Raw genomic sequence first — 57,671 nt, 5'->3', positions numbered from 1 at the left:
CCAGGGCCTGGGTATAGAAGGAGAGCTGAGCGCCCACCGCCACCGGCACCAGAAACGCCATGCGATCGATCGCAACGGTGGCCACGCGACCACCAGCAACCTTGCTGGCCATTGCGGTGCCGGCCAAATCCATCTGCGCCACCAGCCAGCCGCCGAAAATATCGCCAAAGCCGTTGGTTTCACGCGGAAGCGCGGTAATTTGCAGGGCCAGGTCGCCTTGCGGGATTGGATCTTCTTGTTCGAGCTCTATCATGCCGGGGGTGCCTCTGACCCGTGACTCTTCGTGTGTATAGCGGGTGAATAGCCGTCTTACGGCTCCGCGCGCAAAGTGCCTGCGCTCGGTCATGCTGCGTTAAAAACAGGCTCGGACGCTCATTTACAGCAGTAAACTCCGCGTCCTCGCCTGTTTTTGCCTTGCCTGACCTTCGCTCGGCGACTTTGCGCACTGGAGCCTTGGAAAAACGATTCAGCCCCGAACATACTACGTTCGTCACGTTTTTCGTAAGGCGCCTAAAGGGAAACTCTGCGAAATCGGCTGACAGGTGCCAACGACGGTTTCGCACAGCAACCCCTTACAAACCGTTGCAACGTTGTGAGTATATCGGTCGATAGACTCCGAGACGACCATCCGGTTCTCATTTCGACCGTCAAATACGCACCTCTATGTGCTTTTTCGAACAATTTGCTATCGTGCCGAACCTGCCCAAGCCTCCGCCAGCGTTGTTGAGGTTGCAGATCCGACTATAAGAGAAGCCCTTGCCATGACCACAGCGCCCTCGAGCATCGCGCAACCAGCCCAACCTGCACGTCCGCTGACCCGCAACGACTACAAGACCTTGTCGCTGTCTGCCCTGGGCGGCGCGCTGGAATTTTACGACTTCATCATCTTTGTGTTCTTCGCCACGGTGGTCGGCAAACTGTTCTTCCCCGCCGACATGCCCGAGTGGCTGCGCCTGATGCAGACATTCGGCATCTTCGCCGCCGGTTACCTGGCCCGGCCGCTGGGCGGCATCGTCATGGCGCACTTCGGTGACCTGCTGGGACGCAAGAAGATGTTCACACTGAGCATTTTCATGATGGCAGTGCCGACCCTGATCATGGGCTTGCTGCCAACTTATGCGCAGATAGGTATGTGGGCGCCGATCCTGTTGCTGTTGATGCGGGTGATCCAGGGGGCAGCGATTGGCGGCGAAGTGCCGGGAGCCTGGGTATTCGTTTCCGAACACGTACCGCAACGGCATATCGGTTATGCCTGCGGCACGCTGACCAGCGGTCTGACTGCCGGCATTCTTTTGGGCTCGTTGGTCGCCACGGCGATCAACAGCCTCTATACGCCGGTGGAAGTGTCGGATTACGCCTGGCGGATCCCGTTCCTGCTGGGCGGCGTGTTTGGCCTGTTCTCGGTCTACCTGCGCCGCTGGCTGCACGAAACCCCGGTATTTGCCGAACTGCAATTGCGTAAAGCCTTGGCCGAAGAAGTGCCGCTGCGCGCTGTGCTGCGTGACCATCGCGGTGCGATTCTGATTTCCATGCTGCTGACCTGGTTGCTGTCCGCCGGGATCATCGTGGTCATCCTGATGACCCCGACCGTGCTGCAGACCGTCTACCACTTCCCGCCGACTACCGCGTTGCAGGCCAACAGCCTGGCCATCGTGTTCCTGAGCCTGGGCTGTGTGGCCTCCGGTGCACTGGCTGACCGCTTTGGTGCCGGTCGGGTGTTTGTGTTCGGTAGCGCGTTGCTGCTCCTGACCTCGTGGACCTTCTATCACAGCCTGTTCAATCACCCCGACTGGCTGTTCCCGATGTACGCCCTGACCGGTTTGCTGGTCGGCACCATCGGTGCGGTGCCGTACGTGATGGTCAAAGCCTTCCCGGCGGTGGTGCGTTTCAGCGGTCTGTCGTTTTCCTACAACCTGGCCTACGCCATCTTCGGCGGCCTGACCCCGATGGTCGTCACCCTGCTGCTCAAGGAAAGCCCGATGGGGCCGGCGTATTACGTGGCGATTATTTGCGGGGTCGGGATTCTGGTGGGGGCGTATCTTTGGAAAAAAGGACGGTAACAACGGTTGGATGTTAATGCTTTCGCCAGTGCGAAAGCCTTGCATCACATTCTCCAGGCGGTAAACGTGCCCCATGTTCGAGCATGTTATCCAAGGCATCCGCAGCGTGTGCTGGTGGAACAACTTGGTGCTCGACCATTAGGTCGAGTAGCCAGAGCGCCCCGTGGACCTGCAAGCCATCTCGTTGAGCCTGGCGTCTGAGCTTGCTGTCTCCGGTCAGTAACGGTCGACCTGTCTCCTGCGCGAGCAAATAACAGGAGACATCCGCCAGTGAACTGTTGTTGTGCTCTACCTTGAGGCTGAAAAGTCGAGCCACTCCGGGGCCATCGAAAGATTCGACAATCAACCCTTGGGCGAGCAATTCGTCATGGGGAAAGTCCTCCAGTTCATCCATCACGAAATCGGTGCAGCAAAGTGTGAACGGAAGTCTGAACATCTGTTCCAGCAATCCAGCGTTTCTGAAATCGATCCAGATATTTGTATCGCTGATGTAGATCAGACTCATGCACTCTCCAATGAGCCTAGGAAGTTTGGGTCAAGGGCGCTCACTGGCTTACGTAAAAGTTCGGCTGCGCGGGATTTGGTGATCAACCCCTCTGCCAATCCCCAAAACACCAACGATTCAAAACGTTGTGGTGGCTTACAGGGCATGGGTTCTGGCTCAGCCTTGCGCCAGCCGTTCGCGCTGAATTGGATGGTTAGAGATTTGTAACCCGCATCGCTAAGCAGGTTCAGATCCTTGAGGCGCCGTAGTGCTGCGTGCATCGAAATCCCGTATTGGCGCTTGGCGATGAGTAACTCGCGCGGATGAATCCGTGAACGTGGATGGCTGCCGAAGTCGCTGGTGACGCCTTTTGCCGGGTAGAGGAATGCACCTGCAAATCGATGACAGCAGTTTTCCTTGTCTCTCTCAGGCATATCGTCGGGTAGCTGCATGACCCAATGGCCAAGCTCGTGGGCAGCGGTGAAGCGTATACGTTCACCTGGACGCTCGGCATTTAACGCGATCAAGACATGGCGCCCGTCTCCGGTAGCTGCGCAGGCCCCATCGAAATCATCCGGCCCCATGAGCATCGCTACCTTGATGCTGTGCTCTTCTAACTGCTCGGTCAGATTAGCGATGGGGTCGCTACCAATTCCCCAGAAATCCCGAAGTAACTCGGCGGCGTGCTCGGCCTCTTCAATAGAGGAAACGGGCAGCATTTGAGCCGGAGTGCTTGGAGTCTGGATGTCCGCTGGGTCGAAACATTCCTCCAGAGCCATGTAGCGCTCAAGGTGTTCACGAATCTGCTCTTCGACTTGCACCTGACGGTATCTGGGCATTTTCGCAAGCTTGCGAAACTCCAACGGCGCAAGCGGGATGGCGTCCGCGCGGAAAAAGTACTCAGGATTGACCTCCAATACTTTTGCCATTTGCAGCAGGCGCGAGGAGTTCGGGGTGCTTAACCCTTTTTCGTATTTGCTGAGGGCTTGCTTGGTAATGTCGCCAAGCTGGAGCGCCAGCGCCTCCAAGGACATGCCACGCAGAAGGCGAGCGCGGCGGATTCGGTCATTAATCATGGGTTCCTCTCGTGGTTGACAAGACTATATTTTAGTTCTTATTTGTCAACCTTCTCAGAGAGTCAGAATGTATCCGGCAATTGAATACTGGCCTTTCATCCAATTGTCATATTTCAGCCATAGAGTGTTCACACGGCCTGCTGATACTTGGCCCCGACTTAACACACCTATCTGCTAGGAGTAAGGCATGAAACTGAAGCGTTTGATGGCGGCAATGACTTTTGTCGCTGCTGGCGTTGCGACTGCCAACGCGGTTGCCGCTGTTGACCCTGCTATCCCGAGCTACACCAAGACCACTGGTGTGTCGGGCAACCTGTCCAGCGTCGGCTCCGATACCCTGGCCAACCTCATGACCCTGTGGGCTGAGAACTACAAAAAAGAATACCCGAACGTAAACATCCAGATTCAGGCCGCTGGTTCCGCCACCGCGCCACCTGCGCTGACTGAAGGCACCTCCAACCTGGGCCCGATGAGCCGCAAGATGAAGGACACCGAACTGGCGGCCTTCGAGCAGAAGTACGGCTACAAGCCAACCGCTATCCCGGTTGCCGTGGACGCCCTGGCTGTGTTCGTGCACAAAGACAACCCGATTCAGCACCTGACCATGGAACAAGTCGACGCGATCTTCTCCTCGACTCGTCTGTGCGGCGCTAAAACTGACGTGAAAACCTGGGGCGACCTGGGTGTGACCGGTGACCTGGCCAACAAGCCAGTACAACTGTTCGGTCGTAACTCGGTATCCGGCACTTATGGCTACTTCAAAGAAGAAGCCCTGTGCAAAGGCGACTACAAGCCAAACGTCAACGAACAACCAGGCTCGGCGTCGGTCGTGCAGTCGATCAGCTCCTCGCTGAACGGCATCGGTTACTCGGGCATCGGCTACAAGACCGCCAGCGTGAAGACCGTGGCCCTGTCCAAGAAAGGCAGCACTGAATTCATCGAAGACACCGAAGAAAACGCCCTGAACGGCAAGTATCCGCTGTCGCGTTTCCTCTACGTTTACGTCAACAAGGCCCCGAACAAGCCTCTGGCCCCGCTGGAAGCCGAGTTCGTGAAACTGGTCCTGTCTAAACAAGGCCAGGAAGTTGTAGTGAAAGACGGCTACATCCCACTGCCAGCCAAGGTTGCTGCAAAAGCACTGGCTGACCTGGGTCTGGCGGAAGGCGGCGCTGAAGTCGCAAAAAAGTAAAACCCTAGGTCCGGGGTAAACCCGGACCTGTGTAGGAGCTGACGAGGGAACCTCGACAGCTCCTACGCCCCCCAAATTTCCGATCCACTGCCAGTTTCCACCGGCGGCGGATTTGTTGCGTCACTGCATTGTCATCTTTCTGTCATACAGGATCGCTAGGGTGTGCGCATGAATGATCTGGCCAACTCCACCATGACTACAAATCCCCCCAAGCGAATTGACTTCAATACGCCTGAGCTGCACCGCAAGCGCCGCATCCGTGCGCTGAAAGATCGCCTGACCCGCTGGTACGTCCTCGTCGGCGGCCTCGCCGTCCTCGGCGCGATCACCCTGATCTTCTTCTTCCTCGGTTACGTCGTCGCACCTTTGTTCCAGGGTGCCAATCTGACCGCCAAAGACGCCATTACACCCGCCTGGATGCAAGACGCCGGCAAGCCTTTGATGATCTCCCTCGAAGAACAGAACCAGGTCGCGATGCGGGTTTCCGACAAGGGCCAGGCGTTGTTCTTTGATATCGACAGCGGCGCCGAGCTGCGCCGCGTTGACCTGCCGATTCCGGCCGGCACCAGCGTGACCTCCATCGGTGAAGATCAGCCCGGCCATCCATTGGTCGCAGTGGGGTTGTCCAACGGTCAGGTACTGGTGTTCCGCCATACCTATAAAGTCAGCTACCCGGACGGCAAGAAAACCATCTCGCCGGCCATCGAATACCCGTACGGCGAAACGCCAATCGTGCTGAATGAGGCAGGCGGCGCTCTGGAACACGTCAGCCTCAACGCCACCGATTCGACCCTGCTGCTGGCTGGCTCCACCGGTGCGCAACTGCATGTCATCTCGCTGAGCAGCGAAGAAAACATGATGACCGGCGAAGTCACCAACGAGCAGAAGCGCATTGACCTGCCGCAAATGACCGAGCCAGTGAAGAACATCTTCGTCGACCCGCGTCAGCAGTGGCTGTACGTGGTCAACGGTCGCGCTCAAGCCGATGTGTTCAGCCTGCGCGACAAGAGTCTTAACGGTCGCTACAAATTGCTCGAAAACGGCGATGCCGAGATTACTGCCAGCACCCAGTTGGTGGGTGGTATCTCACTGATCCTCGGCGACTCCAAGGGCGGTCTCGCCCAGTGGTTCATGGCTCGCGATCACGATGGCGAACTGCGCCTGAAGCAAATCCGCACCTTCCAGATGGGCGCTGCGCCGATTGTTGAAATCACCGCCGAAGAACGTCGCAAAGGCTTCGTTGCCCTTGATGCGTCCGGCAAGCTCGGCGTGTTCCACAGCACCGCGCACCGCACTTTGCTGGTGGATCAGGTGGTTGACGGCCAAGGCCTGTTCGGCCTGTCACCACGGGCCAACCGCGTGATCGTGGAGCAGGGCGGCAAGCTGCAACCGTTGCTGCTCGACAACCCGCACCCGGAAGTTTCCTGGAGCGCGTTGTGGAGCAAAGTCTGGTACGAGAACTACGACGAGCCTAAATACGTCTGGCAATCGACTGCCGCCAACACCGACTTCGAACCCAAGCTGAGCCTCTCGCCGCTGACCTTCGGTACCCTGAAAGCCGCGTTCTACGCCATGCTGCTGGCTGCGCCGCTGGCTGTCGCCGCAGCGATCTATACCGCGTATTTCATGGCCCCGGGCATGCGTCGCAAGGTCAAGCCGGTGATCGAGCTGATGGAAGCGATGCCTACGGTGATCCTCGGCTTCTTCGCCGGCCTGTTCCTCGCACCGTATGTAGAAGGGCATTTGCCGGGCATCTTCAGCCTGCTGATGCTCCTGCCGATCGGCATTCTGGTGGCGGGTTTCGTCTTCAGTCGCCTGCCTGAGTCGATCCGCCTGAAAGTGCCGGACGGTTGGGAAAGCGCGATCCTGATTCCAGTGATTCTGTTCGTGGGTTGGCTGTCGCTGTACATGAGCCCGTACATGGAAACCTGGTTCTTCGGCGGCGACATGCGCATGTGGATCTCCCACGACCTGGGCATCACCTACGACCAGCGCAACGCTCTGGTGGTCGGCCTGGCCATGGGTTTTGCGGTCATCCCGAACATCTACTCCATTGCCGAAGACGCCGTGTTCAGCGTGCCGCGCGGCCTGACCCTCGGCTCCCTGGCCCTCGGTGCCACGCCGTGGCAGACCATGACTCGCGTAGTGATTCTCACCGCCAGCCCGGGCATCTTCTCGGCGCTGATGATCGGCATGGGCCGCGCGGTCGGTGAAACCATGATCGTGCTGATGGCCACCGGTAACACCCCGGTCATGGAAATGAACCTGTTCGAAGGCCTGCGCACATTGGCAGCCAACGTCGCGGTGGAAATGCCCGAATCGGAAGTCGGCGGCAGCCACTACCGCGTGCTGTTCCTCTCGGCGCTGGTGCTGTTGCTGTTCACCTTCGTCATGAACACCCTCGCGGAACTGATTCGTCAGCGTCTGCGCAAGAAATACTCGTCGCTTTAAGAAAGGTAGAAGTCTGTGAAACAGAACTCCCTGAATGGATGGTTCAAGAGCGGCGCCCCAGGCGTCTGGATCAGCGGTGGCGCGGTGTCCATTGCGGTCATCATGACCATTGGCCTGCTGGCGGTGATTGCCGTGCGCGGTCTGGGTCACTTCTGGCCGGCGGACTTGGTCCACGCCAGTTATGACGTGCCGGGCCAGGCCAATCACCTGGTCATCGGCGAAGTGGTGCAGAAGGAAGAAGTGCCACGCGAGCGTCTGAAAAGCGCTGGCCTGCCGGTGCCCGATCAGGGCCCGGAGTTCATGACCCGCGAGCTGATCAAGGTCGGCAACCGCGATCTGAACGGCACTGACTTCACCTGGATTGTCGGCGAGTGGCTGACCAACCAGAAGACTCCGCCAGAGCTGATGACCATCGAGCGTCGCGAGTGGGGCAACTTCTACGGTTACCTGGTCAACGTCAAACAGGATGGCAAGGTCATCGCTGAAGGCGAAGCCGCATGGCCTGAGTTGCAGGCCCGTGTCGATCGCGTCAACCAGCTGGCTGGGCAGCTCAAGAGCCTGGAAAAAACCGATATTGGTGCGATCAACGCAGGCCTTGAACGTGTGCGTCTGCACGGTCGCAAGCTGGAACTGGCCGGCCGTCTCGACGCTGCGGCGCAAGCGGACCTGGAGTCCGAGCGCGCCGAGTTGAATGCCCGTTATCAGGAAGTCGAAGCGCGACTGAACGACCTGCACGCGCAGTTCAACCGCGACAGCCTGACGGCTCGCGACGCGAACGGTAAAGAGATCGAAATCGGCATCGGCAAAGTGGTTCACGCCTACCAGCCGAACGCCATGAGTACGTTCACCAAGATCGGTTTCTACTTCAGCAAGGTCTGGGAGTTCCTCAGCGACGACCCGCGTGAAGCCAACACCGAAGGCGGGATTTTCCCGGCGATTTTCGGCACCGTGATGATGACCCTGATCATGGCAATGATCGTGACGCCGTTCGGCGTGCTGGCGGCGGTCTACCTGCGTGAATACGCCAAGCAAAACACCCTGACCCGAGTGATCCGCATCGCGGTGAACAACCTGGCAGGTGTTCCGGCGATCGTTTACGGCGTGTTCGGCCTGGGCTTCTTCGTCTATGTACTGGGCGGCTCGGTCGACCGGTTGTTCTTCCCTGAAGCGCTGCCGGCGCCGACCTTCGGTACACCAGGTTTGCTCTGGGCTTCCCTGACCCTGGCGCTACTGGCTGTGCCGGTGGTGATCGTGGCCACCGAAGAAGGTCTGGCGCGGATTCCTCGCACCGTGCGCGAAGGTTCGTTGGCCCTCGGCGCGACCAAGGCCGAGACCTTGTGGAAGATCGTGCTGCCAATGGCCAGCCCGGCCATGATGACCGGCATGATTCTCGCCGTGGCCCGCGCCGCCGGTGAAGTGGCGCCGCTGATGCTGGTGGGCGTGGTGAAACTGGCGCCGTCGCTGCCGGTGGATGGCAACTACCCGTACCTGCACCTGGACCAGAAGATCATGCACCTGGGCTTCCATATCTATGACGTCGGCTTCCAGAGCCCGAACGTCGAAGCCGCGCGACCGCTGGTGTACGCCACGGCGCTGCTGCTGGTGCTGGTGATCGCGACATTGAACCTGTCGGCCGTTTATATCCGTAACCATCTGCGCGAGAAGTACAAGGCGCTGGATAGTTAATTACCGCCGCTCCTACAGAGCGGCGACACCGCTGGCCCATCTTGTGAGGCCAGCGGCTCACTGAACCGAATTTGTTAGCACAGGGAGCCTCCCATGCAGCACGAAGCACACACTCACGGCATCAACATGTCGGCCCTGGGCCGCGACAAGCAGAGCCTGAGTCTCGAGCAGGAAACCGTGGCCATCGAAGTGCCGGGGCTGAGCCTGTTCTACGGCGAAAAACAAGCGCTGTACGACGTCAGCATGAACATCCCGAAACAGCGCGTGACCGCCTTCATCGGCCCGTCCGGCTGCGGCAAGTCCACGCTGCTGCGTACCTTCAACCGCATGAATGACCTGGTGGACGGCTGCCGCGTCGAAGGTGCGATCAACCTCTACGGCAACAACATCTACCGCAAGGGCGAGGACGTGGCCGAGCTGCGTCGTCGCGTCGGCATGGTGTTCCAGAAGCCCAACCCGTTCCCGAAAACCATCTATGAAAACGTGGTTTATGGCTTGCGCATCCAGGGCATCAACAAAAAGCGCATCCTCGACGAAGCCGTCGAGTGGGCGTTGAAAGGCGCGGCGCTGTGGGATGAAGTCAAGGATCGTCTGCACGAGTCGGCACTCGGTCTGTCCGGCGGTCAGCAGCAACGTCTGGTGATTGCCCGCACCATCGCCGTGGAGCCGGAAGTGCTGCTGCTCGACGAACCGTGCTCGGCCCTCGACCCGATCTCCACGCTGAAAGTCGAAGAGCTGATCTACGAACTGAAATCCAAGTTCACCATTGTTATCGTGACCCACAACATGCAACAGGCCGCGCGGGTTTCCGACTACACGGCGTTCATGTATATGGGCAAACTGGTGGAGTTCGGCGACACCGACACCCTGTTCACCAATCCGGCGAAGAAGCAGACCGAAGACTACATCACCGGTCGTTACGGCTAGTAAGCGGTTGTTGCTTAATGAACTGACGCTGCGGTCCACCGCACCTTACCGGACGCTCCAAGGACGCCAACATGATTAGTAAAGAAGGCCTTACCCATCACATCTCCCAGCAGTTCAACGCTGAGCTCGAGGAAGTGCGCAGCCACCTCCTGGCCATGGGCGGGCTGGTCGAGAAGCAGGTCAACGACGCGGTCACCGCGCTGATCGAGGCCGACTCCGGCCTGGCCCAGCAAGTGCGCGAGGTCGACGACCAGATCAACCAGATGGAACGCAACATCGACGAAGAATGCCTGCGCATTCTGGCCCGTCGTCAGCCGGCGGCGTCGGACTTGCGTCTGATCATCAGCATCTCCAAATCGGTGATCGACCTCGAGCGTATCGGCGACGAAGCCACCAAGATCGCCCGTCGCGCCATTCAGTTGTGCGAAGAAGGCGAAGCGCCGCGCGGTTATGTCGAGGTTCGCCACATCGGCGACCAGGTGCGCAACATGGTTCGCGATGCCCTGGACGCGTTTGCCCGCTTTGACGCCGACCTGGCACTGTCGGTGGCGCAGTATGACAAGATCATCGACCGCGAATACAAGACTGCGCTGCGCGAACTGGCCACCTACATGATGGAAGACCCGCGCTCTATCTCGCGGGTCTTGAGCATTATCTGGGTGCTGCGTTCCCTGGAGCGGATCGGCGACCACGCGCGCAATATCTCGGAACTGGTGATTTACCTGGTGCGCGGTACCGACGTACGTCACCTGGGCCTCAAGCGCATGAAGGAAGAAGTGGAAGGCACAAGTGCCGAAACCGCTAATGTTCCGGACAAAGCTGACGATAAGTAAGGTTGCCCAAGAAAAAGCGCCCGGCCCCTTGGCCGGGCGTTTTTGTTTGGGTGGCTTTCGAATCGAAAAGCCGAATTGAAAAGCAGCACCCGCGAACGAAAAGTCCCGGCGTGACTGAAGAGTTTTGGCAAAGTGCCATCAGCCAGCGTTATGCTTGCCGGGATTTTTAAAGGGGTGTTGGATGAGCAAGATCAGTGTGTTGGTCGTGGACGATGCGTCGTTCATTCGTGACCTGGTAAAAAAGTGCCTGCGCAACTACTTCCCCGGGATCCGGACCGAAGATGCAGTCAACGGTAAAAAGGCCCAGGCCATGCTGGCCAAGGAAGCGTTCGACCTGGTCCTGTGTGACTGGGAAATGCCGGAAATGTCTGGCCTTGAGCTGCTGACCTGGTGCCGCGAGCAGGACAACCTCAAGACCATGCCGTTCGTGATGGTGACCAGCCGTGGCGACAAAGAGAACGTGGTCCAGGCGATCCAGGCCGGGGTTTCCGGCTATGTCAGCAAACCGTTCACCAACGAGCAGCTGCTGACCAAGGTCAAGCAGGCGCTGAACAAGGTTGGCAAGCTCGACACCTTGATGAACAGCGCGCCGACCAAAATGAACTCGGCGTTCGGCAACGATTCCCTGAGCGCATTGACTGGCGGCAAAGCGGCGGTGGTCGCACCCTCGGCTGCAGTGGTCAACCCGTTCGCCAAACCTGCTGCCGCCGCGCCAGCCCCGGCTGCGGCGCCGTCTCGCGGCCTGCTCAACAACCCGCCGGTGAAGGCGCCTGCCGCTGCTTCCGCATCAGCTGGCGGTCGTGGCCAAGGCCAACTGCGCCTGTCGAGCGGTACTCAGCAGTGCGTGATCAAGGCCTTGAGCATCAAGGAAGCGTTGTTGGTGGTGAAACGCACCGACACCTTGCCGCAAGTCCTCGACAACGCCGTACTCGACCTGGAGCAGGGCGACAACGCCGAAACTGCCCGTCTTAACGGCTACTTGCACGCCATCGTCGCCCACGAGCCGAAGCCGGACAGCGAGTGGCTGCAACTGACGTTCCGCTTTGTCGACCAGGATGCACAGAAGCTCGACTACATCTCCCGCCTGATCGCCCGTGGCACCGCGCAGAAGCACTTCGTACCGGGTGCGTAATCTTCGCTCCTAAAAGATCGCAGCCTTCGGCAGCTCCTACAGGTGAAACACAATGCCTGTGTAGGAGCTGCCGCAGGCTGCGATCTTTTGTTTTTGCTTTCCGCCCATTTTGAAACATCTGTCGACTACGCAGGTCCATTTCTGCTGCTAGGCTCCTTCCCAGGCCTACTCAACAGAATTTTGCCCATGCTCGCGCGCCTGCTGTTTTTCTGTGGTCTTTTCATGGCCTCCACCTCGGCTGTGGCCATGACGATCTACAGGTCCACTGATGCCAGTGGCGTGGTCTCTTACAGTGACCGCCCCACCAAAGGTGCGAAGGTGTTCGTTTTTCGCGACCGAATGGTCGAACACCTTGAGCGGCAGGTGTACCTCGACATCAAGAGGATGAATGGCATCGACAGCGTGTTCGTGCGCAATGACCTGTATGCGCCGGTCGAGATCGAGCTGAGTTTCGACGGGCTGCAGAACGTAAGCGGTGCGCCGAGCCGACCGATCCGGCGGGTGATGCCGGCGCGCAGTAACCTTCGTCTGGCCCTGCTCACGCCGACGAAGGCTGGAAGGCCGATCGTGTATAACCCAAGGTTCGCATACTCCCTGGGCGACCCCTCAGGGGCTGCCATGGCCTATCGATATCCGTTGCCCTGGCGTGGCGGTCCGTTTCGGCTGACCCAGGGCGCCAACGGTCAATACAGCCATTATGGGCCGAAGAACCGTTACGCGATGGACATTGCCATGCCCGAAGGCACGCCGATCATCGCTGCGCGCGGCGGGGTGGTGGTGAAAACCGAGAATGGCCAGACCGGGCGCGGCAACGATCCGTCGGGCAATTTCGTACGGGTGCTGCACGATGACGGGACCATGGGCGTGTACCTGCACCTCAAAAAGGGTTCAGTCTGCGTACGGGAAGGTCAGCGGGTGGTGGTGGGCAGTGCGCTGGCGCTGTCGGGCAATACCGGCAATAGCAGCGGCCCGCACCTGCACTTCGTGGTGCAGCGCAATACCGGATTGGGGCTGGTGTCGATTCCGTACCAGTTCAATCAACCGGTGGGGGCGTTGCCCAACTTTGCGTTGGGCAAGAAGTGAAGGCAACCAGGACTGTGGCGAGGGAGCTTGCTCCCGCTCGGCTGCGCAGCAGTCGCCATTCAGCCAACGCGGTCTGCCTGAGTAAACGCGGCAGCCGGTTTTGGGGCCGCTCCGCAGCCCAACGGGGGCAAGCCCCCTCACCACAAAAGCCCGCTCACCACCGAAAGCACGCTTAATCCAGCATCAACACTTTGGCCAATATGATCTTCGGCCCTTTCATCTTTTTGATGATGATCCGCAAACCTTCGACTTCCAGTACTTCTTCCTCTTCCGGCACCCGTTTCAGGGTTTCGTAGACCAGCCCTGCGAGGGTTTCGGCCTCGATGTGGTCCAGGTCGATGCCCAGCAGGCGTTCCACCTTGAACAGCGGCGTATCGCCGCGCACCAGCAGCTTGCCCGGCTGATACGCGAGGATCCCGCGTTCAGCCTTGCGGTGTTCGTCCTGAATGTCGCCCACCAGCACTTCCAGCACGTCTTCCATGGTCAGGTAGCCGATGATGTTGCCGTCGGCTTCCTCGACCACGGCGAAGTGCGAGCCGCCCTTGCGGAACTGTTCCAGGAGTTGCGACAGCGGCATATGCCGCGACACGCGCTCCAGCGGCCGGGTCAGTTCGGCGAGGTTGAACGACTCGGGAATGTGATCCAGGGCAGCCAGTTCCAGCAGCAGATCCTTGATGTGCAGCAGGCCGACGAACTCCTGGCGCTCGCTGTCGTACACCGGGTAGCGGCTGAACTTGTGGCGGCGGAACAACGCCAGGATTTCCTTGAGTGGAGCGTTGAACTCAAGCGTGACCAGGTCTTCTCGGGAGTTAGCCCAGTCGACCACTTCCAGCTCGCCCATTTCCACCGCCGAGGCCAGTACGCGCATGCCTTGGTCGCTCGGGTCCTGGCCACGGCTGGAGTGCAGGATCAGTTTCAGTTCTTCACGGCTGTAATGGTGCTCGTGGTGTGGGCCGGGCTCACCTTGCCCGGCGATGCGCAGGATCTGGTTGGCGCTGGCGTTGAGCAGGTAGATGGCCGGGTACATGGCCCAGTAGAACAAGTACAGCGGCACCGCCGTCCACAGCGACAGCAACTCGGGTTTGCGGATGGCCCAGGATTTCGGCGCCAGCTCACCGACCACGATGTGCAGGTACGAAATGATGAAGAACGCCGTGAAGAACGAAACCGCCTTGACCACTTCAGCGGAATCTACGCCCACGGCACTCAGCACAGGCTCCAGGAGGTGCGCGAACGCCGGTTCACCGACCCAACCCAGGCCGAGAGAAGCGAGGGTGATACCCAATTGGCACGCTGACAGGTAAGCATCGAGCTGACTGTGTACGGTGCGCAGGATATGTCCGCGCCAGCCGTGCTGTTCAGCGATGGCTTCGACCCGGGTCGAGCGCAGTTTGACCATGGCAAATTCTGCCGCAACGAAAAAGCCGTTGAGCAAAACCAGGATCAGAGCAAAAAGAATCATGCCGAAGTCGGCGAATATTGTTGCGAGGGTCAAGCCAGGGGAAGGGTCCATGATGGAGTTTTGCGGGTTCCGTGTATTCAAAAGGAAAGAAAAAAGTGCGCCTGAAGGGCAGGCACAAGTCAGCCAATGTAGCGGCTGACTGGTCGATTGCCTAGTGGTGAGTGCTAGTCGGTATCAGTCCGCTGCACTGATGACGCGGGATTTGCTGACCTGGGCCGGCGCGAAATGGCAGGTAAACGTGCTGCCATGCCCCGGCACACTGCTGATTTCCATGCGTGCCCGGTGGCGCAGCAACACGTGCTTGACGATGGCCAGGCCCAGCCCGGTGCCACCAGTGTTGGAGTTGCGACTGGAATCGACGCGGTAGAAGCGTTCAGTCAGGCGCGGCAGGTGCTTGCTGTCGATGCCGATTCCCGAATCCTGCACGCTCAGGTGTGCGCCTTGCTCGTCACCCCACCAGCGAATGCGGATATTGCCCTCGGCCGGGGTGTATTTCACCGCGTTGAACACCAGATTGGAAAACGCACTGCGCAGTTCGGCTTCGCTGCCCTTGAGCAGAATCGTCGGGTCGGCTTCGAGGGTGATGCGCTGATTTTTCTGACCCGACAGCTGCTGAGCATCGCTCTTGATCGATTGCAGCAGGCTGTCGATGGACACTGGTTGGTTGTCCGACGGGTAATCGGTGGCTTCCAGTTTGGCCAGCAGCAGCAAATCGTTAAGCAAGGTCTGCATGCGCCCGCCTTGCTGCTGCATTTGCTGCAGGGCACGGGTCCAGCGTGGATTCACTTCCTCGACGTTATCGAGCAGGGTTTCCAGGTAGCCGCAAATCACTGTCAGGGGCGTACGCAGCTCGTGGGACACGTTGGCGATAAAGTCTTTGCGCATCTGCTCCAGCTGATGGATACGCGTCACGTCGCGCACCAGCATCAAGTGTTCGTTGTTGCCGTAGCGGGTGATGTATAGCTGAATGCGCAGGCGATCGTTGATCGGCGACGGAATTTCCAACGGCTCGGCGTAGCTGTCCTGCTCGAAGTATTCCTTGAAGCGCGGATGGCGCACCAGGTTGGTCACCGGTTGGCCGCTGTCCTGAGGGGTCTTGAGACCCAGCAGGGTTTCGGCGGCGCGGTTCCACCACTCAAGGTTACCGTCGCTGTCGAGCATGATCACTGCGTCTTTCAGCGCGGCGGTGGATTCCTGGACCCGGTCGATCACCGCTTGCAGGCGCCCGCGTACCCGTTGGTCGCGGCGTTGCAGGTGATAGATGCTGTCGAACACTTCGCCCCACAGGCCATAGCCGTCGGGCGGTGCTTCATCGGGTTGGTGCAGGCGCAGCCATTCGTGCAGGCGCAGCAGCTGTTTGAGGGTCCAGGTCAGGTAAACACCCAGGCCCACGGCGAGGCTCCAGCCGTAGTAGCCGGAGATCAGGCCGATCACCAAACAGGCGGTGACCAGCAACAGCATGTGGCGAATCAGGGTGCCATGCCAGTTTTGGTTCACGGAAAATATGCGTCCTTGTCAGCGAGTCTGGCGGTCGGCTCAGGCCTTGGTGGAAAACCGGTAGCCGGTGCCGCGCACGGTTTGTACCAGATTTTCGTAGGCATCGCCGAGGGCTTTGCGCAGGCGACGGATGTGCACGTCGACGGTGCGCTCTTCGACGTAGACATTGCCGCCCCAGACCTGATCCAGCAACTGGCCACGGGTGTAGGCACGTTCCTGGTGGGTCATGAAGAATTGCAGCAAGCGGTACTCGGTCGGGCCCATCTCGGCGGGTCTGCCGTCGATGGTCACGCGGTGGCTGATCGGGTCCAGCAGCAGGCCGCCGACTTCGATCGGTGCTTCGCCATCGGTCGGGCCGGCGCGGCGCAGCACGGCTTTGAGGCGTGCAACCAGCTCGCGGGGGGAAAACGGTTTGGTGATGTAGTCGTCGGCACCGACTTCCAGGCCCTGGATCTTGTTGTCTTCCTCGCCCTTGGCGGTGAGCATGATGATCGGGATATCCCCCGTCAGCTCATCGCGCTTGAGGCGGCGGGCCAACTCGATGCCGGAGGTGCCGGGCAGCATCCAGTCGAGCAGAATCAGGTCCGGTTTGCGGTCGACGATAATGGCATGAGCCTGCTGGGAGTTCTCCGCCTCCAGGCAGTCATAGCCGGCCATTTCCAACGCAACGGCGATCATTTCGCGAATGGGCGCTTCGTCGTCGACGATCAGAATGCTCCTGCCAACCATGCCTTAATCCTCTTGTCATTTAACTGTCTTGCGCCGCATTAGATAACGGAATTATTGCAGTCGTGTGACAGTATTTTAGCCGCCCTGCGATTGTCGCGATCCTGAACTAAGCTCTAATTCCGAATCCTGACAACCACAAGAGGAAGGTTTCCATGAATCACATTGTTCAATCCTGGAAGGTCCTGCTGGTCACGGCTGCGCTAACGCTGCCGTCCCTGGCCTTCGCGGCAGAACCGGCCATGATGAAAGACGGGATGATGGTCGATCACAAGGGCATGACGGTTTACACATACGACAAGGACTCAGGCGGTAAGTCGATGTGCAACGGTGAGTGCGCTGAATACTGGCCGCCAATGATGGCGCCGGCGGGCGCCAAGCCCGAAGGCAAGTGGAGCACGATCAAGCGTGACGACGGTAAGATGCAGTGGGCCTATGATGGCAAGCCGCTTTACACCTTCATGAAGGACAAAAAACCCGGTGACATGGCAGGCGACAATATGAAGAACGTCTGGCACATCATGCGCGAGCATAAATAAGCGATTCGCCTGCGCCGTAAACAGTTCGCGGCCTGCAGTCGCTCCATCCCCCTGTTGGAGCTGGCACAGGCTGCGATCTTTCCAACGGTCAACGCAACGCGTAATCCAGCACAATCCCCACGAAAATCGCCAATCCCGCCCAGTGGTTATGCAAAAACGCCTGGAAGCAGCGCATCCGGTCCTTGCTACGGGTGTACCAGAACTCCCACGCAAAACAGCCCGCCGCCACCAGCAACCCAAGGTGGAACCAGCCGCCGAGATGGAATTTCGAACCCGCCAGCAACAGGCAACCCAGCGCCAGGCCTTGCAAGGTCAGAATGATCACCCTGTCGGCTTCGCCAAACAGGATCGCGGTGGATTTCACCCCGATCTTCAGGTCATCGTCGCGGTCGGTCATGGCGTAATAGGTGTCGTAGCCCACGGTCCACAGCAAATTGGCGATCCACAGTAACCAGGCTGTCGCCGGCAATTCACCGGTCTCGGCGGTGAACGCCATCGGCATGCCCCAGGAGAACGCCGCGCCCAGCACCACTTGCGGGTAATAGGTATAGCGCTTCATGAACGGATAACTGGACGCCAGGGCCAGGCCGCCCAGCGATAGCCAGACAGTCGCTGCGTTGGTGCACAACACCAGCAAGAAACTCACGCCCATCAGCACCGCGAAGAACACCAAGGCTTCCTTTGAGCTGATCTTGCCGCTCACCAGTGGCCGTAGCTCGGTGCGTTTCACATGGCCATCGACCTTGCGGTCCGCCCAATCGTTGATCACGCAACCACCGGCCCGGGTCAGCACCACGCCGAGCACGAAGATCACGATATTGGCCAGTGATGGCGAACCTTCCCCGGCAATCCACAGCGCCCACAGCGTCGGCCACAGCAGCAGGTAAATGCCGATCGGCTTGTCCATGCGGGTCAGTTGAATGAAATCCCAGGCCCGAGGATTCACGCGGTTCAGGGACTTGAGCAGGTTCTGGTACATCAGCAGTTCTCCGGATGCGCGCGGGCGGCGCTCCACAGGGTCGGCAGGAAAATCTCGGCCACCAGCACGCTCAGAGCGCCACGGTCGAAACGCGAGCGCCGGCCCCACAGTTCAGGCGCCTGAGCCTCCATCGGCAACCATGCTTGAGGATAGTGACAAACCTCGATGGCCCGGCGCTGAAACGCCCGATCGCAAAACAGCAATTCACCCAGAGAGCGGCTGCCCAGCTCATCCATGTGCAATCCGTCGCCTTGTAGCGCGCTACGCGCTGCCACGCTGCGGGCAAACACCCAGGCTTCACCGTGGCCGCGCAGATACACCTCGCGCACCCAGCCTTCACTACCTTCGGCCAGCCCCAGTGCGGCACATTCGTCGGCGCGCAGCGATTGCCAGCCTTCGAACAGCGGCGTGACGCTGAAACCGTCATTCGACAAACGGGTCAGGCGTCGGGTCAGCGACCCTTCATCGAACAACCAATCGAGCGTAGACGTGTCGGGGAGGGGCGTCAGTTGGCTTTGTGGGAGCCAGAGCGGCGTCGGGGAGGGGGCTTTTGAGTGCGGCACAGTGAGTCATTATTGGCAGCAAATGAGGCGGGGAGCTTACCATGTCAGGCGGCGATTTTGATTGATCCGGCCTGCCGTTACGCCGAACAGGCTTGCATCTGCCGGGCCCGATCAGTACAAAACGCCCTGAGCCGGACGGCAACGCTTCACCCATCGACCGTTAGTGCCGGCAAAAGCCTGAATTCCGAGGAAATACCTGAATGAAAAAGTGGCAATGTGTGGTCTGCGGCCTGATCTATAACGAAGCCGAGGGCTGGCCGGACGACGGTATTGCGGCAGGCACACCGTGGCAGGACGTGCCGGAAGACTGGCTGTGCCCGGACTGCGGCGTAGGCAAAATGGATTTCGAAATGATTGAAATCAACTAAGACAAGCAAGGAGCTAGGAATGAACGCACCTGTCGTGATCGTCGGCACTGGGCTGGCTGGCTACAACCTGGCCCGGGAGTTTCGCAAACTCGATGGCGAAACCCCGCTGCTGTTGATTACCGCAGATGACGGACGCTCCTACTCCAAGCCGATGCTTTCCACCGGCTTCGGCAAGAATAAAGACGCCGATGGCCTGAGCATGGCCGAACCAGGCGCCATGGCCGAGCAATTGAAGGCCGAAGTGCGCACTCACACGCGCATCAGCGGCATCGATCCGGGCCACAAGCGCCTGTGGATCGGCGAAGAATCGGTGATCTACCGTGACCTGATCCTGGCCTGGGGCGCGGAAACCGTGCGGGTGCCGATCGAAGGCGACGCGGCCGATGCCGTTTTCCCGATCAACGACCTTGAAGACTACGCACGCTTTCGCGCGGCGGCGGCCGGCAAGCGTCGGGTGTTGCTGCTGGGCGCCGGTTTGATCGGCTGCGAATTCGCCAACGACCTGATTCTCGGTGGCTACGAAGTGCAACTGGTTGCCCCCTGCGAACAAGTCATGCCGACCTTGCTCCACCCGGCGGCGGCCGCTGCGGTCCAGGCCGGCCTGGAAAGCCTGGGCGCGCGCTTCCACCTCGGGCCGGTGCTCAATCGCTTGCAACGAGTGGCAGACGGCCTGGAAGCGCATCTGTCCGACGGCCAGGTCATCCCTTGCGACGTGGTGGTGTCGGCCATCGGTCTGCGTCCGCGCATCGACCTGGCGGCTGCGGCAGGGGTGCAGGTCAATCGTGGCGTGGTGGTCGACCGCCACCTGAAAACCTCTCACGCCAACATCTACGCCCTGGGCGATTGCGCCGAGGTCGACGGGCTGAATCTGTTGTACGTCATGCCCCTCATGAGCTGTGCGAGAGCGCTGGCCCAGACCCTCGCCGGAAACCCTACGGCGGTGAGTTATGGCCCGATGCCGATCACTGTGAAAACCCCGGTCTGCCCATTGGTGGTTTCGCCGCCGCCACGGGGCGCGGAGGGCGTCTGGACGGTCGAAGGGCAGGGCGCTGACATCAAAGTGCTATGCCGCGACAGCACCGGCAAATTGCTGGGCTATGCCCTGACCGGCGCGGCGGTGATGGAAAAACTCGCCCTGAACAAAGAACTTCCGGCCCTGTTGGCGTAAATGCCGGTCGTTCTGTCGGAATCACCCCGTTTTTGCCCCCACAAAGGTCGCGGGGAGACTGGCGCCGCTCTTGCGCGCATGCCATCCTCATTCCCGTCTGCCGCAGAGTAGAGCACCTGCGGCGCCTTGGGCGCTGTTCCAACGAGAACAGCACGGACATAACAACAAAAAACCGTCAAAGGGGCTTCACTCATGCGTAAACCAGAACTCGCCGCTGCCATCGCGGAAAAAGCAGATCTCACCAAAGAACAGGCCAATCGCGTTCTCAACGCCGTTCTCGAAGAAATCACCGGCGCTCTGCATCGCAAGGATAGCGTCACGCTGGTGGGCTTCGGCACCTTCCTGCAACGCCATCGCGGTGCTCGCACCGGCAAAAACCCGCAAACCGGTGAGCCGGTGAAGATCAAGGCCAGCAATACTGTTGCGTTCAAGCCGGGCAAGTCGTTGAAGGACAGCGTTAATCCGTAATTGCGGCGAACTTCCTGAACAATGGGGAGAGTCGTATCGAAAAATGGGCATACCGATTGAATCGGGTGCCCATTTTTTGTTGGGCGCAGAGATGAACTGCTAACGAAGTCCCTCTACCAGATGCTGAGTGGGACCTAGGCTCTATCAATTGAGCCGACCTTCTCCGTATCGACCACTTCTGCACCCACCAGATTTAGTTCTTTAAGCACAGTGGCGGCGTGAGGCGAAAGAAATACGAATCCAAGTAAAGTTATTTCATCGATACTAAAAAAATCGATGCTGATATTTTCTTTGATTGTGAGGCTGATGATATTTTTGATTTCTCCGCTCGCTCGAAAATTAATCTTCGACCGAGTCTGATCGATCACGTCCACAGGCTCCTTGTCTATTCGTTGCTGGCGCATGAAATAATATTGGCGCTGTGCGACTGAAACGCCCTTCGGGTTGACGATCTCCAGTTCTGCGATCTCCCATCGGGAAGTCTTGAGGGTCTGGAAGGCTTTCAGGAAGCGCTCACTGACAATATGCCCCTCAAAGGCTGTGCAAAAGTCAAAGTCATAGCGCTTGTCCTTGGTAATCAGCACCAGCTTTTTCGGGAGGGGAGCGAGAGCTTCGTCGGGACCCGCGTCGTGCCAGTCGGCATCCATCGCATCGTCATAGGCGCCAGGGCTGAACGACTCATGAATGACGCCATCAATGAAAGTGGGGCAGTTTTTGTCTTTCTTGAATGCAAGGGTATAGAACATGAAAAGCCTCTTGTCAGCAAAGTCGACCGGTGCTGGATTTGGTTCGTATTCTTCCTGAAACAGTCTTCTTGCGAAGGCTGCTTTGTAGTGATGAAACCTGTTGCTGTGCCTGTGCCTTGGTAATAAGTTTTGCGTTATAGCGTGCTTTGATCCTGCCCAGTTTTCTGTCCACCAGGTCCGAATAATCCTTGTGTGAACCATTGTGGTAAACCGGTCTGCCAATGGCCGCGGCTTTTGCTTGGCTATCTGGCATCAGCAGGCCGTTTGGGGCTGTGTCCCGTGTGCCGCCCAGACCAATGGAGTTCATGAATTTGTCATGCCGCTTCCATACCGCTACTGGGATGACATGTTGGGCTTGCATGTTGTCACCAACGACGCCTCCCAGAGATGTATCGAGGACAGAGCTGGGGCTCCAGCCCCACGGGTCTGCCCAGCCAATGGGGTTGGGTCCATAACCATAGAGGTTCAGGCCACCCGCCAAGCCAATCGGATCCGGCGTCGTAAAACGCCCCACATCCGGATCATAGAACCGAAACGTGTTGTAGTGCAGCCCGGTCTCCCGGTCCAGGTACTGCCCTTGGAACCGCAGGTTCTGTTCCTCGATGTAATACGGTTCGCGTATCTCCTGGAGGGTGTTTCCCCAGACTCGATACCATGCCTGCCACACCATGGCGCCGTCGGCTTCCGTCAGTTGCTCGGGCAGGTCGCTGAGGTCGTTGTGGTAGTAACGAACCTTCTGCAAGCCGCCGCCGCCATCGACCCGCGCCAGCGGTTCATAACCGTTATCGGCATACAGATACAGGCTGATCTGGCTATTGCGGTGTTCCTGCAACAAGCGCAAGCCATCCCAGGTAAAGCGCGTTTCACCCAGCGGATAGCCGTTGTTGTCGTGCTCGGTCTTGCCGATTCGCCGCCCCAACGGATCGTAGGTCATGCGCACAACTGTTTCCCGCGCACCGTTTTCATTGCGCACTTCAATCAACCGGCTTTCGGCGTCGTAGGCAAAGCGCTGCAGGCCCCGTCGAGCGCTGCGTTTCTCGATCATCCGGCCAAAGGCGTCGTAGCGGTAACGCTTGTCCTGGTAGGTCAGCAGTTTGTTGTGCACCACCAGCCCGGCGCCGGGTTGTGGGCCGTCCAGCAGGTTGGCGGCGTCGTCGTAGGCGAAGGTTTCGCGCTGGCCGTGCTGGCTGTCCTGGCTGGCGATGATGCGGCCGGTGGCGTCGTAGTGCAGCAGTTGCCGGTGTTGCGTGGCGGGTTGCTGGTCGAGTTTGCCGATCAGGTTGTCGGCGGGGTCGTACTCGAAGTGCTTTTGTACCGCTGCCGGCATCAGCGATGGCTGACTGCTGTGATGGCGTTGGCGTGAGCGCAAGCGGCCGCTACGGTCGTAGTCGCTACGAGTGCTGATCTGGCCTTGGGTGCGTAGCACTTCGCGGTGCAGACGATCACGTTCGAAGTCGCTGATGACCTGGTCGTCGAGGTTGATCTGGTGCAGGTGGCCGCTGCCGTAGTACAGGCGATTGACCCAGCGGCCGTCGGGCAGTTGGGTCTGGATCAGGTTGCCGAGTTCGTCATAGTGATATTGCAGGCTGCCAGCCGCGCTGTGTTCTTCGAGCAACTGGCCGAGGGCGTTGTAGGCGAAGCTCAGGGTTTGTGCGTTGCCCTGGTGGTCGGTGAAGGTGACGGCGGTGAGCTGGTCCAATGGGTCGTAGGAGTAGTCGGTGCGGCCATCGTCGGTGACTTTGGCGATCAGCCGGCCGACGGCGTCGCGTTCCAGTCGGTGAACGATGGGAGCGGGGGGCGACTCGGGGACGACGGCCAGGCCGTTGCCGTAAGGCGCCGGAACAGCCGTGACCGCCGCGACGTTATCCAGCAGGTCATAGGTGTAGCGCTTGGCACTGCCATCCAGATCCTGTTGTTCTGTCAGCCGATCCCCTGCATCCCAGGCGAAGCGATAACTCTCGCCATTCTCATTGGTCAGCGATTGCAGCCGCCCGTAGCGGTCATATCCGAACTGCACTTGCCGGCCATGGGCGTCGGTACGCTGGCGCACCTGGCCGCGACGGTTGTGTTGATAGAGCGTGGTGTGCCCAGCCGGGTCGGTATAACCGGTCAACTGGCCGCTGATGTCGCGCTGATACTGCTCGGTGCGCCCGTCCGGCAACTGGCTGCTGAGCAACCGTCCCTGGGCGTCGTAGCTGAATTGGGTGCGTTCGCCGAGGGCATCGGTGATCGTTTGCAGATAGCCCCGGTGGTCGTAGCTGAAGCATGTCGGGTAACCCGAGCAATCGATGTGTTCGATTAATTGGCCGAAGGGGTTCCAGCGCAGTCTTTTGCTTTTGCCGGTGGCGTCGATGATCTCGACCACCTGGCCGTGGGTGTCGTAGCGGTAGCGGGTGACATGGCCCAGCGGATCGGTTTCGGCGATGCAGTTGCCGCGCTGATCGTAGCGATATTGCCAGCTGTTGCTTGCAGCATCGGTTTCCACCAGCGGCAAGGCCCAGTGCTCGAGCCATAGGGTCGAGTCGCTGCGGCCCAGCGGGTCGGTTTCGCCGATCAGGTTGCCGGCGTCGTCGTAGCTGTATTCGTAGCGCCCGCCCTGCGGGTCGGTGGCGCTGAGCAATTGGCGTTCGTCGTTCCACTCGAACTGCCAGGTCTGGCCGAGGTTGTCGGTGTATTCGGTGATCTGGTGCTGGATGTTCCAGCGGCGAATGCTGACACGCTGCAAATCATCGGTGATGCGCGTGACACCGGCCTTCAGGTCATAGTCGAACTGATAGGTGTCACCTTCGTCGGTCCAGTGTCCGACCACGCGCCATTCCTGGTCTTCGATCAAGGCCCATCCATAGAAACATCGCAGGCCTGTAGGCAACTGATGCTCGACCATCCGCCGCCCGGCGTCGTAGACGAAGCGCCGTTGCACCTGGCCGGTGGTGTCGCGCACTTCGGCCAGATCGCCCACTGCGTCGTAGCCATAACTGACGAGCACTTCGCGGCGTTGGTTGGGGTACAGGCGTTCCACCTGAACTACGCGACCACCTTCTCGAATCAGCTCGACCTGCACCAGATCGAAGGTGTCTCGCAGTCGTATTAACCGTCCGGCGTCGTCATAGTCGAGGTGGATGCGGTTGTCGTTGCGGTCGCCCAATTGATCAAGGCGCAGCAGCGCTGTATTGCCCGGCGTTGGATTGAACAAACGGTATACGCCGTTATCGCTTTCAATCAGCAGCTGCCCATTCACATGCCGCCGAACACTGAGCCCTTCACCGGCACTGAACACCGCGCCGCCCAGAGGAATCGAACCCATATCGATGCGCCGGGCCTGCTCATCGGTGTACACCAGCGTGTCCCCGCCCTCGGGGTGAGGCAGGATTTCGACGCATACCTCGTAGGACACGCTCCAACCTGCGCCGAACAACCCGTCGCGTCGCTCGTCGCGGCTGTTGTAGAAGCGCTGCCAATCGATCGGCAAGACGCCCGGCAACATGAAGTCCAGCTCTTCATCGCCCCCCAGCACCTTGGCCCCGGTCGCAGCATGCACCGGATTCGACGAACCCATGGCGGCGTTGGCCATGGCGCCCATGGCGCTGCTGACAGCCATCGACGCCGCGCCGCCGATCAGCATGCACGGCAATTTGCTGAAGAACTTGCCTTTGCCGCCCTTGAGCATCAGCAACGCGGTGACCGCCAGCCCCACGCCCGGGGTCTTGCCGCTGCGGATCTCGCGCACCACCACCGAGCCGCCACCGATGGTCACGTTCGATGAGATCAGCCCGGACGATACGACCTTGGCGTCGCAGGTGGTGCGGTCGCCGCTGCGCACGGCCGGCTGGCCGTTGATGGTGACTTTGTCCGAGCCCTCGGCCAGAAACTGCGGCGGCATCGGCGGGTGCTTCATGCAGGTGACCAGATCCAGCGGCTTGGGCACCGCGCCCGGTGCCGGGGTGGCAACGGTGGGGCGCCACATCTGGGAGAAGAAGCTCTCGGCCATGTCCAGATAGCTGGGCTCGGCTTCGGGCTCGGGTGCCTCCAGCTCGGTGCCGGCCGGCGCGACATGGGACGGAATCGCCCCGGCGGCCCGGGCGGCGGGAATGTTGTTGGTCAGGGTGTTGGTGGAACCGGTGAGAATCGTCGCCTGCACCGTGGGCGGGAACAGCGCATTGCTGAAGCTCTCGCACAGGTTGCTCAAGCCTTTGTCGGCCCCGGTCTTGCTCATGGCGAGGCCGACGATCGTGCCCACCACCGCGCCGAGCAGGAAGCAGCCGAGGCCGCCGGTGGCAACGGTGATGCCCGTGGCCGCCACCACGGCAGCCGTCGCCACCGCGGTGATCGCGATGTTGGCCGCCACCTCCAGCACGCCGCCAAGAATGTCGGCCATCATCGAGGTGTGGTCGAGTGCATCGCCCAGCCGGGCGGCCCAGAGTGCGTCAGACATGCAGGGTGCTCATCAGGCCGGAACGTCGAACAACAGCGAACTCTTGATGGTCGCCCAATGCGCGGCTTCGGCGTCGCCGAGTTTTTCCGCCTTCACGTAGCTCAGGGCGAGCATTTTGCGGGTGCCGGGCAACACCAGCGCCAACTGGTATTGGAAGACTTTGTCGCTGCCCTTGTTGAACTGGCTGCGCAACTCGATGCCTTCGACTTCCTGGCTGGCGCCCAGACGCACGGAGACGCCTGGTTGAAAACGCAAGTCTTGCACTTGTTTTTCCAGGCGCTTGAGCTGGTCGTCGAAGTTGCTTTGCAAGGTTTCGCCCTCGGCCAGCAAGCTGCGACTGACAATTAGCGAGGTGCCCAATTCGGGGAACTTGAGGATGTTGATCGTCGCGTCTTGCAGCTCGCTTGCCGGCAGTTGGAACTGGAATTCATTGATGCGATAAGTCATGGCGCCTGAATCTCGTGGTTAACCCTTGGGCGGGGGGAATGCGGCATTGATATTGGCGTCGATGCTGGCCTTGACACCCTGGCCGTCAGGCGTGGCGCCAGGGCCGCCGCCGTTGTTCAGGTGCAGCACGCCGCCGGTGTTGATCTCAGCGTCACCGCTGGCATAGAAGCTGATTTGCACGCCGGTCAGGTTGATCTGGCCGCTGGCATTGAGCTCCAGGATGCTTTCGCCGCACACCAGCCGCAGGTTTTCGCCCACTTCGATGACGTAGCTCTGGCTGATGCTGTCGGTCTTGCGCTGGCCCACCGACAGAATGTCTTCCTGCTTGACGATGCGCAGACGGTTGTTGCCGATGGTCACCGTCTCGTTATGCCCGATGCTCTTGTTGCGGTCGTGGCCCACCGAGTGGCTTTCATCCACCTCGACCACGATGTCCTGATTGCGCTCGGCATGGATGTACAGCTGCTCGGCGCCTTTTTTGTCTTCCATGCGGATTTCGTTGAAATTGGCCGGTGAGCCGCCCTTGCTCGAACGGCTTTTCATGCCGCTTTGGGTGGCGTTTTCCGGCAAGTCGTAGGGCACGGTCTGTTCGGCGTTGTAGACGCGGCCGGTGATGATCGGCCGATCCGGGTCGCCTTCGAGGAAACTGACGATGACTTCCTGGCCGATCCGCGGGATCTGCATCGAGCCCCAGTTTTTTCCGGCCCAGGATTGCGACACGCGAATCCAGCACGAACTGTTTTCGTTGGATTGGTCGTGACGGTCCCAATAGAAATGCACTTTCACCCGACCGAACTGGTCGGTCCAGATTTCCTCGCCCTTGGGGCCCACCACCAGTGCGGTCTGCGGGCCTTTGACGATGGGGCGGTGGGTGTTGGGCAGTGGGCGATAGCTTTGTTGTGCGTCAATGCAGGTCAGGTTGCTTTCGAACTGCGCCGAGGCCGCGCCACCGCTGGTTTCCAGGCTTTCCTGGTCAATGTGGTAGCGGGCGCCGACGATCAGGTATTCGCGGTTCTGGTCCTGGCGGCTGAAGCCGGTGAGGCTGAACAAATGACCCGACCCCAGGCCTCGGGCGTTGCCGGCCAGCTCGACCTGTTCGTGCAGGGTCTGCAAGGCTTCGATACGGGTACGTGCGTAGTGTTCGCCGTCTTCGCTTTGCACATAGGTGCCGGGGTAGTCGTACAGCGGATAATCGCCGGCGGTGTGCGGACGGGGCATGGCCGAGCGAACGTCAATCCGCGCGCCAGGGCGCTGGAAGTCATAGTCGTTGAGTTCCAGCGAGCCCGGCTGGACTTGCTGGGCCAGGTGCCAGTCGTGGATGTGATCGCGTTCGCGCTGCTGTTCGTTCTTGGGGTAGTAGGGCACCGAGGCGTAGCCGGGCACGTTGGCGTGGGCGCCGTAGGCATCGGCCAGCACCAGCACATGACGACCCTGTTCATGGCGGAAGAAGTAGTAGATTCCTTCCTGTTCCATCAGGCGGCTGACGAAGTCGAAGCTGGTTTCGCGATACTGCACGCAGTATTCCCACTCGCGATAGGGCCGGCTCAGGGCATCTTCGAAATCCGAGAAACCCAGGTCACGAAACACCTGCTTGATGATCTGCGGGATGGTCAGGTTCTGGAAAATCCGGCAATCGGACGTGCGGGTCAACAGCCATAGCCAGGGCCGCAGCGTGGCCTGGTAACTGGCGAACTGGCCCTGGTCGACGTTCTGGCTGCAACGGGCAACGATGCCATGGAAATGACGCTCGCCACCGCCGTCCAGTTGCAGGCTCAGGCACATGGGTTTGCCGAGCAACTGGTTGAGGTCGATGGCGTTATCCAGCGAGTGCAGTTGCAGCTCATAGCTGAACAGCCGCCCCAATTCTTCGTCTCCGCCCATATCCTTGAGCAACAGCACATCCGGCCCCAGGGGGCTGGTGATCTTTGCCAGGCGTGAGAGTTGCTTGAATAGCATCAGTTATCCCTTGTCACTGCTCGATTCCTTCCTACGGAGGAGGGCCGCTTAGGCGGCGTCGCTGAAGTCGTAGTGCAATTCGTTATCCCGGGCGCTGATCCGCACGCCTGCCAGCGCTTTGCCTTCGAGCATGCGGGTGAGGAATTCGCGGCTCATGTCCGGCAGCAGGCTGTTGGTCAGAATGGTGTCGATCATCCGCCCGCCGCTTTCGGTTTCGGTGCAACGGGAGACGATCAGGTCGATCACCGCGTCGTCGTAGTCGAAAGCCACTTTGTGGGTGTTCTCCACGCGTTTCTTGATGCGGTTGAGTTGCAGGCGGGTGATGGCCTTGAGCATCTCGTCGCTGAGCGGGTAATACGGAATGGTCACCAGCCGGCCCAGCAATGCCGGCGGGAAAATCTCCAGCAGCGGTTGGCGCAGGGCCTTGGCGATTTCTTCGGGCTCCGGCACGTTTTGCGGGTCTTTGCAGACCTGGGCAATCAGCTCGGTGCCAGCGTTGGTGGTCAGCAGAATCAAGGTGTTCTTGAAGTCAATCACCCGACCTTCACCGTCCTCCATCACTCCTTTGTCGAAGACCTGGAAGAAGATCTCGTGCACATCCGGGTGAGCCTTTTCCACTTCGTCCAGCAGCACCACGCTGTAGGGTTTGCGCCGCACGGCTTCGGTCAGCACGCCGCCTTCGCCATAGCCGATGTAGCCCGGTGGCGCGCCCTTGAGGGTGGACACCGTGTGAGCTTCCTGGAATTCACTCATGTTGATGGTGATGACGTTTTGCTCGCCGCCGTACATGGCTTCGGCCAGCGCCAGGGCGGTTTCGGTCTTGCCCACGCCGGAGGTGCCGGCGAGCATGAATACCCCGATCGGCTTGCTCGGGTTGTCGAGGCCGGCGCGGGAGGTCTGGATGCGTTTGGCGATCATCTGCAAGGCATGGTCCTGGCCGATGATGCGTTTCTTCAGGTGCTGGTCGAGGTTGAGCACGGTTTCCAGTTCGTTACGGGCCATGCGGCCTACCGGAATACCGGTCCAGTCGGCGACCACCGAGGCCACGGCCTGGTAATCGACCGTCGGCAAAATCAGCGGGGTTTCTCCTTGCAGGGCGCTGAGGCGCTGTTGCAGGTCCACCAGTTTTTCGCGCAAGGCGTGGCTGGTCTCGCTGCCGTCCTCGCTGTCCACCACACCGACGCGCTCGCGCAGGGTGGCGCGGGTGGCGAGCAATTCGTCTACCAGGGTTTTCTCTTCGGCCCAGCGACTTTCCAGCTCGGCGAGGCGTTCGCGTTCGGCACTCAGCAGGTTTTCGCTTTGGGTTTGGCGGGCGCCGATGACGATGCCGATGGCGTGCTCGCGGGCGATGATCTGCAGCTCGGTTTCCAACGCCTCGATGCGCCGACGGCTGTCGTCCACTTCGGCCGGCACGGCGTGCAGGCTGATGGCGACCCGGGCGCAGGCGGTGTCCAGCAGACTCACGGATTTGTCCGGCAACTGGCGCGCGGGGATGTAGCGATGGGACAGTTTGACCGAGGCTTCCAGGGCTTCGTCGAGGATCTGCACCTGATGGTGTTTTTCCATGGTCGAGGCTACGCCGCGCATCATCAGCAGCGCCTTGTCTTCGGACGGTTCGGCGACTTGCACCACCTGGAAGCGGCGGGTCAGGGCCGGGTCTTTTTCGATATGCTTTTTGTACTCAGCCCAGGTCGTGGCGGCCACGGTGCGCAGGGTACCCCGGGCCAGGGCCGGCTTGAGCAGGTTGGCCGCGTCCCCGGTGCCGGCGGCGCCACCGGCACCTACCAGGGTGTGGGCTTCGTCGATAAACAGGATGATCGGTTTTGGTGAGGCCTGGACGTCTTCGATGACTTGGCGCAGGCGCTGTTCGAATTCACCTTTCATGCTCGCGCCGGCCTGCAACAGGCCGACATCGAGGCTGCGCAGTTCCACGTCCTTGAGCGCCGGCGGCACGTCGCCGGCGACGATGCGCAGGGCAAAACCTTCGACCACCGCGGTTTTACCGACGCCGGCTTCACCGGTCAGAATCGGGTTGTTCTGCCGACGGCGCATGAGGATGTCCACCAGTTGGCGGATCTCTTCGTCACGGCCGACGATCGGGTCAAGCTTGCCACTGCGGGCTTGTTCGGTGAGGTCGACGGTAAAGCGCTTGAGCGCTTCCTGCTTGCCCATGGCGCTTGGGGCCATGGCGCCACTGGCTTCACCGGGCACGCTGCCGGCGTTGAAACCATCGCTGGCGCTGAGGGCATTTTCCGGCGAGTCGCCGACGTACTCGTCAAAACGCTCGCTCAGAGCCTCGACCTTGATCTTGTCGAACTCTGCCGACAGTCCCAGTAATCCATGGCGCAGGCTCGGGGTCTTGAGGATGCCCAGCACCAGATAACCGGTACGCACCTGGCTTTCGCCGAACATCAGGCTGCCGTAGACCCAGCCACGCTCCACGGCTTCTTCCACATGGGAAGACAAGTCAGTGATTGACGTCGAGCCCCGTGGCAAACGGTCCAGGGCTTCGGTCAGGTCCCGGGCCAGGCGCGCCGGCTCGATATTGAACTGGCGGATGAGGCGGTGCAGGTCCGAATCCTGCAATTGCAGCAACTGATGAAACCAGTGGGCCAGTTCCACATAAGGGTTACCGCGCAACTTGCAGAACACGGTGGCGGCTTCGATGGCTTTGTAGGCCACGCTATTTAGTTTGCCGAACAACGCGGCGCGACTGATTTCACCCATGCTCTTGGCTCCTTGAGATCTGTGAGGTGTTGGCTTGCTCGGCGTAATGCCGGGCCAGTATTAAGTCCTTGGCATCTTTTGCAGGCTTGCCCACCCAGGTATTGAACCCCAGGCGGAAGCGGCCATTGAGTTGCAGCATCGGCACTTCGGGCTGTTTCAGAACCAGGTTCAGATCCCAGTCCAGTTCATGGCCCAAGTATTCGGCCACCCAGGCCACCAGCTCATTGAAGGATGGGCTGCCGGGCAACATGCTCATGTAGTCATCCAGCTTGAGCGGCCCCAGGCGAATGCGGAATTTGTGCTGGCGATCCCAGACGCAGCGGCCCAGGCAAAAATCCACGCCCAATTGATGAGCGCTGACGCCCACGCGGCTGCGCTCCGGCAGCGCCAGCCATTGGCCGACGTATTCTTCGATCTCCACCGGCAGGCCGAAGTACTCGCCGATGATTGCCTTCAAACCGTCGGGATAGCGGGTTTGTGCCGACAGATGACCGCTGTAATGCAGCTTCGCCGTGTCGGGTATCAGGCCTTGTTTGAGCAGGCTCGGCATGCCTCGACCGCTCAGCGCTGCCAGACGTGCCGACCAGTAGTCATCGTCCGGGCGATCATGGCTGACTGTCGGACGCGCCTCGGCCCAGGCCCGGTAAAACAGGCTCAGTAGGCGATGGTGGAACACATCCAGAAAGCGTTTGCTGGTGCTGTCGGCGTTGTTGCGCTGGCGTTCACGCACATATTCGGTGAGGTGCAGCGGCAACGGGCCATTGGGGCCGCCGAGGCCGAAAAAGAACTGTTCCAGGCGCGCTGGCGAACCGTCGACGCCCGGCTGTACCGAGGCCAGGGTCGCCGGGGCGAAGGTGCAATCGGCCTGTTGCCCGAGGCGCAAGGGGTCATCGGCCAGGCGCAACGAATGGCCCAGGCGCGGAAGCTCAGGCGATTCGCACTCGATGCGCCGTAATGCCTGGAAGAAGTCGTATTCCCAGGGCTGCTGGTGCATCGCGTCCAGGGTATTCACAGGGTCGGACGGCGTCCGGGTTTGGCTTTCCATCGCATGATCTCGCCGCGCTCGGTGGTACGGATCACCGTCTCGGTAAAACTGTTGATCGACACGTAACGTGCCAGGAAGCGCTCGAAGACTGCACCGAGCAAAAAGACGCCCGTGCCACGAAACGCGTTCTCATCGAATTCCAGGGTGATCTCCAGGCCGCGGCCAAACACGATCGGGCCCGGCATTGGCAAGCGTCGGGTGCAGGCTTTGCTGCTGACTTCGCGCAGGCCTTCGATCTGCAATTGCAAGGCTGCATCGTTGTCGTCGCCATACAGGCGCAGCAGCTCGCGCAGGGCGGCGGCGCCCTGGCCTTGCTCGCTGAGGGACAAGTAGTTGAGCGAAAGCTGGCTGATCAACCGCCAGGCCTTGGCGTCGTGGGCATGGCTGGCGCGTGGGCGGCTCGGGCCTGCCACGCAGCGTACAGCCGCAACGGGCGCGCTGTCGGCCAGGGTGAAGTCGGTCTTGCTGTTGCCCACGCTCATGAACAGCGGCAGGTCGCGGTTGGTGCACAACGCCGTTACGCCCAATTGACGCAGGTCGTGACGATAGGGCGCCTGCTGGCTGTCCACCAGACTGACGAACGTTTCGCTGCCGATGTAAGTCGAACGTGGGCCGTTGCGCCGCTGGCCGCTGGACAGCATGCGGGGTTCGCGCCGCACCGTGTAATACGCCTGATCGCGGCCGTAGCGAGACGGATCGCGGACGGCATAGAACGGCAAAAAAGGCTGTTCCGACCCGGTGCCATGGCCGGTGAGGGCGGTCAGGGAATGAATCTCGAAATCCATCGGCCGGGTACGGTCGGCGATCACATGGTGTTCATTCACCCGTTCCGACAAATGGATGCGATCCAGGCGCTTGGGAAACAAGTTGATGGCCGGGGTGCAAAACGGCAGGAACTGCGCGGCACCGACGCTGCCTTCCAGGCTCGGATCATGACGGTCGAACAGCACGATCAACTCCAGCTCCCGGCCCTCGCAGCGTTTGACCGCCCGGCTCAACCCGGTGAAGTCGACAAACAGAAAGCGGCGGGGCAGGGCGAAGTATTCCTGCAACAGGCGATAGCCCTGGAAGGCTCGCGAGACCACGGGCAGCGCGGCGTCGGTATCGTCGAACCCCACGGAGCGCAGTGCATCCTGGGGCAGGCGTTCGACCCAATCGCCGCCGGGCTGACGGGCGAAGACGGCGCAGGCGTTACCCAGCAACTGTTCGTAGAGGCGAAAGGGTTGTTCGTCGGCGCCGTTGAGGTACAACGGCAGGTTGTCCAGGGCCAGACTGTTGAACGGCAGTTCGGCACCGGTGCGCAGGGTCAGGCACAGGCCAGCCTTGGCCTTGGGGGCGCTGGCGGCCAGGCGCCCGAGCACGGCGGACGGGTTGCCAAAGTACTCGGCTTGGCTGACCTGCAATGGCCACAATGTCACCGCATGGGCGGTGCGGTATTCGCAGCAGGTTTGGGTCTCGCGCCCCAGGGCGGCACGCAGGACCGTATCCCGGGGCAACGGGAAGCCGCTGCTCAGCGAGCCTTCATCGGGGTCGGCCTGCAATTGCACCACGGTCATCGACGGTGTCGGCGCCAGGTAATGGGGGTACGCGATTTCCAGCAGGTTGTGGGTGAAGGTCGGGTATTCGGCATCGAGCTTGAGCTGTACCCGCGCCGTCAGGTAGGCGAACCCTTCCAGTAAGCGCTCGACGTACGGATCGGCGCAGTCCATGCCGGACAACGTCAGCCGACTGGCGATTTTCGGGTATTCCTGGGCGAACTCCGCCGCGCTTTCGCGCACGTGGTGCAGTTCCTGGTTGTACAGTTCCAGCAGGCGCGGGTTCATGAGTGTCTCCGCTGGTCGGCGTTGACCACTCGCACATGGCCGGATTCCAGGTCCAGGTCGGTTTGCAGCATCAGACGCAGCGGCACTGGCTGGGCCCAGAGATCGCCTTCGATCTCGAAACTCAGGGCGTTGTGATTCATCTCGGCAGATGCCCGGGCCCGCACGCGCAGGGTATGGCGCAGAATCCGCGGTTCGAACGTGGCGATGGCCTGGTGGATCAGTGCTTCAAGCGCCGCGATATCGACGTTCGATGCACTGTTGCCGGCCAGGGCTGGCAGCCCGAAGTTGACCACCGAAGTGCCGGCCGGTGTGTGCAGCGTCGCATCGGCGCTGAGCAATGACGTGGTGTTGAGCAGCCACGCCAGGTCCCGCAGCACCGAGGCTTTGAGTTGGGTCAGGGACAGCACGCGCTTGTCGGCGCTTTCCTTGAGGTTGCTCGGGTCGTCGTCGGTCAACCGATCCAGCAGGGACGGTTGCAGGCGATCGCGGGTGGCGATGTCGGTTACCACGTAAATGGCGCTACATACATTTTTTGGTCCCCTCCTGTGCCGCAGGACGCAAACGTGTTGACCGCTCCCGCCTCCAGTCCCCCCGGAATCTGGCGGACAGCCTGCATTTTGCTGAGACAGTCGCGGCTGGGCGCAGGCATGTGCTCGCTGCGCCAGACCGAAAATATCGGGATGTTGTTGAACGTTTCTACGCGCAGTTGCTGCTGTTTATTCAGGCTGAAGCTGCAAGGCCATTCCATGTCCAGCTTCATGCGACTCTGGTCGGGTTTGACCAGCGTGCATTGACCCTGGTCGTCAATCAGGCTGAGTTGCTGCCCAACAAAGACGGCCTGGGTTGTTGGCATCCGGGCATGTTCGGCGCATGCGCTCAGGCTGGTCAGACTTATCGCCAGGCACATGGCGAGCCGGTGATTTTTCATTATGCGAGCTCCCAGAACCAGACAGCTCTGGATCTGTAAAAGAGGTCGCCGGTTTGGGTCAGGCCCCGATTCCATAGATCAATATGATCGCCAGTACGATTGTCTGCCGACTCCCCTGACTGCTGGAAACAGTCCTTGAAGAAGATAAGCCCGGTCTTGCCCATCAACGTGCGACGCTCCTCGGCGCTGTTACCAAGCATGGTTGGCCGGCCCAGATGATGCTTCCACAACCAGTTCGCCAGCGACTCGGCACCCCGGGCGTGCTCATGTGCACACTTGGGTTCGGTATAGGTGGATTTGTTGACCTTGATGGTCAGCTCTGCATTGAGTGTCGCGCTCATGCGGATAGCACACTGGTTTGCCCAAGGGCCCTCACAGGGCTTGGCGTCAGGATATGTAACGAGGAGGTCGGAATACGCTTTCCACAAATTGATAAACGAAGGCTTGGCCATGACTCAGACACCGGATGGGAAAGGATTGGATTCGAGCAAGCACCAAAATGCCCCCGACGCATAACGACGGGGGCACGTTCGATTACACCTTGACGTTCTGGCGGATGTTCCAGCCGAACTTGATCGGCCCGCCTTCCTTGGTGCCGTCGGCTTTTTGCGGCTGGTAGTCCACCAGCACCTTGGCGAAGTTCAGGGTGACGTTTTCAGTCAGACGATCATCGCTGCCCGAGCCGCCGGTGCTCAGGGAACTGATCAGCACTTCTTCCAGGTTGATGATCATGTACTCGACCTGGCTTTCGCCGCCGGCCTTGCGCACGGTCAGCTTGACCTTGTCGATGTGCTTGCCGCTGGCGCAGTGCATCATCAGGTTGGGTGTAGCCTTGTCGACGTACTTGGTCAGCGACAGGTCCTGGACGTTCACCTTGCCGGCACCGCCGCCCCCCCCCACGTGCATATTGCCGGACTGAGACATGCCCCAGCTCCAGTTCAAGACGTCGATTTCGTCCTTGTGGGCCTTGTCCATGGACTCGCCCTTGATGTCGCCGATCTTGATGAAAATATCAACAGCCATGTTCTCTCCCTGTGTGGTGTCTACCACGTTGTGTTTTTCTGATCGTTCCCACGCAGAGCGTGGGAGCGATCACATCAAGGGCGGTGTTACGCGCCTTTGGCCGAAGGCAGCTTGGATACCAGGCGCAGCGACACAGTCAGACCTTCGAGCTGATAGTGCGGGCGCAGGTAGAACCGGGAGTTGTAATACCCCGGGTTGCCTTCCACCTCTTCGACAATCACTTCGGCCGCCGCCAATGGGTGCTGGGCCTTGGTGGTTTCGGTGGAGTGCGCTGGGTCACCGTCGACGTAGTTGAGGATCCAGTCCTGCAACCAGCGCTGCATTTCGTCCTTCTCTTTGAAGGAGCCGATCTTGTCGCGCACGATGCATTTCAAGTAATGGGCAAAACGGCAGGTGGCGAACAGGTACGGCAGGCGCGCGGCCAGGTTGGCGTTGGCGGTGGCATCCGGGTCGTCGTACTCGGCCGGCTTTTGCAGCGACTGGGCGCCGATGAACGCGGCGAAGTCGGTGTTTTTCTTGTGCAGCAGCGGCATGAAACCGTTCTTCGCCAGTTCCGCTTCACGGCGGTCCGAAATGGCGATTTCGGTCGGGCACTTCATGTCCACGCCACCATCGTCGGTCGGGAAGGTGTGCGCCGGCAGGTTCTCCACTTCACCACCAGACTCCACGCCACGAATGCGCGAACACCAGCCAAAGTGTTTGAACGAGCGGTTGATGTTTACTGCCATCGCGTAAGCGGCGTTGGCCCATGTGTACTTGGAACTGTCGGCACCGTCGGTGTTTTCTTCGAAGGCGAAGGCTTCCACCGGGTCGGTCTTGGCACCGTACGGCAGGCGTGCCAGGAAGCGCGGCATGGTCAGGCCGATGTAACGCGAGTCTTCCGATTCACGCAGCGAGCGCCAGCCGGCATATTCCGGGGTGGTGAAGATTTTGGTCAGATCGCGCGGGTTCGACAGTTCCTGCCACGAGCCCATGCCCATCACGGTCGGCGATGCGGCGGCAATGAACGGCGAGTGCATGGCGGCGCAGACTTTCGACAGTTCGCCCAGCAACTCGACATCCGGCGGCGACTGGTCGAAGTAGTAATCGCCCACCAGGCAGCCGTAAGGTTCGCCGCCGAACTGGCCGTATTCTTCTTCGTACATCTTTTTGAAGATCGGGCTCTGGTCCCACGCGGTGCCCTTGAATTTCTTCAGGGTCTTGTGCAGGTCGGTCTTGGAGATGTTGAGCACGCGGATCTTGAGCTGCTCGTCGCTCTCGGTGTTGTTGACCAGGTAGTGCAAGCCACGCCAGGCGCTTTCCAGTTGCTGGAACTCCGGGTGATGGATGACCTGGTTGACCTGGGCGGTGAGCTTGGCGTCGATGGCGGCAATGATCGACTCGATCGACTTGATCGCATCGTTAGACACCAGGTCGGTCTGCGCCAGAGCCTGTTCGGCCAGGGTGCGCACGGCGGTCTCGACGGCTTCTCTGGCGCGTTCGGTCTTGGGTTTGAATTCTTGCAGCAGCAGGGAGGCGAACTCGCTGGCTTCTTCGGTGGTGCCCAGTGTCTGGGCGCTTGCGCGTACTGGATCGGTCATGATCATTCGTCCTGATTAAGCCTGAGGCTCGGCGGGCTTGGGCGCACTGGCAAGTGCCTGGAGCAGCGCCGGATCCTTGATGGCCTTCATGATGATTTCTTCGGCACCGGTCTTGCCGTCCATGTAGGTCAGCAGGTTGGCCAGTTGAGTGCGCGCTTCGAGCAGCTTGTTCAGCGAGTCGACCTTGCGCGCCACGGCGGCGGGGCTGAAGTCGTCCATGCTTTCAAAGGTGATGTCCAGGCTCAGGTTGCCTTCGCCGGTCAGCTCGTTGGGCACGTGGAATGCGACACGCGGCTGCATGGCCTTGAGGCGGGAGTCGAAGTTATCCACATCCACTTCAAGGAACTTGCGATCGGCCACAGGTGCCAGAGGCTCGGCGGGCTTGCCGGCGAGGTCAGCCATAACCCCCATCACGAAGGGCAACTGAACCTTTTTCTCGGCGCCGTAGAGCTCGACGTCGTACTCGATCTGCACTCGAGGCGCACGGTTGCGCGCGATGAATTTCTGAGAACTTTGCTTCGCCACGTTGCTGCTCCTGGTCGCTCAAGCGACGGTGTTGGCGTCATCGGCGGTGCCGGTGACGTGACTGCGTGATCCGTACGCTTTTATTCGCTGTCTGGTCCGCGCAGGTTTTCAAATTGGCTCATGCCGTCGGGAATCAGGTTGCGCACGATCGCCGCAAAATCGGCGTGCACCAGATTCTTTGCCCGGTTCAACAGCACCGGCAGAGGGCTGGAGGGCTCATGACGGGTGTAATAGGCAAGAATCCGGTCCAGGCTGCGCAGCACGTCGTCACGGTTGTTGATTTCGCCGCTGCTGGTGCCGGTGTTGCGCGGTGCGGTGGTGTATTCAACCGACGCGGCGCTGTCGTGACTGATGGAGTCAGGCAGGGGGCTGTCGCCGTTCTGCGGGGCGAACTGGCCGAGAATCTGCAGGGCCATTTTGAGCGGTTGCTTCAACGGGCCAAGGTCAACACCCTGGGCCGACCCGACTTGTTCGCTGACGTGTTGCTCGATGGCCTCGGCGACGTTGCGGGCCTCGTGCAAGGCGGCGCGGGTAATTTCCAGCTGCTCAGGATCGCTGTCGAGGAACGCCCCGGCCAGCTGCTCGGCGCCGAGGTTTTCGTCAGGGAAGCTTTGCAGGCCGCTGGCGTTGGCGGCGGCGCGCAGGCTGACAGCGCCAAAGGTTCGCGAACGGGCCAGGATACTTTCGCGCAGCAGGCGAATGGTGGCATCGGACGCCAGGCCGGCGAGGGCGTTGATGCGCACGGTGGGATCGTTGTCGTCTTCGGCATCCAGGCGTGGATGCAGGTCGGCCCAGTATTGCTTGAGCAATTCGCTGATCAGCGTCAGGACACGGGCCAGGCCGGTGACACCTTCCAGGGCAAGGGAGCTTTGCAAAAGGAAATGGGTGATACGCAAGTCTTTGCTGCGTTGCAACAAATCCAGGCTTTGCTGCTGGATGCTGCGCCATTCAGGGGGTTCGGCAGGCAATATCGAATCGCCCATGCTGCGCTCGGGCTGGCCTTGGGAATCGCGTTCCAGGCGCAAAAAGTCCGCGTCGTATTCCAGATCTTCGCCACAAGGCGAAGTCGCGGAAACGGCGGCAAGCAGCGAAAGCACTTCCACTGAATTTGATCTCCCTATCGCCCGCGACAGAGTCGGGCAGTTCACACGTTAGTTCCAAGTGGAACTTCGCATGTTTCCTTGCGTGTAATGGCTCTTTGGATTCTCTATGATCTCAAAGTGCCATCACATTATTCAATAAAGTTGTTCATTTTTGGTGTAGTACTTATGGCTTGTCAAGGTAAGCTATTTCTTCTGTGTGACAGATGTGAGGTGCTTAACAACCCTCGCGACCGGTAGGTCCAGGAAGGTACTGACGCAGATTTTTTGTCACGTAAACCGGTTAAGATCAGCAAACATGCTGGTAAAAAGCCGTTTTGAGGTTGTTTGCAAGGTTTGTCGGCGAGTTCCGCGGGGATTGATCCCCTCATTCGCCGGCGCGCAAAGTGTGCAGCAAGGAGGCAAGATGCCGCTGTGTTTGACTATCACTAGTTATCACAAGATTACCCCTGGTCAATGCTCTGAAAAATCCATGGATCAGGGAGCGATGGCAATTGGCCGTAATTCTGATAATGACTGGGTATTACCCGATCCAGAGCGCTTGGTCTCCGGAAAACATTGCATTATTCAATACAAAGATGGCCGGTATTATTTAACCGATAACAGCACTAATGGGGTGGAGTTAGTCAAGGCCGGCATTCGTCTGCGCAAGGGAAACAGCGAGCCGTTGCAAGATGGGGAAGTTATCCGCATCGGTGATTATGAAATCCAGGCGCGCATCGATTTCAATCTGCCCGTGACCGACAGCAACCCGTTTGCCGATTCATCCAGCAGCTTCGATGCCTTGATGGGGCGCCAGGGCGCCGTCGTGAAAACTCCGACCCCGTTGCCCGTGCCCCCCCCTGCACATTTTCAGGGCGTGTCGGCCATGGACACGCTGCCGGACTTGTTCGACTTTCTGGCTCCGAGCAGCATCCCTCCGGCCACTCAGCCCGACCATGTCCCGGTCGAGCAACACGACTTCCGTCCACCGACCCCGATCCCTAAGCCGACGCCCATGGCTGAGCCTGCGCCGCTGGCGTCGGCCCCACTGATTCCGGAAGATTGGGACCTGTTCAACGACCAGCCTGCGCCGGTGGCGATTGCTCCCTTGCCTGTTGCAGAAGTTGCGCCGCCACCCGTGCCTCAAATCAGCGTACCGATCGAGCCGGCACCCCTGCGCGAACCGCCCGTGGCCATCGTTGAACCCCCGGTCAATCCGGTCAGCCCGGTCGACCATTCTCAACCCGACCTGTTGCGAGCCTTTCTGCGCGGTGCCGGGTTGGAGCAAGTGCGCCTGGACAAGGCCGAGGCCGAAGCGCAGATGGAAAGCATCGGCCGCAGTTATCGATTGATGGTCGAAGGCCTGATCGATGTCTTGCGCGCCCGCAGCAGCCTCAAGGGCGAGTTCCGCATTCAGCAGACGATGATTCAGCCGGTGGAAAACAACCCGCTGAAGTTCGCTCCCAACGTCGATGAGGCCTTGCTGTTGCTGTTGCGCCACACCAATCAGGCGTTCATGGCGCCGGACCTGGCGGTGCGCGACAGCTTCGATGACTTGCGCGCCCACCAATTGGCGGTGATGGCTGGTGTGGAAGCTGCGATCAAGCACCTGTTGGCGCGTTTCGAGCCGGCGCAACTGGAAGAGCGCATGGGCAAGCCCGGTGGCCTGTCGAGCATTTTCAATGGTTCACGACAGGCCCAGTACTGGCAGCAGTTCACTGAGCTCTACAGCAATATTTCCCGTGAGGCCCAGGAGGATTTCCAGGACCTGTTCGGTCGGGAATTCAGCCGTGCCTACGAAGAACACAGTACCAGGCAACGCCGCCGCTGAGCGTGGCCGTTGCATAACGGCATTCAGAGCAAAGAACGGAACAACGGATAGCTGAAACGTCATTGAGGACGCAGGATGATTCACAGGTTTTTACTCGCAGTTGCTACCGCGCTTCTGCTGACCGCGTGTGCCAAGGAGGCCACCAAGCCCCAACCCGAAGAGGCTGAGGCCGACACGGCCGCCGTCGAGTTGCACTTTCACGCCATCGCCGGGCTCAACCCCGGAGCCACTGGCCAGCCGGCCCCGGTCCGGGTGCGCATTTTCGAATTGAAAAATGCCGCCACCTTCGGTCGTTCCGATTATTTCGCACTGGCTGAACGAGCCCAGGCGACGCTCGGCGCGGACCTGATCGACCAGGACGAAGTGCTGATCCAGCCTGGCCAGCAGTTGAGCCTGCAGCGTGACCTCGATCCGGCCACCCGCCATATCGGCGTGCTGGTGGGGTATCGCGAGCTGGATCAGTCGCTGTGGCGCACGGTGATAAACGTCCCGCCGCGCCAATACACCGAATACCAGATCAGCCTCGACGTGCGAGCCGTGCGCAGCGCCGTCGCGGTTCCCCCATCCAGCCCTGCCCAATAAGCAATCGGAGCCCCCATGTCCTGGAACAATCGAGTGGTCTGGTCGGAAGGCATGTTCATTGGAACGCAGCACTTCCAGCAGCATGACCGTTACCTGGAGAATCTCATCGACGCCCGGAGTCGCCCATTGTCGGCCGGGGCCTGGGGGTTTTCCGAGTTGCTGATCGACCAGGGCCTGCTGGCCCAGGGCAAACTGGCGATCATCTCGGCGCGGGGCCTGTTGCCAGACGGCACGCCATTCAACATTCCCCAGGATGACCTGGCGCCGAGCCCGCTGAATATCGATGACAACCTGCGCGATGGTTTGGTGTACCTGGCCTTGCCGCTCAAGCGCGCCGGTGCGCGTGACACTGTTGACGAAGGCGAGGCCCTGGGCGCTGCGCGCTATGTGAGTCAGGTGCGCGAAGTGCGGGACGACAACGCGCCGTTCGAAAACCAGGCCCCGGTGGCCGTGGGGTCGAGGGCGCTGCGATTATTGATCGCCCGGGATGGCATCAGCGACTACGCGGCCATCGGCCTGGTGCGAATCAAGGAGAAACGCGCCGACCGCGCCTTGGTGCTCGATGACACTTACATCCCGCCGCTGCTGGATGTGGTCGCCTCCACGCCCTTGGCTGCGTTTCGCAACGAGCTACTGGGCCTGCTTCATCAACGCGGCGAAGCGCTCGCCGGGCGGGTGGTGGCGTCCGGTGCCGGCGGTGCCTCGGAGATTGCCGACTTCATGTTGCTGCAACTGGTCAACCGTGCCCAGCCGTTGATCCAGCACTTGAGCCACTTGAGCCCGTTGCATCCCGAGCGGTTCTACAGCGAGTTGGTGAGCCTGGCCGGGGAATTCTCGACCTTTACCGCTTCCGGGCGGCGACCGCAGGAATTCCCGCAGTACCAGCATGATGATCTCGCGCTGAGTTTTGCGCCGGTGATGCAAGCCCTGCGTGAGGCGCTGTCAATGCTGATCGACAGTAAGGCCACGCCGATTCCGATTGTCGAGAAAGCCTACGGCATTCATGTGGCCATGCTGGCTGACAAAACCCTGCTCGACAGTGCCAGTTTTATCCTGGTGGTGCGCGCCGATGTGCCTGCCGAGACCCTGCGCAGCCGCTTCGGCCAGCAAAGCAAAATCGGCTCGGTGGAGCACATTCGCGATCTGGTCAACCTGCAATTGCCGGGTATCGGCCTGCTGCCAATGCCCGTGGCGCCACGGCAGATTCCGTATCACGCCGGTTCCACCTATTACGAACTCGACCGGGGCAGCGAGCATTGGCAACAACTGGCCAACTCCGGAGGTTTTGCGTTCCACATCGCGGGTCAGTTCCCGGGGCTGAACCTGGCTTTCTGGGCGATCCGAGGATAAACCGCGATGAATAACGACGATCGTACCCAGTTCATGCCGACACCCGGTGGCCGTGGCGCCGAGCCGGCCCGCCCGGAGCCTGGTCGCGCCCAGCCCGCGCCGCTGTCAATGCCGGCCGCGCCGGTGTTGACCGGCAAAGCCGAAGGTCTCAACCCCCTGGAGAGCGCCGCGGGCCCGCTGCTGGCTTTGCTGACCCGCTTGCGCAACACCATTGCCCACCCGGCACCAGCGAGCCTGCGGGCGCAACTACTGGCTTACCTGCGCCAGTTCGAGGAGCGCGCCGAGGCCGCCGGCGTGGTGCGCAACGATGTGTTGCTGGCCCGCTACGCCTTGTGCACCGCCCTGGATGAAGCGGTGTTGAGTACGCCGTGGGGCGGCACCGGCGACTGGGGCAAGCAGAGCCTGCTGATCACCGTGCATAACGAGGCCTGGGGCGGCGAGAAGGTGTTCCAGCTATTGGAACATTGCCTGCAAAGCCCCCGCGAACGTTTGTATCTGTTGGAGCTGTTGTACCTGTGCATGTGCCTGGGTTTCGAAGGGCGTTATCGGGTCATGAATGATGGTCGCAGCCAACTGGAGGCCTTGCGTGAGCGCACCAGTGCGGTCATCCGCAGCGCCCGTGGCGAATATGAGCGTGAACTGTCGCCCCATTGGCGCGGCGTGACCGTGGCGCGCGATCGACTGGCGCAATTCATGCCGCCATGGATCGCGGTGGCCATCGGTGTGGCGTTGCTGCTGGCCCTGTTGTTCGGCCTGCGCTTGAAACTGGCCGCCGATGCCGAGCCGGTGTTTAAAAACATCCATGCGCTGGGCGAGATCCCGGTGCAGGCCATCGACCGTCCGGTGGTGCAACCGAAACTGATCGAGCGTCCCCGCCTGGCAGGCTTTCTTGCCGATGAAATCAAGGCCGGGCGGGTCGCGGTGGAAGACGCCGTTGACCGTTCAGTGGTGACCATCCGTGGCGATGAGCTGTTCGCCTCGGGCAGCGCCAGTATCGTCGACAATTTCCAGCCGCTGATGCTGCGCATCGCCGATGCCATTCGCAAGGTCAAGGGCCAGGTCCGCGTGACCGGCCACAGCGACAATCGCCCGATTGCCACCCTCAGGTTCCCATCGAACTGGGCCTTGTCCGAGGCGCGGGCCACGTCGGTGCTGCAAATCCTTTCGGCCAAGACCGGCCAGCCCGAGCGCTTCAGCGCCGAAGGCCGTAGTGACACCGAGCCGTTGGCCTCGAACGCTACGACCGAGGGCCGCGCACGCAATCGTCGGGTCGAAATCACAGTGTTGGCGGAGGGGGTCGAGTGAAGGCGTTTTTCAGTTTTATGACCCGCTGGGTCATTCCGTTGCTGGGGCTGATCGCCCTGAGTCTGATCATCTGGTTTGTCGGGCCGCTGCTTGAACTCCTGGTGCCCGAAGGCCGGCGCTGGGCGCTGATCATTCTGGTATTCGCGGTGTGGATCGCCTATCGAGTGTTTCGCATCATCCAGGCCCGCCGTCAGGCCGCCGAAGTCATGCGCAGCCTAGCGGCGCAAACCCCGCCAGACCCGACCAGCATCGCTACGGCCGAAGAGCTCGAAACCCTGCGTCAACGTATGGACGAAGCCCTGACGCTGTTGAAGAAAGCCAAGCTGGGCGGCGACGAGCGACGCAATCTCTACGAATTGCCGTGGTACGTGATCATCGGCCCGCCGGGTTCGGGCAAGACCACGGCGCTGGTCAACTCCGGTCTGCATTTTCCGTTGGCCGCACAGTTGGGCGCCGGTGCGGTGCGCGGCGTCGGCGGTACGCGCAATTGTGATTGGTGGTTTACCGACCAGGCCGTGATGCTCGACACCGCAGGCCGCTACACCACTCAGGACAGCGACGCGACGGTCGACAAGGCCGCCTGGCTGGGCTTTCTGGGTCTGTTGAAAAAACAGCGGGCCCGTCGCCCGATCGACGGTGCATTTATCGCCATCAGCCTCTCCGACCTTTTGCTGGGCAGCGACGCCGAACGCGCCGCCCATGCCGCTGCGATACGCCTGCGCATTCAGGAGTTGTACACCCAACTGGGCGTGCGCTTCCCGATCTACCTGATGCTGACCAAGCTCGATCTGGTGCCTGGGTTCATGGAGTATTTCGACACCCTGAGCAAGGAAGAGCGAGCCCAGGTCTGGGGCATGACCTTCGCTCTGGATGACGGCAAAAGCAATGACAGCCCGCTGGCCCATCTGCAAAGCGAATTCGCCGGTCTGGAACAACGCCTGAACGATCGGCTGGTGGAGCGCTTGCAGCAGGAGCGCGACCCGGCGCGACGCGATCTGATCTACGGTTTTCCACAGCAGTTCGGCGCGTTGAAGGATTGCCTGCAAAGCTTCCTTGAGGGCGTGTTCAAACCCAATGCCTTTGAAGAGCGGGTGCTGTTGCGCGGGGTGTATTTCACCAGCGGCACCCAGGAAGGCAGTCCGATTGACCGGCTGATCGGCTCTATGGCCCAGAGCATGAACCTGGACCGCCAGCACCTGGCGCGCCAGACCGGCACCGGGCGCAGTTACTTCATCGAAAAACTCTTCACCGCCGTGGCCTTTGCCGAGCGTGGGCTGGTGGGGGTCAACCCGAAAGTCGAACGTCGACGCAAGTGGATCGCCCAGGGCGTGCTGGCCTCGACCGTAGCCTTGGTGCTGGTGGTCGGGACCTTGTGGTGGGTCAGCTACCGCGCCAATCAGGCGTATATCGCGCAAGTCGATCAGAAAGTCGTGCCCCTGGGCCAGGCCGTGCAGAACCTCAGCCCGGCCCAGCGGGACGTGCTCGCCGTGTTGCCCTTGCTCAACGCAGTGAAGCACTTGGCCGATGATGCGCCGAACTGGGCCGAAGGCCTGGGTCTGTATCAGGGCGACATGCTTGAAGCCGAGTCCGGCAGTGTCTATCGCAAGCTGTTGATCGCGGTCTTCGCGCCGCGCTTGCTCACGCGTATCGAGGAGCAACTGCACGGCGGCGGCAATTCGGACTTCCTTTACGAAGGCTTGAAGGCCTACCTGATGCTCGCCGACAGCGAACATTACGATGCTGACTTCATTAAGGCGTGGATCGCCCTGGACTGGGACCGCAGCCTGCCGCGCGACTTGCCGGCCGAGCAGCGCGTAGCCCTCGGGGAGCACTTGCAGGCGCTGTTCGAGCGCCATCCGCCTACCGCACGTCTCGACCCACGCCTGATCGACGATTTGCGCCGGCAGTTGCAACAACTGCCGGTGGCCCAGCGTGTCTACGACCGGATCAAACGGCAGCAACTGCCGGACGGCATCCCGGACTTTCGTCTCAACGAAGCGGCCGGGCGCGATGCTGCGCTGGTGTTCAGCCGCAAGAGCGGCAAGCCGCTGGGCGACCCCTTGAGTGGCTTCTTCACGGCCAAGGGTTACCGCCAAGGGTTTTTGCTCACCAGCCTGAACCAGACCGGCACCTTGGCCGAGGAGCAGTGGGTGCTCGGTCATGACCAGGCTGAGCAACAGAACGTCGCCAGCCTGGCCGCCGATGTGCGTCGCCTGTATTTCCAGGATTACCAGCGCCAGTGGGACGCCTTGCTGGCTGATATCGACTTCGTGCCGATCACCAGCGTGGCCCAGGCCGCCGATGTGCTGCGGGTGATTTCCGGGCCGACTTCGCCGTTGAAGAAACTGCTGGTGGCGGTGGCGAAGGAAACTGACCTGCAACAGGAAGAACGCCTGCTGGCCGCCAAGGGCGCGCCAGTGGAGGGCGGGGTCGACAAGCTCAAAGAGCGCCTGGGCACCTTGCTCGGCCAGGAGCAGGCGACGCAAAACGCACCTGAGGCCAGTGACGATCCAGTCACCGCGCATTTTGCCGAACTCAACCGCATCGTCAGCAAGAACGAAGGCGAGCCGGCAGCCATCGACGGCCTGCTGGCGGACATGAACGCCCTGTATGTGCAGGTCAGCGCGATGGTCGGTGCCAGCGGCGACGCCTTGCTTGGCGAAGCCAAGAACCAGGCCGCAGCGGCGGCGACGCGGGTCAGCCTCAACGCCGAGCGTCAACCGGCGTTGGTGCAGGGCCTGGTCAAGTCGGTGGTCAACTCCACCACCAACAGCATGATGGGTGGAGTCCGCAATCAACTGAATGCGGCCTGGACCAGCGAAGTGGTGAACATCTATCGCCAGTCCCTGGCCGGGCGTTATCCGATGTCGCCAGGCAGTGCACGGGACGCGACCCTCGACGACTTCGGTCAGTTCTTCGGCGTGGGCGGGGTGATGGACAACTACTTCCGCAAATACCTGCAGCCATACGTGGATACCTCGACCCAGGCCTGGCGCTGGCAACCGGGCGCCGCGCAGAAGCTCGGCATCGCCCCGGGCGTGCTGCAAACCTTCCAGCGGGCAGCGACCATCCGGGATGCGTTTTTCCGTTCCGGCGGCACCCAGCCGATGGTGCGCTTCGAACTCAAGCCCGTGGCCATGGATGCCACCATCACCCAGTTTTTGCTCGACCTCGACGGCCAGCAATTGAGCTACGACCATGGACCGAGCCGTCCGACCGCCATGCAATGGCCCAACCCCGGCAGCATCGGTGTGGTGCGGATCTCGATCATGCCGCCCACGGCCAGCGGTCGGTCCGGCATCACCCTGGACGGACCCTGGGCCTGGTTCCGCCTGCTCGAGCAATCGGACCTGACCGCCGGCAACTCGCCGGACCGCTTCAACCTGCGGCTGCGGGTCGACGGCGCCAGCGCCTCTTATGAGCTGCGGGCCAACAGCGCCTTCAACCCGTTCAAGAGCCGTGTGCTCAGCGGTTTCAGCCTGCCGGAGCGTTTATGAGCACGCCGGGCTTTTATGGAAAGTTGGCCAGTCGCGGGGATTTTGTCAGCCGTGGCTTGCCGCAGAGTTTTATCGGCCCCTGGGATTCATGGCTGGCGGCGGGTTTGCTCGCCAGCCAGAGCCTTGGCGACCGTTGGCTGAATGCCTATCTGGTCAGTCCGCTGTGGCGCTTTATGGTCGCGCCCGGTGTGTGTGGGCCGCAGGCCGCCGTGGGGGTGGTGATGCCGAGCATTGACAGGGTTGGCCGGTATTTTCCGCTGACCGTTGCGGTGCTGCTGGATCACGGCGCTGATCCGGCGTCGGTGATCGGCGGTTCGGATGCCTGGTTTGAACAGGTTGAGCAACTGATGTTGAGCACGTTGAGTGTGGAGGCGAACTTCGAAGCCTTCGGTGCAGAGCTGGAGACGCTGGGCAGTCCGACCTGCCTGCGACGCACTCAAAGCAGCCGCTTTGCCGGCCTGCAGCGCTTTGATGCCACCGATCCGCAGGCGCGCATGACGGCCCTCGCCGAGTCGGCGTGCGAAGGCGCAAGCCTGTGGTGGGGCCAGGGCTCGGAGCGCATCGCTCCCGGTTTGATGCGGTGCCAGGGACTGCCGGCCGCCGCTGATTTTGCGCAATTTTTGCTCGGCCAAGAAGGTGTTGTGTAGATGCGTCCAAGCGTTGGAAAGTCGTTCAAGTCTGCAAGCAAGAGCCATGTCGGCATGGTCCGCCAGGTTAACGAAGACGCTTGCCTGGACCTGCCGCAACAAGGCCTGTGGGTGGTCGCCGATGGTATGGGCGGGCACGCGGCGGGCGACTACGTCAGCAGTCTGATTGTCGACAGTCTGCGTAGCATTGCTGTGGGCCGTTCGCTGGATGAATACGTCGCGGCGTTGAAAACCGACCTGCTGCGGGTCAACGCCGCCGTGCGTGAAGAAACCGCCAACCGCGGCGTGACCATGATGGGCAGCACGGTGGTGGTGCTGGCGGCGCGTGACTTGCGCGGGGTGTGTCTGTGGGCGGGTGACAGCCGCTTGTATCGCCTGCGTGACGGCCGGCTCAAACGCATCTCGCGGGACCACAGTTACGTCCAGGATCTGCAGGACAGCGGCCTGCTCAGTGAAGCCGAAGCCCGGGTGCACCCGCGGTCCAATATTGTCACCCGCGCTATCGGGGTCCAGGCACAGCTGGAGCTGGCGATGGTCGAGTTGCTGTTGAAGCCTGGCGACAGTTACCTGTTGTGCAGCGACGGGCTGAACAAAACCGTTGAAGATCATGAGATCCGCGAGGTGCTGGGCCACGACGAACCTGGGGAAATCGCCAGCAGCCTGGTGTCCCTGGGCCTGATGCGCGGCGCGCCGGACAACATCACCGTCATCGTCGTGAAGGTGCCTGCATGAACCTCACTGCGAACATGCTGATCCCGGGCTACGACATCGACGGTGAAATAGGCGAAGGCGCCATGGCCAGTGTTTACCTGGCGACCCAGCGCTCGCTGGAGCGCAAGGTGGCGTTGAAGGTCATGGCCGCCGCGCTGGCAGCCGACCCGAGTTTCTGCGAGCGCTTCCTGCGCGAAGGCAAAACTCTGGCGCGCCTGTCTCACCCGCATACGGTCACCATCCATGACATCGGCAATGTCGGTGAACTGTATTACATGGCCATGGAATACCTGCCCAACGGCACGCTCAAGGAGCGCATTGCCGCCGGCCTGACGCCGGAGCAGGGCCTGATCTACATCCGCCAGATCGCCTCGGCCCTGGGTTATGCCCATGGGCTGGGGCTGGTTCATCGCGACGTCAAACCGGCGAACATTCTGTTCCGCGCCGATGGCACAGCGGTGCTCTCGGACTTCGGCATCGCCAAGTCGCTGGACGACCGCACCCAGTTCACCCAAGCGGGTTTCGCCGTCGGCACGCCCAGCTACATGAGCCCGGAACAGGCGCGTGGCCAGGACATTGACGGCCGGGCCGATCTTTATGCCCTGGGCGTGGTGCTCTACGAAATCCTCGTCGGCAAACTGCCGTATACCGGCAACGACGCGCTCTCCACGGCCCTGGCGCATTTGACCGAACCGCTGCCGGAGCTGCCGGTGCACCACGGTCGTTATCAAGAGGTGCTGCGCAAGCTGTTGGCCAAGGATCCGGCCGAGCGTTTCCCGGATGCAAAGGCGTTGTTGCAGGCGCTGGATAATCTGCCCAGGGAATCGGTTGAAGCGACCACAATCCGGCCGTTGCCCCTTCCGGTGAGCAATGACCTGGCGGGGCTGACGCCGGTGTCTATCGACATTCCGACCAGCCCCGCACAGCCACAACCTCAAGCCAAGCCTGTTGCGCCGACGGTGAAGCCGACGCCGCAGTCCACAGTCTCGGAGCAGCGCAAGGGGCCGGTGTTCGCGCTTGCCGCTGTTGCGGTAGCCGTGGTGCTGGCCTTGGGCGGCGCGGGTTATTGGTGGCTGTCCGGTGACGTCGAAGCGGACGCCAAGGCGCCGGTGGCTTCATTGCCTCCAGTCAAAACACCGCCGTCAGCCGTTGCGCCACCGGTGAACCCCCCTGTGGCGACAGAAGTCGATAATGGTCAGCGTCCGCTGCTGATGGCCGGCAAAAAAACCTTGTTCCAGCGGGTGCTCAGCAAGCCGGGAGCGAAACTCGCCAGTGAACCGGGGGCTACACCTGACAAGGCCTTGCCGGCATTTTCCGTGCTGTACGTCTATCAGCGCCAAGAGGTGGCCGGCAGTCCGTGGCTGCGTGTCGGCGCCGCTACCGACGGGCGCAGTGACGGTTGGTTGGCAGCCGAGCAAGTCAGCGACTGGAAGCAAAGCCTGGTGCTCAAGTTCACCGAACGCTCCGGCCGTGCGCCGGTGATGTTCCTGCGTCAGCCCGGCGAGGTGGAGCGGCTGCTGGCCGATCCGTCGGCTGCAAAAAACCTGTTGCTCAAGGCCCAGCAGAACCGTGAAGACAATCAGCAGGTGCTGGCCCTGGAACCGGCCGCCAGCGCGGTGCCGCAGAATCAGTTTTATCTGTTGCCGATCTTTGATTCGCGCGAGAGCTTCGATGAAAACGGCCAGCCGGTGCAGTTGCTGAACGTGGCGTCCATCGACCCCGGTAATGCGCCGAAGGCCACTGTCGGCAACACTCCGATCAGCGCCGCCAATGCCGATGCATTTCGCACCGCCGTGGTGTTGGTCGTCGACACCACGGTGTCCATGCAACCCTACATCGATCAAGTCCGCGATGTGGTGCACCAACTGCAAACCCGCATCGCCGAGCGGGGCGAGCTGGACAGTGTCAGTTTCGGCCTGGTGGGATTTCGCAGCAGCACCCAGAAAACCCCGGGCCTGGAATACGTCGCCAAAACCTTGATCACCCTGGACCAGGGCCGCGACCCTCAGCGCTTCATGGACCTGGCGCGGCAGGTCAAGGCGTCCACGGTCTCGAGCCATTCGTTCAATGAAGATGCCTTTGCCGGCGTGATGGAAGCGGTCGAGGGCATGGACTGGTCCGGTTATGGCGGACGCTTGATTCTGTTGGTCACCGATGCCGGCGCCTTGCGCAAGAACGACCCGTATGCCGCCACGCAAATGAACGAGGCCGAAGTGCGTCAGGCCGCATTGGGCAAACAAATCAAAATCTACGCCTTGCACCTGCTCAGCGATGCCGGCAAGAAAACCCATGGCGGTGCGCAAAGCCAGTATCGCACCCTGACCGCCGACGCCAACCCGCAGATCGGCGATCTGTACATCCCGGTGCCGGGCGCCGATGTGCGCAAGTTCGGTGAGCGGGTGGACGAGATCGGTTCGGTGTTTGCCGACCTGGTGCATCAGGTGCGCAGCAACACGTCGCAAACCGTGCCGCTGCTGAGCGCTGCGCCGAGCCTGGCCGACAAATCGGCGGCCGTCGGCTACGCGATGCACATGGACTTCCTGGGGCGAAAAGCCGCCAGCCAGGCACCGCAACTGGTCAGCGCCTGGACCGCCGACCGCGACCTGACCAACCCGGCCCTGCCGGCGTTCCAGGTGTGCGTGATGCTGACCAAGCTGCAGCTCAACGACTTGCAGCAATCGTTGAAACTGATCGTCGACGCCGCCCGCAAGACCCAGACCTCACCGAAGAATTTCTTCCAGGAAATCGCCAGTGCCAGTGCCTACATGAGCCGCGATCCCTCGGCCTTGCGCAAGGGCGGCAATCTGGCCGATGGCGGGGTTTTGGGGGAGTACCTGGAAGGACTGCCTTATCGCAGCAAGTCGCTGAACATGACCCAGGATTTGTGGCTTTCGCTGAGCGTGGCCGAGCAGGAGGACTTTATCGACGAGCTGGACTCGAAAATCCGTCTCTACGAAACCTTCCACAACGACCTGGCCAACTGGGTGCGTTTCGGCGATGCCGAACCGGGTGATGCCTTGTACCGCGTTCCATTGTCGACGCTGCCGTGATGCTGAACATGAACGCAGTGCACAAAAGCCGGGGCGCCGGCAGCCAGCGCTACAGCCTGGTGATTCCACGGCTGCAACTGCGTGCCGGTGAGCAACTGGCGGTGGTCGGTCCCAGTGGCTGCGGCAAAAGCACGTTGCTCGATTTGCTGGCGCTGGTGCTGGCGCCGGATCAGGCCGGGCAGTTTGATTTTGCGTCTGGCCAAACCACGACGGACATTGCCGGGCTGTGGCGCGCAGATGCGCAAAGTGCCTTGGCGAACCTGCGCAGCCGGCACTTGGGCTACGTGTTGCAAACCGGTGGCTTGCTGGATTTTCTGGACGTGCGCGGCAACATCGACCTGTCGCGCCAACTGCTCGGCTTGAAAGACGACGGCAGCGTGGATCGCCTGGCCGGGGCGTTGGATGTCACCGATCAACTGGGCAAAAGACCGTGCGACTTGTCCGTCGGCCAACGGCAACGGGTGAGTTGTGCCCGCGCCCTGGCCCATGGGCCGCGCCTGCTGTTGGCCGATGAACCGACCGCTGCCCTCGATCCGCTGAACGCGGAACGCGTGATGCAGTTACTGGTGACCCAGGCTCGTGAACACGGCGTGTGCTGCGTCGTTGCCACCCACGATGAGTCACTGGCCCGCGCCAGCGGTTTGCAGGTGCGACGCATCAGTTGTCATCGCGACGTCGATGGCGGTGTCACCGCCACCCTTGGGGAGGCCTGCTGATGCGCGGCGTGCTGATGGCTTCCCTGGCCTGGCAGGATTACCGCAACAATGCGTGGCTGTCGGCCTGTTCGGTACTGGCGCTGGTGGCGGTGGTTGCGCCGCTGCTGGTGCTGTTCGGCTTGAAATTTGGCCTGGTCAGCAGTTTGACCGAGCGCTTGGAAAACGACCCGGCCACCCGAGAAATCATTCCCTTGGGCGGCGGCCGGTTCAGTGCCGCGTTTATCGAACAGTTGAGCCGGCGCAGTGACGTGGCTTTCGCCTTGCCACGTACCCGGCAGATTGCCGCGACAGCGGATCTGACTGCTGGCGCTTCGACGGTGACTGTGGAAATGATCCCCACCGCCGCCAACGATCCGTTGCTTGGCAGTCTGCCGATGCCCCAAGGGCTGGATCAGGTGCTGCTGAGCCAGACCGCCGCCGAAAAACTCGGGATCAAGGCCGGTGATTGGCTGGAGGCGGGTTTCGGTCGGCAGGTGGCCGGTCGTGGCGAGGCGCAGCGCACTCGCGTTCAGGTGCTGCAGGTTCTGCCGCTGGAAGCCTTCGCCAGGGACGGATTGTTCGCGCCATTGACGTTACTGGAAGCGGCTGAAGATTACCGGGATGGCCGCGCCGTGCCTGCGTTCGGTTGGCCAGGTGATGCGGTGGGCGCGATGGAGCAGCGGGTGTATCCGGCGTTTCGCCTGTACGCCCGCAGCCTCCAGGATGTCGAGCCGCTGCGCCAGTACTTCGCTGCGCAGAATCTGCTGGTCTCGACCCAGGCCCAGGCCATCGCCCAAGTGCAATCGCTGAGCCGCAACCTGTCGATCGTGTTCTGGATCATCGCCGGATTGGCCTTGGCGGGAGCGTTCGCGGCGATTTTTGCCGGGGCGCTGGCGGCGGTCGAGCGCAAGCGTCGAGAGTTATCGGTGTTGCGTCTGCTGGGGTTTTCCACGGCAGCGTTGTTGTTGTTTGTGGTGATACAGGCCCTGTACAGCGCCGGCTTTGCCGCCCTGTTGAGCGCCGGGTTGTATGGCCTGGCGCAATCGGGCCTGAACCATTTATTTGTGCAGATGCCGGGTGAGTACGCCAGTCATCTGCTGGCGCGTCACTACGCGTTGGCCCTGGCGGCAGTGTTCGGCGTCAGCGCCGTGGCGGCGGTCTGTGGTGGCTGGCGAGTGGCGCGTATCCAGGCGTGTGAAGGAATCCGAGATGTATAAGTTACTGGGCGCCGCCATGGCGCTGAGCCTGGCCGGCATGGTCTGGGCTGATGAAGGCACCGACAAACTGGACAACCCCAAGCCGTTGCCCGATGACGTCAGCCTGCCGCTGCCGTGCGAAGGGCAGATGGTGTTCCGTTACGTCTACATCCTGGCCCAGGGCAGTCTGGACGACCGCGAGATCAGCCTCGGTTACCCGTTCAGCGAAGGCGAGGCCGGTTATCAGCAGTCGTTCATTTCCGGTTATCGCCGGGACTTCATCAATGGCCAGTTCACCCTCAAAGATCTGCCCAAGGACTGGAGCAAGAGCATCACTCCGTTGATGCCCAAGACCGACGCCAACACTCCGCTCAAACCGATGTTCTATTTCATCGGCAAATACGAAGTCACCGCCCGCCAATACGCGCAGGTCATGGCCCAGGCGCAATCGTTGGCCAGCGGCGAGCCGGCGCCGGCCTGCGAGGCACTGCAAGCGCAGGCGCCGCAAGGCATGGCCGGGCGTTTGCCCAAGGTGAAGCTGTCGCGATTCGAGGCCGAACGCTTTTCGGCGGTGTACAGCGCCTGGCTGATGAAATACCACAAGGACCTGCTGCCGGTGAGCGGTCGCGGCACCTCGGCAGAAGAGGGCGGGTTGGGTTTTGTGCGCTTGCCGACCGAGGTCGAATGGGAGTTTGCTGCCCGTGGCGGGCAGGGCGTCAGCCGTCAGGACCTGGAAGGGCGTCTGTTTCCCCGGCGCCTGGACGGCAGCGAAAGCGATGGGCCGCTGGCCGATTGGGCGGTCTTCAATCAGGTCGCTGGCGGCACCGGTCAGGCCGCGCGCTTGATGCCGATCGGTACCAAACTGCCAAACCCCATCGGTCTGTTCGACGTGATCGGCAACGCCGCCGAGATGGTCCAGGAGTCCTTCCAGCTGGTGCATGCCGGACGCCGCCAGGGCACCTACGGCGGCTTCGTGGTCAAGGGCGGAAATTACCTGGAAGGCGAGGGCACCTTGTTCACCGGGATGCGCCGCGAGTACTCGCTGTTCGCCGCCGACGGCACCGAACAAAACAACGAAACCACCGGGTTCCGGGTCGCGATTGGTGCGTTGTCGGCGCCCCGTTCGCGCTACAAGGAGCTGTTTGCCCAATGGCAGAAAGAAGGTCGACTGGCTTCGCTGACCGATGCCATCGACGACGCCCAGGACCCGACCAAACGCCTGGACAGCATCATTGCCGCCAGCGTCGATCCACGTCTGCAAGCCGAGTTGGGGCTGGTCAACGAAGAGCTCAAGCGTAATGTCTCGCTGATCGCCCAACAGCGCGAGGAAGCGGCCGGCAACCTGATCCAGTCGGCGGCCCTGGTGGCCGAGACCATCAACAACTACAACATTCGCCTGACCAATTTGCATAAGAGTCGCCAGCAGGCCGTGGACGCCAAGGACGAGGCCAGCGCCAAGCTGTTCGCCATGGCTATCGACAACGGCCGCAGCGCGCTGGACGGCGCGGTGGCGATCTACATCGACAACCTGGCGACTGGCACGCGCTACACCGATGCCGTGATCCAGGCGCAGTTTCAACGCATCAAGGAAGAGTTGGAGCGCAAGCCGGTACTGGGCAAGAGCCTGGTGACGCGCGCGACGTTGTTCGTTCGCCATGTCGGTGATTATCGTCAGCAACGACGAGCCGACCCGGCGGCGATATTGAAGGAACTGCTCGCATTGAACGTTCAGCGGTCTTGATCGTTCGTTGTACAGCGAGCCTGGAAGGGACTCAGGCGGCGGTGGGCCGTGCTGAGCTGGTCAAACTTAAACGAGAACACAACTATGCTTTCCTCCCGTAAACCTTTTGCTTCGGTTTCCAAGCGTCATCTGCTGCTGGTCGCCGTCGGCTTCAGCACCGTACTGACCGGCTGCGCCACGTCGCCGACCTCCAAGGTCGCCTCGAGCACCAAGGTCGAGTACTACCCCAACTGCTACGAGCCGGTGCAGCACCTGCGTGCCACCGATTCGAACATGACCAAGTCGGTGGTTACCGGTGCGGCTGTCGGCGCTGTCGGCGGGGCACTGTTGGGCGCCCTGACCGATTCCGAGAACCGTGGCCGCAACGCCGCCATCGGTGCAGCGGGCGGTGCCCTGGCGGGCGGCGCGGTCGGTTACTACAACGAGCGTCAGAAGCAGATCGCCGATGACAACCAGCGCATCGCGTCCTACGCCTCCGACGTCAACAAAAGCGCCGCCGACATCGACCGCAGCACCGCGTACGCCAAGGCTTCGCAACAGTGCTACCAGAGCGCGTTCACCAAACTGGTCGCCGACCGCAAGGCCAAGACCGTCAACGACACCGAGGGCCGCAAGCGCCTGGCAGAAATCGTCGCCGGCCTCAAAGAGTCCAACGACCTGATCGTCGCGGTGAACGGTAAAGCCAGCGAAGACCTGAACAACTACACCCAGGCCTACGAAAAAGACCTGCAGCAAGTCGGCGTGCAGCGCACCGACGTGGTCACCGTGGCGACCGCCGAAACCACGCCGGTCGTGACCCCGACCAAGAGCAAGAAAGCGGTGAAACCGGCGAAAAAACCGGTACTGCCAACCGTGCCGAAAGAAGCGGTCACTACCGAGAAAACCCTGCAGACCGCACAAGCCAAACAGGCCGAAAGCAAGCAAGTCGCCAGCGCAGGCACCACTCAGGTCAACAGCATGTGCAAGAACCCGGACCTGGGCGACTGGGCACCGGTACCTTGCCCGAATGTTTGATTGAGTTTTTGTAGGGCTTTGAGCATTCCCACGCTTTGCGTGGGAATGCTCTGCACTGGCTACGCCTTGGCGCCATGCGCCGCCATCTCCTGCGCTTGCAAATGATCTAGCGCTCGCTTCACCAGCAACTGCGGGTTATCCGCCATTCCGCTCAATGCCAATTTACATCCCTGCCAGCCTCCATAGGGGATGCCGAGTTGGAGCAAGCGCAAACTACCCGGCACGCTTACAAGCGAACAAAAGAATGAATGTCGGACGCCGCCAGAAAGTACGTCAGAGTTTTCCGCGTTTCAGAATGTTGCGTCAGCAATGTGCGAAGGGCTTTCGATACTTTTGTAAGAAGTTTGAGGCGAACAGCATATGTATCTGGAGAGAAATGGATGAAATACAAGGTGCCATCATTTTGACGGCGCCTTGTATTGCTTATTGTCAGTCACTGCTATGTCCATAGATGACTGTAACTTTTCGGAAACCTCCTACATTTTTCATTTTTTATTTTTGTCATGCTGGTTTCCGCTTCAGAACGTGAATGTTCAGCGGTTATTGCCGGGTTTTATAAACCGCTCTGGCTCAATGGTTACGGGGGCGGTGCGTCGAGATGGGAGGGTTAAAACCGACGTCAGGGAATCCCCTGTCACATATAGGGAAACCTCCTACGAGCAACAGAGACGACGCTGTCTTGTTGTTAGATTGGATGCTTGCTAATGGCCATCATTGTGATTAGGATGCGCGCACTTTAAAGAGCGCGAACTCAATTGGATGAGACTCATCGCAGCTCTTTGATACTGTCCGGCGCCATTGCAACTGCAATAGTCGTATGACCGTTATCCTAATTAAAGGCCATGGATGTCCTACTCAAGCAAACTTTCCGCTCATTACCTTGAACTCGCAAAAGCCTCTGTTTCCCAAGAGAATTTCGCGGGCGAGGATGTTCGCTTTTCAAGCGAATACGAGGCATTGGAAAGCGAGCTGGCCAAAGCTCAGTCCATGCACGAAAGTGGTCAGATCGACTGGCTGAAAATCCGCGAAAACAGCGAAAACCTGCTG

The 57,671-nt window shown here is 60.9% G+C and carries 47 protein-coding genes (2 of these 47 cut by a window edge); 25 read left to right on the top strand and 22 right to left on the bottom strand.

Annotation, left to right across the window (positions count from 1 at the left end; translation table 11 throughout):
• Positions 1-253, bottom strand: partial view of an acyl-CoA thioesterase gene (locus AC1RO5_RS05835; protein WP_007896491.1) — the 5' portion only. 152 nt of this gene lie to the left of the window's left edge; 253 of the gene's 405 nt are visible here — the first part of the coding sequence; it begins with the start codon at positions 251-253; its stop codon lies off the left edge, out of view.
• A 508-nt stretch (positions 254-761) separates the two neighbouring features.
• Here AC1RO5_RS05835 and AC1RO5_RS05830 point away from each other — a divergent pair.
• Positions 762-2,060: an MFS transporter gene (locus AC1RO5_RS05830; RefSeq protein WP_493173502.1), complete on the top strand. Its 1,299-nt coding sequence runs from the start codon at positions 762-764 to the stop codon at positions 2,058-2,060.
• Between the two features lie 13 nt (positions 2,061-2,073).
• On the opposite strand, the gene AC1RO5_RS05825 is transcribed toward AC1RO5_RS05830, so the two are convergent.
• A complete protein-coding gene (locus AC1RO5_RS05825; RefSeq protein WP_493173500.1) occupies positions 2,074-2,565 on the bottom strand; it encodes a PIN domain-containing protein in 492 nt (163 codons plus the stop codon).
• Entirely contained in the window at positions 2,562-3,620 is a 1,059-nt protein-coding gene (locus tag AC1RO5_RS05820) for a helix-turn-helix domain-containing protein (protein ID WP_493173498.1), read from the bottom strand. Before AC1RO5_RS05820 ends, AC1RO5_RS05825 begins: the two co-directional genes overlap by 4 nt.
• A 187-nt stretch (positions 3,621-3,807) precedes the next feature.
• Here AC1RO5_RS05820 and AC1RO5_RS05815 point away from each other — a divergent pair, with 187 nt between their 5' ends.
• From AC1RO5_RS05815 to AC1RO5_RS05785, 7 genes are all read left to right on the top strand, one after another.
• A complete protein-coding gene (locus tag AC1RO5_RS05815) occupies positions 3,808-4,809 on the top strand; it encodes a phosphate ABC transporter substrate-binding protein PstS (RefSeq protein WP_007934498.1) in 1,002 nt (333 codons plus the stop codon).
• A 417-nt stretch (positions 4,810-5,226) separates the two neighbouring features.
• Positions 5,227-7,260 carry an ABC transporter permease subunit gene (locus AC1RO5_RS05810; protein WP_493173842.1) on the top strand — a complete coding sequence of 678 codons (2,034 nt, stop codon included), beginning with the start codon at positions 5,227-5,229 and terminating at the stop codon, positions 7,258-7,260.
• 15 nt (positions 7,261-7,275) lie between these two features.
• Entirely contained in the window at positions 7,276-8,946 is a 1,671-nt protein-coding gene (pstA, locus tag AC1RO5_RS05805) for a phosphate ABC transporter permease PstA (protein WP_493173495.1), read from the top strand.
• 93 nt (positions 8,947-9,039) lie between these two features.
• On the top strand, positions 9,040-9,873 hold the full coding sequence (pstB, locus tag AC1RO5_RS05800) for a phosphate ABC transporter ATP-binding protein PstB (protein ID WP_007934504.1): 834 nt from the start codon (positions 9,040-9,042) through the stop codon (positions 9,871-9,873).
• 71 nt (positions 9,874-9,944) lie between these two features.
• Positions 9,945-10,706 carry a phosphate signaling complex protein PhoU gene (phoU, locus tag AC1RO5_RS05795; RefSeq protein WP_007934507.1) on the top strand — a complete coding sequence of 254 codons (762 nt, stop codon included), beginning with the start codon at positions 9,945-9,947 and terminating at the stop codon, positions 10,704-10,706.
• Positions 10,707-10,887: 181 nt separating this feature from the next.
• On the top strand, positions 10,888-11,838 hold the full coding sequence (locus AC1RO5_RS05790) for a response regulator (RefSeq protein WP_493173493.1): 951 nt from the start codon (positions 10,888-10,890) through the stop codon (positions 11,836-11,838).
• Between the two features lie 186 nt (positions 11,839-12,024).
• Entirely contained in the window at positions 12,025-12,921 is an 897-nt protein-coding gene (locus tag AC1RO5_RS05785; protein WP_493173491.1) for a peptidoglycan DD-metalloendopeptidase family protein, read from the top strand.
• 172 nt (positions 12,922-13,093) lie between these two features.
• Here AC1RO5_RS05785 and AC1RO5_RS05780 read toward each other — a convergent pair whose 3' ends face one another.
• The 3 genes from AC1RO5_RS05780 to phoB all read right to left on the bottom strand — a co-directional run bounded on the left by AC1RO5_RS05780 (position 13,094) and on the right by phoB (position 16,609).
• Positions 13,094-14,434 carry a hemolysin family protein gene (locus AC1RO5_RS05780; RefSeq protein WP_007934513.1) on the bottom strand — a complete coding sequence of 447 codons (1,341 nt, stop codon included), beginning with the start codon at positions 14,432-14,434 and terminating at the stop codon, positions 13,094-13,096.
• Between the two features lie 123 nt (positions 14,435-14,557).
• Entirely contained in the window at positions 14,558-15,844 is a 1,287-nt protein-coding gene (gene phoR, locus AC1RO5_RS05775) for a phosphate regulon sensor histidine kinase PhoR (RefSeq protein ID WP_493173840.1), read from the bottom strand.
• A gap of 75 nt (positions 15,845-15,919) precedes the next feature.
• Positions 15,920-16,609, bottom strand: a complete 690-nt coding sequence (gene phoB, locus AC1RO5_RS05770; protein WP_003229608.1) for a phosphate regulon transcriptional regulator PhoB — start codon at positions 16,607-16,609, stop codon at positions 15,920-15,922.
• A gap of 152 nt (positions 16,610-16,761) precedes the next feature.
• Between phoB and AC1RO5_RS05765 the strand changes: the two genes are divergently transcribed.
• The gene (locus tag AC1RO5_RS05765; protein ID WP_019651310.1) at positions 16,762-17,145 is read left to right on the top strand and encodes a COG4315 family predicted lipoprotein; all 384 of its coding nucleotides are present in this window, start codon (positions 16,762-16,764) and stop codon (positions 17,143-17,145) included.
• Positions 17,146-17,233: 88 nt separating this feature from the next.
• Here the strand turns inward: AC1RO5_RS05765 and ubiA are convergent, their stop codons facing one another.
• Positions 17,234-18,124: a 4-hydroxybenzoate octaprenyltransferase gene (ubiA, locus tag AC1RO5_RS05760; RefSeq protein WP_493173488.1), complete on the bottom strand. Its 891-nt coding sequence runs from the start codon at positions 18,122-18,124 to the stop codon at positions 17,234-17,236.
• On the bottom strand, positions 18,124-18,687 hold the full coding sequence (locus AC1RO5_RS05755) for a chorismate--pyruvate lyase family protein (protein ID WP_493173486.1): 564 nt from the start codon (positions 18,685-18,687) through the stop codon (positions 18,124-18,126). The genes ubiA and AC1RO5_RS05755 overlap by 1 nt, the downstream gene beginning before the upstream one ends.
• Positions 18,688-18,887: 200 nt before the next feature.
• On the opposite strand from AC1RO5_RS05755, the gene AC1RO5_RS05750 reads away from it, so the two are divergent.
• From AC1RO5_RS05750 to AC1RO5_RS05740, 3 genes are all read left to right on the top strand, one after another.
• On the top strand, positions 18,888-19,055 hold the full coding sequence (locus AC1RO5_RS05750) for a rubredoxin (RefSeq protein WP_007896465.1): 168 nt from the start codon (positions 18,888-18,890) through the stop codon (positions 19,053-19,055).
• 19 nt (positions 19,056-19,074) lie between these two features.
• Positions 19,075-20,223, top strand: a complete 1,149-nt coding sequence (locus tag AC1RO5_RS05745; protein ID WP_493173484.1) for an NAD(P)/FAD-dependent oxidoreductase — start codon at positions 19,075-19,077, stop codon at positions 20,221-20,223.
• Between the two features lie 192 nt (positions 20,224-20,415).
• The gene (locus AC1RO5_RS05740; protein ID WP_003213368.1) at positions 20,416-20,691 is read left to right on the top strand and encodes an HU family DNA-binding protein; all 276 of its coding nucleotides are present in this window, start codon (positions 20,416-20,418) and stop codon (positions 20,689-20,691) included.
• Positions 20,692-20,825: 134 nt separating this feature from the next.
• On the opposite strand, the gene AC1RO5_RS05735 is transcribed toward AC1RO5_RS05740, so the two are convergent.
• From AC1RO5_RS05735 to tssA (AC1RO5_RS05670), 14 genes are all read right to left on the bottom strand, one after another.
• Entirely contained in the window at positions 20,826-21,437 is a 612-nt protein-coding gene (locus tag AC1RO5_RS05735) for an Imm43 family immunity protein (protein ID WP_493173482.1), read from the bottom strand.
• Between the two features lie 13 nt (positions 21,438-21,450).
• A complete protein-coding gene (locus AC1RO5_RS05730; RefSeq protein WP_493173480.1) occupies positions 21,451-25,869 on the bottom strand; it encodes an RHS repeat-associated core domain-containing protein in 4,419 nt (1,472 codons plus the stop codon).
• A gap of 12 nt (positions 25,870-25,881) precedes the next feature.
• Positions 25,882-26,316, bottom strand: a complete 435-nt coding sequence (locus AC1RO5_RS05725) for a DcrB-related protein (RefSeq protein ID WP_493173478.1) — start codon at positions 26,314-26,316, stop codon at positions 25,882-25,884.
• An 18-nt stretch (positions 26,317-26,334) separates the two neighbouring features.
• Positions 26,335-28,272, bottom strand: a complete 1,938-nt coding sequence (locus AC1RO5_RS05720) for a type VI secretion system Vgr family protein (RefSeq protein ID WP_493173476.1) — start codon at positions 28,270-28,272, stop codon at positions 26,335-26,337.
• Between the two features lie 48 nt (positions 28,273-28,320).
• Complete coding sequence (tssH, locus tag AC1RO5_RS05715; protein WP_019650054.1) at positions 28,321-30,999, bottom strand: type VI secretion system ATPase TssH; 2,679 nt, start codon at positions 30,997-30,999, stop codon at positions 28,321-28,323.
• On the bottom strand, positions 30,992-32,044 hold the full coding sequence (gene tssG / locus AC1RO5_RS05710; RefSeq protein WP_493173474.1) for a type VI secretion system baseplate subunit TssG: 1,053 nt from the start codon (positions 32,042-32,044) through the stop codon (positions 30,992-30,994). Before tssG ends, tssH begins: the two co-directional genes overlap by 8 nt.
• Positions 32,008-33,867, bottom strand: coding sequence for a type VI secretion system baseplate subunit TssF (tssF, locus tag AC1RO5_RS05705; RefSeq protein WP_493173472.1), 1,860 nt, complete (start codon positions 33,865-33,867; stop codon positions 32,008-32,010). Before tssF ends, tssG begins: the two co-directional genes overlap by 37 nt.
• Positions 33,864-34,376 (bottom strand): type VI secretion system baseplate subunit TssE, encoded by a 513-nt coding sequence (gene tssE / locus AC1RO5_RS05700; protein WP_028939183.1) that lies wholly within the window; start codon positions 34,374-34,376, stop codon positions 33,864-33,866. Before tssE ends, tssF begins: the two co-directional genes overlap by 4 nt.
• Positions 34,370-34,795, bottom strand: coding sequence for a hypothetical protein (locus AC1RO5_RS05695; RefSeq protein WP_493173469.1), 426 nt, complete (start codon positions 34,793-34,795; stop codon positions 34,370-34,372). The genes tssE and AC1RO5_RS05695 overlap by 7 nt, the downstream gene beginning before the upstream one ends.
• Complete coding sequence (locus AC1RO5_RS05690) at positions 34,795-35,247, bottom strand: type VI secretion system amidase effector protein Tae4 (protein WP_493173467.1); 453 nt, start codon at positions 35,245-35,247, stop codon at positions 34,795-34,797. The genes AC1RO5_RS05695 and AC1RO5_RS05690 overlap by 1 nt, the downstream gene beginning before the upstream one ends.
• Before the next feature lie 82 nt (positions 35,248-35,329).
• On the bottom strand, positions 35,330-35,818 hold the full coding sequence (locus AC1RO5_RS05685) for an Hcp family type VI secretion system effector (protein ID WP_018927416.1): 489 nt from the start codon (positions 35,816-35,818) through the stop codon (positions 35,330-35,332).
• A gap of 86 nt (positions 35,819-35,904) precedes the next feature.
• Positions 35,905-37,398 (bottom strand): type VI secretion system contractile sheath large subunit, encoded by a 1,494-nt coding sequence (gene tssC, locus AC1RO5_RS05680; protein ID WP_493173465.1) that lies wholly within the window; start codon positions 37,396-37,398, stop codon positions 35,905-35,907.
• Between the two features lie 15 nt (positions 37,399-37,413).
• Positions 37,414-37,923 (bottom strand): type VI secretion system contractile sheath small subunit, encoded by a 510-nt coding sequence (gene tssB / locus AC1RO5_RS05675; RefSeq protein WP_007894500.1) that lies wholly within the window; start codon positions 37,921-37,923, stop codon positions 37,414-37,416.
• 80 nt (positions 37,924-38,003) lie between these two features.
• On the bottom strand, positions 38,004-39,026 hold the full coding sequence (tssA, locus tag AC1RO5_RS05670) for a type VI secretion system protein TssA (protein WP_493173463.1): 1,023 nt from the start codon (positions 39,024-39,026) through the stop codon (positions 38,004-38,006).
• Positions 39,027-39,429: 403 nt separating this feature from the next.
• Between tssA (AC1RO5_RS05670) and tagH the strand changes: the two genes are divergently transcribed.
• The 13 genes from tagH to tssA (AC1RO5_RS05605) all read left to right on the top strand — a co-directional run.
• Positions 39,430-40,836 (top strand): type VI secretion system-associated FHA domain protein TagH, encoded by a 1,407-nt coding sequence (gene tagH / locus AC1RO5_RS05665; RefSeq protein WP_493173461.1) that lies wholly within the window; start codon positions 39,430-39,432, stop codon positions 40,834-40,836.
• A gap of 75 nt (positions 40,837-40,911) precedes the next feature.
• Complete coding sequence (gene tssJ / locus AC1RO5_RS05660) at positions 40,912-41,418, top strand: type VI secretion system lipoprotein TssJ (protein ID WP_493173459.1); 507 nt, start codon at positions 40,912-40,914, stop codon at positions 41,416-41,418.
• A 15-nt stretch (positions 41,419-41,433) separates the two neighbouring features.
• Complete coding sequence (gene tssK, locus AC1RO5_RS05655; RefSeq protein WP_493173457.1) at positions 41,434-42,768, top strand: type VI secretion system baseplate subunit TssK; 1,335 nt, start codon at positions 41,434-41,436, stop codon at positions 42,766-42,768.
• Positions 42,769-42,774: 6 nt separating this feature from the next.
• Complete coding sequence (locus tag AC1RO5_RS05650; protein WP_493173455.1) at positions 42,775-44,073, top strand: DotU family type VI secretion system protein; 1,299 nt, start codon at positions 42,775-42,777, stop codon at positions 44,071-44,073.
• Positions 44,070-47,570, top strand: a complete 3,501-nt coding sequence (gene tssM / locus AC1RO5_RS05645) for a type VI secretion system membrane subunit TssM (protein ID WP_493173453.1) — start codon at positions 44,070-44,072, stop codon at positions 47,568-47,570. Before AC1RO5_RS05650 ends, tssM begins: the two co-directional genes overlap by 4 nt.
• Entirely contained in the window at positions 47,567-48,217 is a 651-nt protein-coding gene (gene tagF / locus AC1RO5_RS05640) for a type VI secretion system-associated protein TagF (RefSeq protein WP_493173451.1), read from the top strand. Before tssM ends, tagF begins: the two co-directional genes overlap by 4 nt.
• Complete coding sequence (locus tag AC1RO5_RS05635; protein WP_493173449.1) at positions 48,218-48,949, top strand: PP2C family protein-serine/threonine phosphatase; 732 nt, start codon at positions 48,218-48,220, stop codon at positions 48,947-48,949.
• Positions 48,946-51,978: a serine/threonine-protein kinase gene (locus tag AC1RO5_RS05630; protein ID WP_493173447.1), complete on the top strand. Its 3,033-nt coding sequence runs from the start codon at positions 48,946-48,948 to the stop codon at positions 51,976-51,978. Before AC1RO5_RS05635 ends, AC1RO5_RS05630 begins: the two co-directional genes overlap by 4 nt.
• The gene (locus AC1RO5_RS05625; RefSeq protein ID WP_493173445.1) at positions 51,978-52,694 is read left to right on the top strand and encodes an ABC transporter ATP-binding protein; all 717 of its coding nucleotides are present in this window, start codon (positions 51,978-51,980) and stop codon (positions 52,692-52,694) included. Before AC1RO5_RS05630 ends, AC1RO5_RS05625 begins: the two co-directional genes overlap by 1 nt.
• On the top strand, positions 52,694-53,890 hold the full coding sequence (locus AC1RO5_RS05620) for an ABC transporter permease (RefSeq protein WP_493173443.1): 1,197 nt from the start codon (positions 52,694-52,696) through the stop codon (positions 53,888-53,890). The genes AC1RO5_RS05625 and AC1RO5_RS05620 overlap by 1 nt, the downstream gene beginning before the upstream one ends.
• Entirely contained in the window at positions 53,883-55,610 is a 1,728-nt protein-coding gene (locus tag AC1RO5_RS05615) for a formylglycine-generating enzyme family protein (RefSeq protein WP_493173441.1), read from the top strand. The genes AC1RO5_RS05620 and AC1RO5_RS05615 overlap by 8 nt, the downstream gene beginning before the upstream one ends.
• 84 nt (positions 55,611-55,694) lie before the next feature.
• Complete coding sequence (gene tagQ, locus AC1RO5_RS05610) at positions 55,695-56,624, top strand: type VI secretion system-associated lipoprotein TagQ (protein ID WP_493173439.1); 930 nt, start codon at positions 55,695-55,697, stop codon at positions 56,622-56,624.
• 846 nt (positions 56,625-57,470) lie between these two features.
• On the top strand, positions 57,471-57,671 hold the beginning of the coding sequence (tssA, locus tag AC1RO5_RS05605) for a type VI secretion system protein TssA (RefSeq protein WP_493173437.1). It continues 1,356 nt past the right edge of the window; 201 of the gene's 1,557 nt are visible here — the first part of the coding sequence; it begins with the start codon at positions 57,471-57,473; its stop codon lies beyond the right edge, outside the window.

The organism is Pseudomonas sp. GW822-FHT02G04, assembly GCF_058802085.1.
The sequence above is the reverse complement of the archived record's forward strand: the minus strand, read 5'-3'. Positions and strand labels throughout refer to the sequence as shown.

Excerpts from the sequence above, each read along its gene's own strand:
- tagH (WP_493173461.1), top strand. The coding sequence starts at position 39,430 with ATGCCGCTGTGTTTGACTATCACTAGTTATCACAAGATTACCCCTGGT.
- AC1RO5_RS05620 (WP_493173443.1), top strand. The coding sequence starts at position 52,694 with ATGCGCGGCGTGCTGATGGCTTCCCTGGCCTGGCAGGATTACCGCAAC.
- phoB (WP_003229608.1), bottom strand. The coding sequence starts at position 16,609 with ATGGTTGGCAGGAGCATTCTGATCGTCGACGACGAAGCGCCCATTCGC.
- AC1RO5_RS05830 (WP_493173502.1), top strand. The coding sequence starts at position 762 with ATGACCACAGCGCCCTCGAGCATCGCGCAACCAGCCCAACCTGCACGT.
- AC1RO5_RS05825 (WP_493173500.1), bottom strand. The coding sequence starts at position 2,565 with ATGAGTCTGATCTACATCAGCGATACAAATATCTGGATCGATTTCAGA.
- tssC (WP_493173465.1), bottom strand. The coding sequence starts at position 37,398 with ATGACCGATCCAGTACGCGCAAGCGCCCAGACACTGGGCACCACCGAA.
- tagF (WP_493173451.1), top strand. The coding sequence starts at position 47,567 with ATGAGCACGCCGGGCTTTTATGGAAAGTTGGCCAGTCGCGGGGATTTT.
- AC1RO5_RS05695 (WP_493173469.1), bottom strand. The coding sequence starts at position 34,795 with ATGAAAAATCACCGGCTCGCCATGTGCCTGGCGATAAGTCTGACCAGC.
- AC1RO5_RS05740 (WP_003213368.1), top strand. The coding sequence starts at position 20,416 with ATGCGTAAACCAGAACTCGCCGCTGCCATCGCGGAAAAAGCAGATCTC.
- AC1RO5_RS05630 (WP_493173447.1), top strand. The coding sequence starts at position 48,946 with ATGAACCTCACTGCGAACATGCTGATCCCGGGCTACGACATCGACGGT.
- tssG (WP_493173474.1), bottom strand. The coding sequence starts at position 32,044 with ATGGAAAGCCAAACCCGGACGCCGTCCGACCCTGTGAATACCCTGGAC.
- AC1RO5_RS05745 (WP_493173484.1), top strand. The coding sequence starts at position 19,075 with ATGAACGCACCTGTCGTGATCGTCGGCACTGGGCTGGCTGGCTACAAC.
- AC1RO5_RS05720 (WP_493173476.1), bottom strand. The coding sequence starts at position 28,272 with ATGCTATTCAAGCAACTCTCACGCCTGGCAAAGATCACCAGCCCCCTG.
- AC1RO5_RS05735 (WP_493173482.1), bottom strand. The coding sequence starts at position 21,437 with ATGTTCTATACCCTTGCATTCAAGAAAGACAAAAACTGCCCCACTTTC.
- AC1RO5_RS05765 (WP_019651310.1), top strand. The coding sequence starts at position 16,762 with ATGAATCACATTGTTCAATCCTGGAAGGTCCTGCTGGTCACGGCTGCG.
- AC1RO5_RS05625 (WP_493173445.1), top strand. The coding sequence starts at position 51,978 with ATGCTGAACATGAACGCAGTGCACAAAAGCCGGGGCGCCGGCAGCCAG.
- tagQ (WP_493173439.1), top strand. The coding sequence starts at position 55,695 with ATGCTTTCCTCCCGTAAACCTTTTGCTTCGGTTTCCAAGCGTCATCTG.
- AC1RO5_RS05725 (WP_493173478.1), bottom strand. The coding sequence starts at position 26,316 with ATGACTTATCGCATCAATGAATTCCAGTTCCAACTGCCGGCAAGCGAG.
- AC1RO5_RS05815 (WP_007934498.1), top strand. The coding sequence starts at position 3,808 with ATGAAACTGAAGCGTTTGATGGCGGCAATGACTTTTGTCGCTGCTGGC.
- tssH (WP_019650054.1), bottom strand. The coding sequence starts at position 30,999 with ATGGGTGAAATCAGTCGCGCCGCGTTGTTCGGCAAACTAAATAGCGTG.
- AC1RO5_RS05615 (WP_493173441.1), top strand. The coding sequence starts at position 53,883 with ATGTATAAGTTACTGGGCGCCGCCATGGCGCTGAGCCTGGCCGGCATG.
- AC1RO5_RS05810 (WP_493173842.1), top strand. The coding sequence starts at position 5,227 with ATGCAAGACGCCGGCAAGCCTTTGATGATCTCCCTCGAAGAACAGAAC.
- AC1RO5_RS05785 (WP_493173491.1), top strand. The coding sequence starts at position 12,025 with ATGCTCGCGCGCCTGCTGTTTTTCTGTGGTCTTTTCATGGCCTCCACC.
- tssJ (WP_493173459.1), top strand. The coding sequence starts at position 40,912 with ATGATTCACAGGTTTTTACTCGCAGTTGCTACCGCGCTTCTGCTGACC.
- AC1RO5_RS05650 (WP_493173455.1), top strand. The coding sequence starts at position 42,775 with ATGAATAACGACGATCGTACCCAGTTCATGCCGACACCCGGTGGCCGT.
- tssF (WP_493173472.1), bottom strand. The coding sequence starts at position 33,867 with ATGAACCCGCGCCTGCTGGAACTGTACAACCAGGAACTGCACCACGTG.
- AC1RO5_RS05685 (WP_018927416.1), bottom strand. The coding sequence starts at position 35,818 with ATGGCTGTTGATATTTTCATCAAGATCGGCGACATCAAGGGCGAGTCC.
- tssK (WP_493173457.1), top strand. The coding sequence starts at position 41,434 with ATGTCCTGGAACAATCGAGTGGTCTGGTCGGAAGGCATGTTCATTGGA.
- pstB (WP_007934504.1), top strand. The coding sequence starts at position 9,040 with ATGCAGCACGAAGCACACACTCACGGCATCAACATGTCGGCCCTGGGC.
- AC1RO5_RS05780 (WP_007934513.1), bottom strand. The coding sequence starts at position 14,434 with ATGGACCCTTCCCCTGGCTTGACCCTCGCAACAATATTCGCCGACTTC.
- ubiA (WP_493173488.1), bottom strand. The coding sequence starts at position 18,124 with ATGTACCAGAACCTGCTCAAGTCCCTGAACCGCGTGAATCCTCGGGCC.
- phoU (WP_007934507.1), top strand. The coding sequence starts at position 9,945 with ATGATTAGTAAAGAAGGCCTTACCCATCACATCTCCCAGCAGTTCAAC.
- AC1RO5_RS05750 (WP_007896465.1), top strand. The coding sequence starts at position 18,888 with ATGAAAAAGTGGCAATGTGTGGTCTGCGGCCTGATCTATAACGAAGCC.
- phoR (WP_493173840.1), bottom strand. The coding sequence starts at position 15,844 with ATGCTGTTGCTGGTCACCGCCTGTTTGGTGATCGGCCTGATCTCCGGC.
- AC1RO5_RS05730 (WP_493173480.1), bottom strand. The coding sequence starts at position 25,869 with ATGTCTGACGCACTCTGGGCCGCCCGGCTGGGCGATGCACTCGACCAC.
- AC1RO5_RS05690 (WP_493173467.1), bottom strand. The coding sequence starts at position 35,247 with ATGGCCAAGCCTTCGTTTATCAATTTGTGGAAAGCGTATTCCGACCTC.
- AC1RO5_RS05820 (WP_493173498.1), bottom strand. The coding sequence starts at position 3,620 with ATGATTAATGACCGAATCCGCCGCGCTCGCCTTCTGCGTGGCATGTCC.
- AC1RO5_RS05790 (WP_493173493.1), top strand. The coding sequence starts at position 10,888 with ATGAGCAAGATCAGTGTGTTGGTCGTGGACGATGCGTCGTTCATTCGT.
- AC1RO5_RS05635 (WP_493173449.1), top strand. The coding sequence starts at position 48,218 with ATGCGTCCAAGCGTTGGAAAGTCGTTCAAGTCTGCAAGCAAGAGCCAT.